A 57,671-nucleotide genomic window follows, 5' to 3' on the forward strand; every position below is an offset into this window, starting at 1 on the left:
TGGAAATACAAGGTTTTTAATAAAAAACGGGGTGTCAGACTTGACACTACCATAACTTATATGGAGGAAAGCATATGAAATATATATCAGTGGCGGAAATGGCAAAGAGATGGAATATAGCGGAACGTACAGTACGCAACTATTGTTTGCAGGGACGGATACCAGATGCCTTTTTAACGGGAAAAACATGGAACATTCCAGAAACTGCTGTTCGTCCTAATCGTATAAATAAAAAACAGAGGGTACCAGACACATTACTGGATATTTTAAAACAGGAAAAAGCAGGAAAAGTATCAGGTGGAATTTATCATAAAATACAAATTGAATTTACCTATAACTCGAACCATATAGAAGGGAGCAGACTGACGCATGATCAAACACGCTATATTTATGAAACTAATACAATAGGTGTAACGAACGAGACATTTAATGTGGATGATATTGTGGAAACTGCAAATCATTTTAGATGTATTGATATGGTAATCGATCAGGCGGCTTATCAGTTGACAGAAAAGTTTATAAAGGATCTTCATGCCGTGCTAAAAAATGGAACAAGTGACAGTCGTAAAGATTGGTTTGTTGTAGGCGGCTATAAAAAATTGCCAAACGAGGTTGGAGGATTGGAAACAACAGCTCCTGAACGAGTACAGGAAGAGATACAAAAACTGTTAAAGAGCTACAATGAATCGAAGATAAAATCGATGGATGAAATTTTGGATTTTCATGTAAAATTTGAACGTATCCATCCTTTTCAAGATGGAAATGGGCGTGTTGGAAGACTGCTATTACTAAAAGAATGCCTGAAAAATAATGTTGTTCCTTTTATTATTGACGAGAGTCTAAAAATGTTTTATTATCGGGGGCTTCATGAATGGAACATAGAGAAAGGTTATCTTAGAGATACTTGTTTGACGGCACAGGATCAGTTTAAAGCATATTTAGATTATTTTAGGATTCCTTATTGTGAAGAAAAATAATTGGTAAAACTATAGCAACAAAAAATCAGTAACCCCAAATAACATGGATAATTGACTCAAACTTCGCAGGAGCAAAATGGCCTTCCGCCCGCTGGCAGAGTGGTATCCCCAGGACGGAAAAGGATATTCGCCAGTCCATCAGGCCGGACATTCCGATGAGCCCGAAGGCGTCAAGTGTGTCAGATGAGGCTGGCACACTTGACCGGTCTCATCCCCATGGCCTGAGAGGATCTGGTGAACATTCCTTTTCCGTCCCAGGGACACCGCTCTGCCAGCGGGCGGAAGTATAAACAATTAGAAATATCGATACAAGTGTTTTTTTGCATAGCGATTGAAGAAATGGAGGCGTGGCTGCTTGGTGATAGTGAAGCGTTGTTAACGGCATATCCAACTGCTAAAAGGCAATTACTGCAAAGGTATATCCAAGATAGTATTATTGGAACCTGGGAGTATTTGGCTGATATTGTATATAAAGGAGGCTTGCAAACCCTTAAAAGGGATGTCTCATCGTATTATGAAATCGGAATGTTTAAATGTGAGTGTGCAGGAAAAGTCGGTGCGTTGTTAGATATTAGAAAAAATGCTTCACCAAGTTTTAATTATTTTATAGGTAAATTGGATGTTTTTTATGGAAGTAGTACATAATTTCATACGAAAATAATGTCCCAAAACATTTCCTTGAATTCCTCCATACACAATGCTAAAATGTCGATAGATTATTTCTCAACAAACAGATCACACCAGGTACAGGAGCCAATATCCATATGCTATTCGACATCATCCCAGCAAATTTTTTCTACCCTCTGGCAGCGCCGGGGAAATTAGTATATTGGGAATGCATCTGCCGGTTGTTCGCGGTGACCAACCGGCAGTTATCTTTTGGTGTGGAGCGGGATGTTCTGGTAGATGAACTGCAGTTTTATTTTGATTCGGAAATGGCGGCGCAGATGCCGGAGGAGGAATTGGATCAAAGGGGCAGCGGGGATGCTGCAGGCAGTATGAACAGTCGGGATAAGGCGAATTTTATCCTGCGCAGGCTGGAGGGTTATGGCTGGATAGCGGTGGATACGGATCACAGCTACGTACAGCGGGTGAATTTCCGGGATTATGCCGTTCAGGTAATGAAGACATTGCTTGCCATTTCGGAAGAAAAGAGAACCGAATATCAGGGGTATATTTATACCATTTACAGTTTAGCCCGTGCCGGTTTGGATAATCCCGGTATCGGGCTTTTGCAGATCGTGGAGAATACGGATGCGCTGATTACCGGGCTTAAAAGCCTGAATGCGAATATCAAACGATATATTGATGAACTGACGAAGCATTCCACGGTGGCGGAAATCATGGATGCGCTTTTAAATGATTATTATACTAATGTAGTGGATAAGGCATACCACCGGCTTCTGACCTCGGACAATGTTTCCAAGTTCCGCCCGGAAATAGTGGAGCGGCTGGAGAGCAATAGCCGCAGTGCGCGATTTTTAAATAAGGCTTCTGGCGAACTCGCAGAATTAAAGGAAATTTCCGAAGAGGAAGCAAGAGAAGAAGTGTTGTCCATGCTGCATGAGGTAATCGATGCCTTCCGGCAGATGGATGAGATTTTAGGTGAGATTAATAAAAAGAATACGCGGTATCAGCGGGCTGCTATTAACCGGGCGCGTTTTTTATTGTCCTCCGGGGAGGATGTGCGCAGCCAGTTAAAGGACATTCTTATTTTTCTGAATGAACGAATTACAGAAAAAAAGCTAGATTATAATGCAGTCTATGAGCTGGAAGAGATGGATCGGCTGATAAAGCTTTTTTCCTGGGAGTATCTGGATATGGATTCTTTGTATGCGCCGGTGGAAGGGAAGAAGGAATTTATACCGGAGGTCATGGAATGCTTTGAGGCGGATGATGGGCTGCGGGAAGAGAAACGCAGGCGGATGGCAGAAAAGCTGGCGCGGATTTTAAGCCCGGATAAAATTAACGCTTATGTGGCTCAGATGTTGGGAGACAAGAGGGTTATGGCGGCGTCTGAGTTCCCTGTCGGCGAAGGGGATACGTTCATCCGGCTGATTTATATCCGTTTGTACGGGCAGCGGAAAAATATGGATTATACGCTGGAATTGAAGGAGAAGACTGTAAAATGCGGATTTGGGTTCCGGGATTTTCTCATACGGCGAAAGGAGGGCAGATAGATAGATGGATTTATTTGAAGGAATGCTGCAAAAAGATAGGGATGAGTTCCGCCGGGTCTGCAATAAACTGATGAGTATTTGTTTTATTGTCAGACGTAATGAAGCGACGAAGAGCGATTTTTATTTCATTCAGCGCTGGAAGACGGTGTTTGGGCGGTATTTGGGTGTGCTGGGATATACGCTGGAAATTAATGAGGAATATGGGGTAATCCAGCTGGTAAACAGGGAGAATTATAATCATTGGAATCTGAGGCTTAATGATTCCGTCATTCTTTTAATCCTGCGGATTTTGTATGATGAGAAGAAGCGGGAGCTTTCTCTGACCGATGTGGTAGTGAATCTGGGAGATATTCAGGAAAAATATATCTCCTTAAAGATCCGTGAAAAACAAATTGATAAAACAACGATGAACAACGCGCTCCGTTTGTTTAAGCGGTTTAATCTGGTGGAACTTCTGGATCGAGATCTGATGCAGGAGGAATCCCGTGTGATTATTTACGATTCTATATTGATGGCAGTGCGTGTAGAGGATATCAAACGGGTGAACGATATGATTGCGCTGTACCGGAAAGGGGGGAAAACGGAAGATGAAGAGGCTGTGCAGGATTCGGCTGATTAACTGGCATCGGTTTGGAAACGAGCTCATTGAGCTGGATGATTCCGTCCTGCTTTCGGGAGAAAACGGGGCGGGCAAGTCTACGCTCCTGGATGCGATTCAATTTGTGGTGACCTGCTCCAAGGTGCATTTTAATAAGGCGGCCCATGAAAAGGGTAAGCGGAATTTAAACAGCTATATGAGGTGCAAAACCGGGCGGGAGGATCGGCCCTATGAGCGTACAGGGGAAATCAGCAGCCATATCGCCCTGGAGTTTTGGGATGAAGCGAGAAAACAGCCCTTTGTAGTGGGGGCGGTGATGGATTCTGCTTCTGAGGAAAAAGAACCGAATGTCGGATGGTACCTAATAGAAAATAAGCGGCTGTCGGATGATTTGTTTTTGCAGGGTAATAAAGTGAAATCTATTTCGGTTTTCCGGGCGACAAACAAAGGGATCAAAACCTTTGCCAATACGCAGACGGAAGCGAAAAAGATGGTGCAGGCGAGATTTGGCCGTCTGGAGGATAAGTTCTTTTCCCTGATTCCTAAGGCTCTTGCTTTTAAGCCGATCCATGATATCAAAGACTTTGTATATTCTTATGTTTTGGATGAGAAGGAAGTTAATATTGACGCTTTAAAAGAAAATGTCCGCAGCTATCAGGATTTGGAGCGTATGCTGCAGGATGTAAAAAAAGGATTGCAAAGCTGGAGGCAATTAACGTAAAAGAAGCCGAGGTGGAAAACGGCCTGCGCCGGGATCGGTATCAGGAATATTATCTGGCACGGGTGGACGTGGAGCTGACACAGGAGGCTGTAAGGGATGCGAAGGCAAAGCGGGACAGTGCGCAGATGCGGGAAAAAGAGCAGAAGCGCAGAGAGGAAGGACTGCAGGAAGCCAGGCGGCAGCGGCAGCAGATTATCACGGATTTGTCGGTGGAGTTAAATACGGATACTGATTATCAGGCGCTGCATGAACTGGAACTGCAGGAAACAGGCTTGAAAGCCCGTCTGGAATCGGATAAAAAAGAAATGACTGTGCTCTGCGGCGCGGTTAAGGCGGCTCTTGCGGATGCAGAACAGCTTTTGCAGATAAAGGATGCGGACGGATGTGTGAAGGAGTATGTTGCTTTTCTGAAAAAGCTGGAGGAATGCGAAAGTCTGGTTGACGTGAGTATGTGTCTGGAAAAAGTTCTTTCCTATAAAAAGGCGATGTATAAGAAGGTGCAGATGAAGCTGGCGGAGACAAAGGTGGAATTGGGTCGCTGCCAGGTGGAGTTGTCCGGGTTAAAAATGCGTATCGAACAATTGGAAAAGAAGCAGCTGACATATCCGGACAGTGTAACACAGTTACGGCAGCGTATTAAGGAACAGCTGCGGCAGGTGGGAAGAAGCTCGGAAGTCCGGGTATTATGTGAGCTTTTGGATATTGGGAATTCCGCCTGGCAGAATGCGGTGGAAGGCTATCTGAACAACCAGCGCTTTTATTTGTTGGTGGAGCCGGAGGATTTTGATCTGGCTCTGAGCGTTTATGACAGGATGCGGGAGAACCGGAAGGCCTATGGTGCGGGTCTGATTAACACGGGAAAGCTGGAAAAATACGATGAAGTTCCGGCAGACTCTCTGGCGGAGGTGGTGACTTCTGCAAACATATGGGCAAAGAGATATGTCAATATGGTTCTGGGCAAGGTGCATATGTGCCAGAAGTATCAGGATTTGAAGCAGTATCCCGTTGCGATTACCAGACAGTGTATGCGTTATCAGAACCATGTGGTCAGCGCCATCAAACCGGAGGTATATGAGACGCCTTATATCGGTACACACGCTTATCTGCGGCAGCTGGAGCAGTGCCGCAGGCAGCAGAAAACCCTTCAGGAGCAGGAGTCTGCCCTGAAGTCGCGGATCGGACAGTTGGATTTTGTGTCAAAGCCGCTGGGGACCGATGCAGATACGGAAGTGAAATACCGCCTGACGGCACTGGAAGAAAAACGGACGCATGAAAAACAGCTTGCAGATTGCAGGGAGTCTATGAAGCAGCTGCATGCGAACCAGACACTGATTCAAAAGAGGCTTCATCTCGAAGAACTGCGGGGAAGCATGGAACAGCTGGATCTTGAGATAAAGGAAGCTGCGATGCGGCAGGGCGGCTGCAGGGAAGAAGCAAAACAGCAGGAAGCGCTTCTGGTTACCCTGACAGCACAGTTGTCCGGGCAGCAGGCGGTGTTGGCCCAGCTGCTTGAAAAGCTTGGCTCCGATACGGCGGAATGCAATAAGGAATATGAAAAGCTGAAAGAGGGAAAGGAGTTACAGCGGTTTAAAGAGAATTTCGAACGTGCGCGCAAGGCTAACTGGACCTTAAAGGAGAAGGCGGAAGGCGAAATGATTACGCTGATGCGGGAATATAAGGTGGCCCATGATTTTGGTGCGGCGGAATCGCTGCAGGGCTATCCGGAGTTTTTGGCGGAATATGACAAGCTGAAAAATTCCAGGCTTTTGGAATATGAGGAAAAGGTCTATAAAGCCAGACAGGCGGCGGAGGATGAGTTCCGGGAACAGTTTTTATCCCGGCTGCAGGAGAATATCAAGCAGGCGCAGAACGAGTTTAAGGAGCTGAACCGCTCGCTGGGGGAGATTCATTTTTCCAGAGAGCAGTATGAATTTTTATATGAACCCAGCAGAAAACTGAAAAAGTTCTATCAGATGATCATGGATGATTTTAACGTCATGCAGGGAGAATCCATTTTCAGCAGCATGTTCAGCCAGAATCATCGGGAGGTCATCGAGGAGCTGTTTGAAAAGCTGGCGCTGGATGATGAAAACAGTGCCAAAACGCTGGAGGAATATACAGACTACCGGACCTATATGGACTACGATATCAAAATTACGGGCGAGGATCAAAGCTATATGCTGTACTCCAAGGTCAGCCGGGAAAAGAGCGGCGGGGAGACCCAGACGCCGTTTTATATCACGGTGGCGGCTTCTTTTATGCAGTTATACCGAAACAGCATCGGTGGGGATGCCATTGGTCTGGTGATGCTGGATGAAGCTTTTAATAATATGGATGACGAGCGGATTTCGGGTGTGCTGGAATTTTTGACCCATTCCAATCTGCAGGTTATCATTGCAGCTCCGCCTGATAAGATCCAGTATATCGGTCCTGCGGTGAAGAAGGTGCTGCTCGTACTTCAGGATGACAAAATGAGTTATGTGGAGGACTTTACACGGGTATGAAGCGGTATGATGAGAAAATATTGAACAGACTGTTGGATACGTATGAAAGCAGCCTTTTGTATACCGGACAGAACCAGAGGAAACAGAGCATTGCTTTTTCGGTAAAAAGGAGCACATTGCCGGAATACTTTGACGAAACCTCCATGCAGTTTGAACTGGTGCATGCCCAGCTTGCGGAAGCGGAGCAAAAGGGATTTGTGCGTCTGATCTGGCAGAAGGGAAAAGCAGGGCACATTTTGGAAAAGTGCCTGCTGCAGACGGGACATGTGGATGAAATATACGCATATCTCCAACGCAGGACCAGAAAGCAAAAGGAAGAGGATGTGCTTTCTGTCTGCCGGGAGTATCGGGGCCGACATCCTGTTCTGGATGCCTTTTTACAGTATGTGGAGCAAAGAATCGGGCAGGGGATGAGTGTGGCGCAGTATGTGGATAGGGATCATCCGCAGGAGTTGGCGGAACGCTGCGGGTTGATTGGGCATATTTTTGAGAATCAAAAGGAGATTTTTTTACGGGAATTTTCCGTGCAGTATCTAAAGGATTCCAAGGCGGCGGAGAAGGAGATTGTCGGGGCAGCAGGCATTATTGCACGGTTTTATCCGGGGGCCGCACTGACGGAGCTGACGGCGGAACAGGTATTGGAGGAATTCAATATTTTTAAGAATCCGTCCTGGGTGATGGTAAAGGGCAGCGGGGCGTTTATGCTGCCCCCAAAAGGGGCGGGCGGACAGGATGCGGCGGATATGTCCGGCTGCCACATTTGCCTTGATACGTTGAAGGGCGGAATCGGTCTGTCCAGTCAGGATATCGGAGCCATATGTTGGGAGGACAACAGGCAGGTCAGACAAATCGTAACAATAGAAAATCTTACTTCATTCCATCGGTGGCAGGAAGAAGATACCCTGGCCATTTATCTGGGCGGCTATCATAATCGTATGAAGCGGCAGTTTCTGCAGGAACTGTATCGGGTATTTCCCAATTGTAAATATGCACATTTCGGAGATTTGGATTGCGGCGGCTTTAAAATCTGGAAGGATTTGTGCCGGAAAACGGGTATTCCTTTCAAAACCCGTTATATGGATCGGGGGACGTATCTGCAGTACTGTAAGAATGGGAAGGATCTTACGGAGCATGACTGCAAAGAGCTGCAAAGAATGATGGAGGAGCCGTTCTTTGAGGGGCAGCGGAAATTGTTTGAAACCATGCTGGAGGTGGGAAAAAAGGTGGAGCAGGAAGGGGTTAAGATTGACACTTTTTAAGAAAGCGTGCATTATCATACCGGGAATAAACCTGGCATTTACTATAATTGTACAACCCCATTATACTTCCAATAGGTGACTGCCAAAATACAGGTACAAAAAAGCTTGCCATGGATCAATATACAGGATATAAATGGTTGGGTTAAAAGGATAGTCCTTCGCCGTAGGGTGAGGGATTTCTTTGATCATACGGACAGGTTAATGTAAAAGATAGGGAGTTATGGACAATTTTTTCAGAGGTATGCCTATGATTGGGCGTCCTGGTTAAGGCTTCGCATAACTAAATAATTTGATGAAAAATAAAATAAAAACTGTTGACAGAATTTGATTTATAGTTTAAAATAAAAACTGTTAACGGAATTGACTTTGAAATTGGGAAATATGGAGGTATGTTATGACTACTATGTTAATGAATTTTTTTGGAGCAAAGAACCCGAAGCCACAAGATGCAGAAAGTATCATGAAATACTTTTTATCGCTGGGCTATACCAGAAATCAAGTAGCAGGTGCTATTGGAAATGCAGTTAAACGAGGATATATTTCTGTTGTAGGAAGGCAATACTGCCGTAGCCGCAATAGGAAGGTTAATGTGTTTGTACGGGAGGGAGAGGAATGAGATATGAAATATGGTTCAAACTGGCAAATGAAGAAAAAGAAAATGAAACTGATTTTACGGAGGCAAAGTACAAAAATGTAATTGAGAATGCGATTACTAATTTCAATAATTCTGGAAATGTTGCAAGAAATAGAAAGCACATTTTTAACCATAGCATTGACGAACATGTTTTAAAAATTTATTTTGAATCAGATGTTGAACTTGAATCTCCGACAAAAAGTTTTAGATTTTTCTCCAAAAATTTGATTGATAATTCTGATGATTTTAGGGCATTAGTTATAGGTGGCCGTTTGTTAAAAGGTGTCTATACCAGTATATATGAAAACGATGGAACAGAACAAAGCAGTATAGATATTTCCGATGAACAAATGATAACGACCCTTATTCATTGGTGTATGGGCAAAGAAGTGCAGAGTGCAGAAGAAAAGAAAAATAAAACAAATACCATTGGAAGAATAAAAGCTTTAATAATGGAATGTGAGAAAATGTCAAAATAGTATTAAAACATTTCAGAGTACAATAAAATAAACACTGCATCCGTTAGAAAGGGGCCTCCAAATGTTTGAAGAAGATTACATTATGCGAACCATAAAAGAAATGGTCCGAGCGCTGCTGAAATTCCTTTTCGGCGTGGACACAGACGCGCCAACGGAGGCCCTTCTGGAGGAGAAGCAAAGCAGGGCTGTCTGGGAAGAGTTAAAAAAAAGTATCGATGACGGAAACATCAATGAGGCCGAGAACGCATTATATTCCTTTATCGATGCAGGTGATAAAGAGGCATTAAAAACCGCCCTCCTGTTTTATTCCTATGTGAACGAAAAAGAGGATGCCTGTCTGGAAAAAAACAACTACACCAGAGAAGAGATCAAAACAGGTTTGCAGGATGTTGCCGCAAGATATGGTCTGGACAGCCTGGCAGACATTTTCTGACCCTGAATACGGGATAAACTCCATAACACCACTGCGCACAAAAAGTCAGGCCCTGTCGATAGTTTCCCTGTATAATGAACGCTGTATGTTACTGTATACACAGCCAAAGCGGATAATACCGGGGAGATGGGGACACATGCAATACGCTTTTACCTGCCCTGGTCTGCGGGCGTGCCGAAGCACGCAGAGGGGAGCGGAAATGGAAAACCGAATGTCAGAGCTTGAAAATTTGGCGGAAACAAAATATAGGAACATTGCCGGCATCAAGGTGGTTAAGAAGGGGCAGTGCATGTACGAAACCTATTTTAACGGGTTTGGCCCTGAAGATACCATCCATGTTATGTCGGTAACAAAAAGTATCCTGTCGGCGCTCACCGGCATTGCCATAGACAGGGGAGATATACAGAGCGCCGACCAGAAAGTCCTGGATTTTTTCCCGGATTACACGCCCAAACGCGGGGAAAAAACCATACAAAAGGTCACGTTAAAGAACCTGCTGACAATGACCGCTCCCTATAAGTACCGATCAGAGCCTTACACAAAGGTGTATACAAGTGCCGACTGGACCCGGGCGGCTCTGGATTTGCTGGGAGGCAGAGCCGGGATTACCGGTGCGTTTCAATATTCCACCGTAGGGATCCAGATTTTGTCGGGAATTTTAGCTAACGCCACGGGAATGCCTGTGAGGGATTTTGCCGCGGAGTATCTTTTTACCCCTCTTGGAATAAAAACGCCGGATAATACGATTCTGCACAATAAAGAAGAGCATTTTGCATTTTTGAAAGAACGGCATCCTTCCGGCTGGGTGGTGGATCCCAAAGGAGTGAACACAGCCGGCTGGGGACTTTGCCTGACGCTTTGTGATATGGTAAAATTCGGGGAATTATATGCAAAGGAAGGCCTGTTCCATGGCAAACGCATTTTATCTTCTTCCTGGATCCGGGAAAGCACCGGGGAAAAAAGCCGGTGGGGGGAACTGCCTTACGGTTATCTGTGGTGGATCATCGATTACAGGGGAAGCCATTGCTATGCGGCCATAGGCGACGGAGGGAATGCTGTTTTTGTCTGTCCGGAAAAGGAACTGGTGGCGGCTGTTGCCTCCTGCTTCGTACAAAGGGCCGAAATCCCGATCCTGGAACTGCTGACCGGGCGGATAGTTCCCATGTTTGTATAAAATCTGTAAGATAGAGAGGAGCCGGAAATTGGATTGGATCAGCGGGATACAGAAAGCCGTGGATTATGTGGAGGACCACATCACGGAAGAACTGGATTATAGTGAAATAGCCGGGCAGGCGTATTCTTCCGGTTTTCATTTCCAGCGGATTTTCAGTATTCTCTGCGGCTATACGCTGGGGGATTATATCCGTATGCGGCGGCTCACTCTTGCGGGAAGCGAACTGGCTGCCACAAATGCCAAAATACTGGATATCGCGGTGAAATATGGCTATGATACCCAGGAAAGCTTCAGCCGGGCTTTCACTCGTTTTCATGGCGTTTCGCCTTCCCAGGCACGCAGCGGAGCCGGTATCAAAGCGTTTTCCCGTCTCTATGTGAAGCTGACATTGGACGGCGGCCATATGACGGACTACCGGATCGTAACGCAGGAGGCATTCCCAATCGTATGTAAAAGGATAAAAAACCCGTCCCGGAAGGAGCTGACCAATGCGGATATCGCCGGTTTCTGGCAGCAGTGCGGGAAGGATGGGACGATTCCTGCGCTGTGCAGATACCTTCCGGAGGAAAACATATTTGGTCAATGCATCGTAGGCGCCAGCTTCGGAAAGGATGCCGGCGACGATAAGTATCCCTATGCCATTGGCGTCTGCTATAACGGGGAACCCGTTTCTGAAAAGGATTTTACTATTGTAGAAATACCTGCTCATACGTATGCGGTATTTCCATGTGCGGGAAAAATGCCGGAGGCGTTTCAACGGTTATACCACCGGGTGAGCAGCGAATTTTTTCCGGCAAGCGAATACCGGCCCTGCGGCGGGACGGACTTTGAAGCGTACCCGTCGCCCGATATCGACGATCCGGGCTATACCTGCGAAATATGGATTGCAGTAGAGAAAAAATAACGGTACAATGAACGTAGCTATGAAGGTACGGAACAGTTACCGGGATCAAGCCAGGCCTTTTGACGGGCCGGGCTTTTTTTATTCCCGCGGGCAACGGTCCAAACGGATGCACTCGTACATCCGCTTAGTGACTGCCGCGAGGGTCAGCGATCTCGCAGTTTGCTGCGGAGTATCTGACTTGAACCCCGTTCGGTATTGGCAGGCTTCATGGCCTTTTGGCCCACTCTGGCCCACCGGTCTTTGGGGTGCAATATTTCAGTGAAAGGATAGAAAAATTGCACCGTGAATTTCCAATAAATGGATAAGACCCTCCATTTCCGGGCATTTTACACCATGCATATTTCCAATAAAAGAAAAGAGTAATGTCCTTGTTTTAACCATATTATCTTACCTATAATGAATCTGCAAACAAAAGTTGCACGATATTCAAGTGTATAGGAGGAAATGGGTTTATGAAGAAAAAAGTAGCAGCAGTATTGCTTGCTGCCGCAATGATGGCGTCGATGACGGCCGGCTGCGGAAATAGCGCATCGGAAACAGCAGGTACAACCGGGGGTACCACGGAATCGGCCGGTACGGCAGATACAACCTCTGCGGCGGCGGTATCCGAAGAGGCAGCAGGGGAAACAGAAGGAATTACCTTCCCGCTTGCGGAAACAAAGAATTTTTCCATGTTATGTATCATTAACGGCGATACCCCCATGGATGAGGTTGATGCTTTCAAATATCTGAATGAACAGAGCAACATTACTTTTGAAGTAAACAGTATTCCGGAAGAGGATGCTTCGGAAAAAGAAGGACTTATTCTTTCCGCAGGGGATTACCCGGATGTTTTCATTTATTCAAGCCTTAAGAAAAATGATATTGACAAGTATGGAGCCGAAGGCGTATTTGTTCCGTTGGAGGATTATATCAGAACCTATGCCCCCAATCTCACAAAATTATTGGATGAAAGAGATCTGTGGGCTTACATAACGGCGCCGGATGGACATGTTTATGAAATGCCTGCCCTGAATACAGGGGCGGAGCTTGAATCCGGTTTCCATGTATGGCTGAATTACCAGTGGCTGGATAATCTGGGATTGTCGGAGCCTAAGAATCTGGATGAGTTTCATGAAGTCCTGACCGCGTTTAAGGAGCAGGATGCCAATGGAAACGGGGATCCCGATGATGAAATCCCTCTTTCCGTACCGGACGGCATGAATTATCTGAAGCAATACCTTCCTTACTTTGGATATTGCCTGGATAACGATACCTGGCTTGCCAATCAGGATGGCAGTCTGGTATACATCCCTACGGATGAAGGCTACAAGGAATTTTTAAGATATTTTACGGATCTTTATAAGGAAGGACTCCTTGATCCGGCAAGCTTTACCCAGAACTATGATCAGATCGCTGCCATGGGAAGCTCCGGCGATGTATTGGGCTGCTTCAGCGCCCTTGCCTCCTTCCAGTTTGCAGGCCGTGACCAGGATGAAGAATACCAGACCCTTACCCCTTTTGAAGGGCAGGCGTATCCCCAGTCCACAGGTATTTTCCATGGCTGTATGTTAATTACCGACGCCTGTGAGGATCCGGCCACACTGGTTGCCTGGGCGGATCAGCTCTATACACAGGAAGGCGGGGAACTGTATTGGCTCGGCGTGGAAGGAAATTCCTATGTTGATAACGGCGACGGAACCTGGTCCTGGAATATTGGCGGGCCTATCGGTGAAGATATTGCAACCGTACGGGAAAAAGGGACATTGAAATACCAAACCGCATTCCCCGGCATCCAGCCTGATTTCTGGTTTACCGGAATCACGGATCCCGATGAATCGTATCTGATTTCCCAGCGTTCCAAAATGCTGGATTATGGTAAAGTCACCCTCCCTGCCATGTCTTATACGGCGGAAGAAACAGAAACCATAGCCTCTTTGAAAGCGGATCTCGACAGCTATATCAATCAGTACGGCGCACAGGTCATTACCGGAGCGCTGGATCTGGATGACAGCTGGGAGAACTATGTATCCACAATGAATACGATGGGAGCATCTGAGTTGTTTGAAATTTACCAGAATGCTTTTAACGCCGCTGAATAAGAATCTGAGAACTGGGAGGACAGCCGTTTCACCGCGGCTTCCTCTTATGTTCAAAAAGGTTTTAATACATGAAAGGGGATGCACAAGCGTGAAAAAATTACCTGCCACAGGCGCGATTACTAAAAATAAAAACCTCCACCCGGAGCTGGTGAGGCCCTTACGTCTCAGGCTCATTGATGATTTTAAAAAGAACTGGATTCTGTATCTGATGATTCTTCCGGTTCTTATATACTTTATCGTTTTTGCATACACCCCCATGAGCGGAGTGGTGTTGGCATTTAAAGACTTTAAAGTGAAACTTGGTATTTTCGGAAGCCCATGGGTGGGGCTTAAATATTTCGAACGTTTTTTTGGAAGCTTTAATTTTGGAATGTTATTGAAAAATACAATTGGAATCAGCCTTTACTCCCTGCTCATTGGGTTTCCGATTCCTATTGTGTTTGCCTTGCTATTGAACTATTTAAGGCTGAAGCATCTGAAGAAAACGCTTCAGATGGTTTCCTACGCCCCTTATTTCATTTCTACGGTGGTAATCTGCGGTATGATCGCTATTTTTATGGATAAGAATACCGGAATCCTGAACCAAATCATTGTGGCATTGGGAGGCGAGTCCCAGGACTTTTTGAGCAAGCCGGAATATTTTAAGAGTATTTATGTATGGAGCGGCGTCTGGCAGAGTATGGGCTACAGTTCCATCATCTATATATCCGCTTTGTCCGGGGTGGATCCTGCTTTGCATGAGGCCGCTATTATGGACGGTGCAACAAAGGTGCAGCGGATTCTGCATATTGATCTTCCGGGGATTAAATCCACCATTATCATGCTCTTTATCCTGCAGATGGGCTCTTTAATGAACGTGGGATTTGAAAAAGTGTTTTTACTGCAGAACGATTTGAATATGAGCGCCTCCGATGTAATCAATACGTATGTATACCGGGTTGGTCTGGTTCAGAACAATTACAGCTATTCCACAGCGGTCGGGCTGTTTAATTCGGTGATTAACATGGCGCTTGTTATTGTGGCTAACCAGGTATCAAAAAAGCTTGCCAATGAAAGTCTGTGGTAAAGGAGCGGGTATGGATAAAAGAAGAACAGCTAAAAAAAGAAGGGTTGACCCTGATAAAATATTTGATATAGTGAATTTACTTATAATGCTTGTCCTGCTGGTGATTTTTGTGTGGCCGCTCTGGTTTGTGCTGATTGCTTCTATCAGCGATCCTTCCGAGGTATGGCAGGGGCATGTAATCCTGTTCCCCCGCGGTATCACGTTGGATGCTTATGAAGAGGTAATCAAGTATAAGACCATCTGGACAGGATATGCCAATACCATTCTTTATACGGTATTGGGGACAGCCATCAACATGGTGCTGACCGTATGCGGCGCGTATCCTCTGTCGAGGAAGGATTTTGTGCCGAAGAAATTTTTCATGATTCTTTTCATGATAACCATGTATTTCAGCGGCGGACTGATTCCCACTTATCTGGTAGTGAATAAGCTGAATCTGATAGATACCGTCTGGGCGATGGTGATTCCCAACGCGGTTTCCGTATTTAATATTATTATCACACGCACTTATTTTATCAACAGCATTCCGGATGAACTGTTGGAAGCGGCCCAGCTGGACGGCGCGAATACGGCCCAATATCTGATGAAGGTGGTTTTGCCGCTTTCCAAACCCATACTGGCGGTTATCACTCTTTTCTATGCCGTGGGGCACTGGAATGATTTTTATTCCGCGCTGATTTATATCAACTCCCAGCAGCTTCTCCCTCTGCAGTCCATTTTGCGGAAGCTGCTGCTGTCCACGCAGATGACGCTGCAGATTACCAGCTCCATGAGCCCGGACGAAATCATGCGGAAAACACAGCTGGCGCAGACGCTGAAATACAGTTCCATCATTGTATCTACGGTTCCGGTGTTATGCCTCTATCCGCTGGTGCAGAAGCATTTTGTCAAAGGAATCATGATCGGTTCCGTGAAAGGGTGAGAGGAAAGAAAAAAGAGGAAAGTCCGGCATTGCCCGATTACGGAAAAAGGAGTATAAAGAAGGTATGGAAAATAAGCATTGGATACAAGGGGATAATGTGTGTGAATCCCCGCTTTTCAGGAGAAGTTTTTATCTGGAGGAGGTACCGGCTTCGGCGAGGCTTGCGGTATGCGGCCTGGGGTATTTTCTGTTGTTTGTGAACGGGGAACGGGTGGGGGATCAGGAGTTTATCCCGGCTGTGACCAATTATTCTTCGGTGCTCGGATGTGATACGACTTATCCGGTATGGGAGGAGCGTTCCGGCTACCGCTGCCTGTATGTGGTCTTTGATTTGCTTCCCTTTTTAAAAACAGGGGAGAATGTCATCGGGATCCAGCTTGGCAACGGCTGGTACCATCAGACGAAGCGGGTGGACGAGGGGAAGTTCATCTTCGGTTTTCCGAAGCTGCGTTATGAATTTACCATGACGTATGGGAACGGGGAAACAGTTTTTCTGGAGAGCGGGCCGGAAACCTTGTGGAAGCCGGGGGAAGTGACGGAACATAATTTATTCTGCGGGGAAAAACTGGATCTGAGGCTGCTGCAGGAGGATTGGTGTACCGGAACGGCTGATTTGACGGGATGGAAGCCGGCACGTCCGGTGCATGCGCCGGAGGCGCTGCTCACGCAGCAGAACTGTCCTGCCGACAGGGTGCTGCGCAGCATTACGCCTGTGCTGCTGGAAACGGACGGCGGCAGAAGCCTGTATGACTGCGGGGAAAATATTGCCGGTTGGGTGTCGATCCGCTGTATGGGAGAAAGCGGAGAGACAGTTTTGGTAAGGTACAGTGAGGAGCTTGACCGGGACGGGCACGGTCTGGATTTCCTGTCGGCAGGGGGAGAGGGGCAGATTCAGGAGGACTGTTATATTGGTAATGGTTCCCCTGTGGTGGTGCATCCTAAGTTCTGCTGGCATGGGTTCCGGTATTTTACGGTAGAGGGGCCGGCAGAGGTGGTATCCGCATCTCTGGTGTGCTCCGATATTGCGGTGACCTCCTCCTTCCGGTGTTCGGATCCTGTTTTAAACTGGCTTTATGAGGCCTATATCAGGACGCAGATCAATAATTTCCATAACGGGATTCCGTCGGACTGTCCGCACCGGGAACGGCTGGGTTATACGGGGGACGGGCAGCTGACATCGGAAACGGCTATGCTGCTGCTGGATACGAAAGCGCTGTATGAGAAATGGTACCAGGATATCCTGGACAGCCAGGGAGCCGACACCGGGCATATCCCCCATACGGCGCCGTTTCTGGGAGGCGGCGGAGGGCCGGGCGGCTGGGGCTGTGCGGTTTATGTGATCCCCTGGAATTATTATCGGATCTATGGGGACACCCGTTTGCTGGAGAAGGGCTATCCGGCCATACTCCGTTGGCTGGATTATATGGACTCCCGGTGCGAAAACGGTCTGGTTACCCGGGAAGAAGAGGGCGGCTGGTGCCTGGGGGAATGGTGCGCACCGGCGGCGGAGCCGGAAATGCTTCCGGCGGCGTTTGTAAATACGTATTATTATATCCGGGGGCTGGAGGAAGCGGGGAAAATCGCACAGCTGCTGCACCGCCCGGAGCCGGAATGGGTACAGGAGCGGATCCGGCTGGCGAAGGACGCCATGGAACGTACCTGGTTTCACCCGGAAACCGGGGCTTTCTGCGAAGGGATCGGGGCGGCGGATGCATTCGCCCTGAATCTGGGGCTGGGAAATGCCAGGACAAAAGAACATCTGGTGGCGAGGTATCAGAATCTCGGAAGGCTGGATACCGGTATATTCGGAACGCCTGTTTTACTGGAACGGCTTTTTAAGGAAGGAGAGGCCGGGCTGGCATTTCAGCTGCTCACGAACCGGGGAGAGGTTTCTTTTGCCCGGATGATGGAAAACGGGGCCACTACCCTATGGGAAACATGGGAGGGGACCCAGTCCCATAACCATCCGATGTTCGGAAGTGTGGTGAAGCTGCTATTCACGGAAATCCTTGGAATCCGGCAGAAGGAAGGCGGCTGCGGGTATACGGAATATTCGGTGGAGCCGGCAGATATCGGTGCTCTTTCCTGGGCAGAAGGGTCTGTCCGGACAAAAGAGGGAACGATTCATGTTGCGTGGAAACGGGACGAAAAGGGAACGCTGCAGATAACGCAGAATGAGAAAAGGAAGGGGAAGTAAAATGGATTTTCCACAACAGTTTATCAGCGCCTCACAGGAGTATGCCGATTACGGGCATCCGGTGCCGGCCCCGTACATCAGGAAGAAATTTACGCTGCTGGCGGAGCCGCAGTCGGCGGAACTGCTCATTACCGGCCTGGGTTTTTACCGGGTGTTCCTGAACGGGACGGAGCTGACCAAATCCATACTCGCGCCGTATATCAGCAATCCCGATGATATTATCTATTATGATCGCTATGATGCCCTCCCTTATTTAGCGAAGGGGGAGAATTGTATAGGCGTCATCCTGGGTAACGGCATGCAGAATGCCTACGGCGGTTTTGTATGGGATTTTGATAAAGCCAGATGGAGAAGCGCCCCCATGACCACCCTGCGTATGGATATGGAGCTTGCGGGCGGCGGGCGCGTTTCCATAGAAAGCGACACTTCCTTTCTGACCCATCCTTCGCCGCTTTTAGAAGAGGAACTGCGAAGCGGGGAGTGTTATGACGCAAGGCTACGTATCGATGACTGGTGCTCCCCCTCCTCACCGGAGGACGGGTGGAGGCCTGTTGTCAAAGTGACGCCGCCCCGGGGAAGCATGCGCCTGTGTAAGGCATCGCCGATACGAATCTATGAAAAACGCAGGGCTGTCTCCATCCTCCCTTATGAAGAAGGTTATCTCTATGATTTCGGGATAGATGCTGCCGGGGTATGTGAGCTGAAAATAAGCGGCAGGCGGGGCCAGAAGGTGCAGATATCCTATGCCGAATGGTATCATGACGGAGTGCTGGAAAAGAAAAACCTGATGTTTCCGGAGTATCCGTCCCCCCATACGGCCAATGTCCAGAACAGCTGCTACGTATGCCGGGGAGACAAAGAAGAGAGCTATATGCCGTTCTTTACCTATTATGGCTTCCGGTATGCCTATGTAACCGGTATCGAAAAGGAACAGGCCGTGCCGGAGCTTCTTGTTTTTCATGTCTGCGGAGGGGATTTCCGGGAAAACGGGAATTTTTCCTGCTCCGACGAGATTGCCAATGAACTGCAGATAATGACGAGACGGGCGAGCATTTCCAACTTTTTCTGGTTCCCCACGGACTGCCCCCACCGGGAAAAAAACGGCTGGACGGGAGATGCGGCCCTGTCTGCGGAGCATATGCTGATGAACCTGACTGTGGAGGATTCCCTGCGGGAATGGCTGCACAGCATAGAAGAAGCCCAGTCGCCGGCGGGCGAATTTCCCGGTATTGTACCCACAGGAGGCTGGGGGGTTGGAACCGGCCCGGCGTGGGATCAGATTATTGCGGAAATCCCGTTTTGCCTGCTGAAGCTCCGGGGGGATTTGGACACCGCAAAAGAGGCGGCGCCGTTCCTTTTCCGGTATCTGTTCTTCCTCTCCGGAATCCGGAATGAAAGAGGGCTGGTGGATACCGGCCTTGGCGATTGGTGTGAGACCGGCAAAAGCGGCGGAGGACAGAAAGCCCCCATTGAGGTTACCGATACCGCCGTCTGTGTCCATCTCCTGGAAGAGGCCAAAATCCTGTTCCGCCGCTTACACAGGGAGCCGGAGTACCGCTATGCGGCTGCTCTCAGGCATGAACTGAAAAAAGCGTTCCGGAAATACCTCATAGATTTTAACACCATGACGGTTGCCGGCAGCTGCCAGACCTCCCAGGCCATGGCCATCCACTACGGCCTGTTTCAAAAAGCGGAACGCCCCCTGGCTTTTTCTCGCCTTCTGGAGATGATTCATCAAAACGGCGATCATATGAATGCTGGGGCACTGGGGCTGCGGATCCTTTTCCATGTCCTTTCCGATTACGGTCAGGCCGACCTTGCTTTTCATATGATTACCAGAAAGGACTATCCGTCCTACGGGAACTGGATCGCCAGGGGAGCCACCTCCTTATGGGAGGATTTTCTGCCGCCCGAGGCGGAGGTACATTCCCAAAATCACCATTTTTTCGGTGATATCAGCAGCTGGTTCATCCAGGCTGTGGCAGGAATCAGACCGAATCCTTACCTGGAGGATGCGGATTACATCGTGGTGGCCCCCCATTTTATCCAGACCCTCACCTATGCCGAAGCATTTTATAAGGCGCCTTCCGGAAGCATTACCGTAAGATGGGAGAGAACGGACGGAATTACCGACAACGCCCCCGGTAAAAAGATTACATTAACCATACAAACCACCGGTTCTCTGATCGGTACCATATGTCTACCCGGCGGCTGGGAGTTTGCGGATGGATTCTGTGAGAAACAATTGCATCCGGGGATCTATACCTGCAAATGCAAGGCCTGTTGTCCGGCTTTACAAACACGGAAATACTGACATATAATCACAGTATGCTATACTTATCTGAGAGGGGCGGGTACATGGGGAAAATCAGGAAATACTTTGAAAAAATCAATTACCATACTTTACTGAAATACTTTTTGTCCTATTTTTTCCTTCTCAGCTTTCTTTTGCTGTGTTTTTTCATCGCATTCAGAAAGCAGCTGCGGACGGCCTATTCCACCACGCGGGATAACAGTATCCAGGAGAAACTCCTCCTGTTTCAGCAAAGCTTTAATAACGATTTGGATCATGTATTCAATATCCATTATAATCTGAGCAATAATCCCAACCTGAAAATGCTGCGCTATTCCCCGGATTCCTCCTGGTACAGCTCCCTGAGTATCAGTGATATGCGTGAATTTGTCAGCGCAAACCCGCTTGTTTCAGATATTATATACATACAGAATAACGGCGGCAATATACTTGCCTGCAAAAATTATGTTTACCAGTCCAAGGGGGAGTATTATCTTTCCATCAATCAGAAAACACTGAAAATCCCGGTGGGAAAATACGGGCATGATAACAAGAATTCCATCATTTATGTAAAAAACCGGGATCTTTCCCTGCTGCTGCTGTTCCCGAATGTTGCGAGTAAAAAATATGAGCTGTTTTATGTGATGGATTCGGATGAAATTCTTACGAGGTTTAATAATATGCTATCGGAAGAAATTTCCGGGGTATATCTTTCGGACGGGGAAAACAACATGATTTCCGCAGGCAATGGGACAGGCAGATTCCCAGGTGAACAGCGCGCCGTACCGGCTGCGGGGCAGATCAATTCGTTCGGACTGCAGAAAAATGATGAAGGGGATGAAATCATCTATACACTTCCGCTGCATTCCAATTTGTATCTGACCGTATATTTTTCCAAGGATATCCTGCTGCAGTATGCGAGCAAGGCATTTCTTACGATGTATCTGGTATTTGCCGCCGCCGGATGTGTGGGCCTGGTGCTGATTCTGTTCGGGATGAAGCTCACCTATTCCCCTCTGCACCGGTTAAGCAAGAAATTTATCGGGACCAAAAAGGATAACAGGGGATTGGTGTCACAGCTGGATTCCGCTTTTTCATCGGCTTTGGAAGAACAAAAGAAGCTGCAGGAAAAGATCGATAAGTATCATAGTATTATGAAGGAATCCGTTCTTGACACCATTGTAAATGAAAATGGAGAAGAGATAACATCGGAAAATATGGACAGGCTTTTTAACGGGGAACCCGGCAGTCTTATGTTTGTGATCAAAATATCCGCCCCGGAGGAGGGGGAAGGGATGGCATCGGTAACCAGAAGCTTCCAGAACTTTTTCCTCCGCGCTTTTCCGAATAACGATTCCTTCTGTATCCGGCTGGAGATAACCGCGGAATACTGTTCGTATCTGATTTATTATGGGGGACAGGATCAGGATAAAGTAAATGTCCTGAAATTCCTTTTGAATGATTATTATAAGGATACCGGCTGCAGAATCGCGTTGAGCAACGGTTCTTCCTCCCCTCTGGATATCCCGGATCTGTACGCAAATGCCATGCAGGCCGGAAACGGCAGGGATTCCTGCGGTATGGTTTTTTATGATGAAATGGATACACATAACGACAGCGCCTATAAATACCCCTATGAGGAATTGGGCAGCTTCGCGTCCCTGCTGAGCCAGCTGAAATTCGGGGAAGCCAGGGACAGCGTCACGAACTTTTTCCGGACGCTGGATCAGTCGGATTTTCCCGCGTTTTATTCCAGAAGTGTGCTGACGGAGGTGCTGACCACGATCATAACCTCCATGAACCAGCAGAATATCAGGTTTTCCGCCTATAACAACATCTATTTCGAGGTGCTTTATTATATCAGAAGCTTTTCCTATGCGGAGAAAAGCGGGGATATCCAGAGTCATTTTATATTGCTGCTGACCCTTTTTGAGGACGAATTAGCAAACCTGACGATCAAAAGCAATGAATTGCTGGATTTTATTAACCAATCCTATACCTCGTCGGAATTATCCATCGCTATGATGGCAGAGAAGTTCCATGTCAGCATAGCATACATGAGCTATCTGTGTAAAAAATATTTTAATGAAAATTTTTCGGAATACCTCTGGAATCTGCGTATGGCAAAAGCAAAGGAGCTGCTGCGCAGCACTTCCAAGCCCATTGAAGAGATCTGTCTGGATGTGGGATATGAAAATGTCTCCAGTTTCCGCAGAAAATTTAAAAAAGAACTGGGGGTGACACCTTCCCAGTACAGAAACGGGGCTGTCCCGGAAAAAGAGAAAGGCCGGACATGAAAACGTTAGAAGAAGAGTGGAGATTTATTTTAAAGGAAGCCGTTGAAAAGGAAGAGACCGCGGGAATCAGCCTGCTTTTTCTGAAAGAGGGGAAAGAGGTCTGCTTTATCGGCGAGGGCTATGCCGACAGGGAAAAGAAGATTAAAGTTGACAGGGGCACGATATTCCGTTTATACTCAATGACGAAGCCGGTGACTGCCGCAGCCGCCATGATCCTTGCGGAGGACGGCGAACTGGAGCTTGACGCACCTGTGGGGGAATATCTGCCATCCTTCCGCAATTCCGGGGTATGGTGCGGGAACATTACAGAGCCGGCTGCCAGGCCGATCCTGATTTCCGATCTTCTGACCATGACCTCCGGATTGTCCTATGGGGATGATGATACGGTGACCGAGCTGGCAACCAGGAAGCTGCTGGCGGAGGCGGAGGCCAGCCTGGAGCTGGAAAATCCCATGACCACCCTGGAATTTGCGGAGCGGGCAGGAGAAATCCCTTTGCTTTTTCATCCGGGTACGTCCTGGAAATATGGGATTTCCGCGGATATATTGGGGGCAGTCATTGAAAAAGCCTCCGGCAGGACCTTTGGGGAGTTCTTGGAAGAGAGATTATTTGCGCCTCTGGGAATGAAGGATACGGGATTCTTTGTCCCACAAGAGAAGCGTTCCCGGCTGGCAAAGGCCTATGACAGGACGGAGGACAAGATCCTGTTTCCCTATGAAGGCAGTTTTCTGGGAATACGCAACCATATGGACAGACCCGCCGCCTATGAATCCGGGGGTGCGGGGCTGGTATCCACAGCGGAAGATTATGCGAAGTTCGCCCGGATGCTTCTGGACCGGGGGAGCTTGGGGGAAACAAGGATCCTGAAGCCGGAATCCGTGGAACAGATGGGGAAGGTGGGATTAACCCCGCAGCAGAGGGCCGCTTTTGAGAAATGGTTCGGGCAGAGGGGATATGACTACGGCTGGCTCATGCGGGTTCTGCGGGAACCGTCCATGGCCGTTACGCCCGGCCTTAAAGGAGAATACTGCTGGGACGGCTGGCTGGGCTGCTGTTTCCTGAATTATCCCAGGGAAAAGATGACGCTGCTGATCATGCAGCAGCAGAAAAACGGAGGGGATGCGGTAAGCCGGATCAAAGAGGCGCTCGTACGGCATCAGAACGGTGCCGCAGGAACGGGGAAGGTATGGAACCATTACCAGGGAAAATAACGGTTCCGACTTGTCAGGGCCGTTACACGTAAAAAGAAGAGGAGAGGAATTATGTTTTTTGAAGAGGAGAAATTCGGGCAGCGTGCCCGGGAGCTGGAAAGCCGGCGGTGGGCCGGGATGCAATCTATTGACTGGTTTTATACCAGGGAGGGAGAGCTTTCCTGCGGGGAAGTATACACGAATTGCCCGGATCCTTTTGCCGGTGACAAAATCTGCCTGGGGGAGGAGTTCGTGGGCCGTGACCGCTATCTTTGGCTGGAAAGGGAAATACACGTCCCGGAAGAAAAAGACGGCTGCAAAGTCATGGGATATTTTAACTTCGGAAAAACGGGCGGCGGCGGAAACAGCGGTTTTGAAGCCCTTTTGTACATAAACGGGCAGCCTTGCCAGGGCGTGGATACCAACCACAGGGAGGTGGTTTTGACCCCTTTTGCGGGACAGACGATCCGGATGACCTTCCTGCTCTGGTCGGGCCTGGAAGGCGGCGGCCCCATCCGTCCGCAGTACCACCGCATTGCGGAGGCGGGAATCGGATACCTGGACGAAAAACTGGATGCCCTTTATTATCAGGTATCCGCTGTTGCGGGGAGTCTGGCTTATCTTGCATCCGACAGTCTGGAACGGACAGAACTGGTAAGCGTGTTGGATCGGACCCTTTCCTATCTGGACTGGGATGCGGACAGGCTTCCGGAAACCGGGGCGCAGGCGCTTGACTTCCTGCAGGCAGCCCTTGACGATATGCCCAAAAACAGCGGGGTTACCGTTTATGCCACAGGGCATACCCACATTGATGTGTCATGGTTGTGGCGGTTAAAGCATACCCGTGAGAAGGCGCAGCGCTCTTTTTCCACCGTCCTGCGGCTGATGGAGGAATACCCGGAATATCATTTCCTGCAGACACAGCCTCAGTTATATAAGTTCCTGAAAAAAGACAGCCCTGTGCTGTACGAAGGGATTAAGCAGCGTGTGAAGGAAGGACGCTGGGAAGCGGACGGCGGTATGTGGCTGGAAGCGGACTGCAACGTGACCTCCGGTGAGAGCCTCGCCCGCCAGTTTTTATATGGTATCCGTTTTATAGAAGAGGAGTTCGGCACAAAATCCCATTTCCTGTGGCTGCCCGATGTGTTCGGCTACAGCTGGGCACTGCCTCAGATCATGAAGCTATGCGGCCTGGATACCTTTATGACCACCAAAATCAGCTGGAACCAGTATAACACGGTTCCCAACGACTTGTTCCGGTGGCGCGGGATAGACGGTACCGAAATGCTGACTTATTTTGTGGATGTCCCGGCCCCCGGCATGTCGGTTACGGGAAGAGGCTCCACGTATAACGGGGAAATTACGCCGGAAACCATTATCGGTACCTGGCGGAAATTTAAAAATAAGGATTTGAGCCATGAGGTCCTCATTTCTTACGGGCATGGGGACGGAGGCGGCGGCACCACCAGAAGCATGATTGAGAATATCCGGGCGATTAACCGTGTTCCCGGCATGCCCCATATCAAGACGGCGAATGCACAGGAATTTTTTGAAAAAATCCATCAAAATGTGGAACAGACGGATCGTTATGTGCCTCTTTGGGACGGAGAACTGTATCTGGAATATCACCGCGGGACCTATACCTCCCAGGCCCGCAACAAGCGCAATAACCGGAAGCTGGAAAATGCCATGGGCCAGCTGGAATGGCTTTCCGTGCTTTCCAGCCTTGCCGGCGGGGCATACCGGGCCAAGCGGATGCATGACTGCTGGGAAACCATTCTGCGGGATCAGTTCCACGACATCATTCCCGGTTCCTCCATCCATGAGGTGTATGAGGATACCGCCAGGGAATACGAAACGCTGTGGAGCGAAGTGGGAGATATGCAGAACGAAGCCGTTGGGGTATTATGTGATACGGCCAAAGACAGCTGGAGCCTGATGCGGTTTGCGGATATCGGCTGCAGGGAAGCGGTTCTGGTGACGGAAAACAGGGATGGTATCTTTACCGACGGGGACGCAAATGTCCTTCCGGCCCAGAAGGTTTCCGGTGGCTGGCTGGTGGAAAAGGAGATCGAGCCTTTATCCGCCTGCGTGCTCCGGTTTACCCAGGGAACTCCCCAGGCTGCGGAAAGCCCGTTTGCCCTGGATTTGGAAAAACGCTGTCTGGACACGCCCTATTACCGGATCGAATGGGAAGAAGGCGGCGCCTTCACCAGTCTGTGGGATAAGGAAAACAGCAGGCAGGTATTAAAAGGCAAAGGAAATGTGCTGCGTATTTATGAAGATAAGCCCATGAATTATGACGCCTGGGACATTGATATTTTCTATGGGCAGAAATCGGAGGATATCCCCGCCTGTGATATCCGCTGCCTGGAGGACGGGCCGCTGCGTATGACACTGCGTTTTGTTTACCGCTACCGTGCGTCCGAAATCACACAGGATCTCCTCGTGTATGCCGATAACCGCCGGATTGATTTTTCCACAAAGGTTGACTGGCACGAGGATCACCGCCTGTTAAAGACGCTTTTTGAAGTGGATATCCGCGCCACAAAGGCATCCTATGATATCCAGTTCGGTTTTGTGGAACGGCCTGTTCATTGGAATACCAGCTGGGACTGGGCACGGTTTGAGGTCTGCGGGCATAAGTGGGCGGACCTGTCCGAGAGCAATTACGGCGTGAGCCTGCTCAATGACTGCAAATACGGCTATGGAATCAAAGATAATGTGATGGGGCTTTCCCTGTTAAAGAGCGCAAAATCCCCGGATACGGAGGCGGATATGGGCGAACATTTCTTTACTTATGCCCTTCTGCCTCATGAAGGCGGTCTGGGAGAGGAAACCTTTACCCAGGGCATCCTCCTGAACCAGCCGGCATTGTGTATCCCCGGCGCCGTAAAAGAGCAGGTGGGCCGGTTCCTGAAGAAGGACTGTGATGCCGTAAAAATCGATGCGGTCAAGCTGGCGGAGGATGGGGACGGATTTGTGGTACATATGCATGAGTGCACCGGCGGAAGGGCTTCGGCTGTGCTTACATCCGATTATGCCATCCGGGCATATGCCCCCTGTAACCTGCTGGAGGAATATGACGGAAAGACGGAAGCGGATACCATTCGTGCCGATTTCGGGCCTTTCGAAATCAAGTGCTATCGTATTTGGATGTAATCGGGCCGAATAGCCCGGTTTGTGAGACAGGACAGAACAGCCGGAAAAGCGGCGGTGCTGTCCTGTCTTTTTCCTGTAAAGATTACGGAAGAACGGATCTGCGGATGAATTCGCTGGGAGATATCCCCAATACTCTTTTAAATGCACGGCGGAAAGATACATCACTACAATACCCGGTTTTTTCTGAAATGGATTTTATCGTCAGCTCCTTTTGGGAAAGCATAGCACAGGCAGCCTCAATTCTTACTTTTTCAAGATAAGACGAAAAGGAGCTTCCCAATTCCTGAAAAAATTTGGCTGCGGTGGTTTCATTGATTCCCAGGTCTGCGCACATATATTGCAGATTAAGATTGCTGTTAGCATAATTAAGCTGCATATATTCCAGGATGGAATACCTGATTTTTTCAGAATCGGATTTTGCAGTGTTATTGTTATGTGTCTGAATGGCTTCCCCTAACTGCAGAAGAAGAGTGCGCAGGGAATCAAAGGAATTTACCCGGTTGATTTCAGAAAAAATTCTGCTGATGAGTTTATCACTCTGGTAGAGAGTAAGATCACGTTGTATACTTTTTTGTATTGCATTAATCAAATCTTGCTTCATTCCTTCCGATAAAAGTAAACGATCAAAATTTTCCGTATAGAGTTCCTGTAAAAATTCACCAAGTTTTTCAGCCGTTCCGTGTTTGATTAGCTGTATCAGACGGATTTCATGATCGATGGTATAGCAGTAGATTTGCTGATAAGGAGGAAGGTCTTCCGGAGTATATACGTGGACATCGCTTTTTTTAATCACATTCTGTGCCAGCTTTTTACACTGCTCATAGCTTTGATGGACATTCTGATAGCAGCGCATGGGTTCGCTGAGGAAGAAATCAATATGACAGTTGGTTTCTTCAAGAAGCCTGGTACTCAGACTTGTCAGGATTTCTTTTGTGTAGATAAGGAAGGTGCTGTCTGCCAGCTTCTTTTTGTGCACCGCAAGAAAAATCATATTGCTTTCATCAATTGAAAAAGGATATATCTCCCCATACCAGGCTTCCTTCAGATGGCCGGCCATCACCTGCCCGGAAAGGGTAAGCGTACTTTTCAGATTATGTATGTGAAGATATCCGGTAACATAAAGATTGTCTTCCAACTGGATGGAACTGTGCAGCAGCTTTTCTTGGAAGGATGCGGAAAGCGTATTTTCGCCGAGAAAGAGCATACGCAGTATTTCATTATCGTAGGATTCCTGAAAAGAGCTGCTGCGGTCGATAAGAGTGGAAACGGCATTTTCCAGAAACATAAACTGATCGGTGGAATCAAAATATCCATATTCATAGAGGGAAGTCAGTGCCTCTGCTATTTTTTTCAAAGGCCTGGACTGGTGTCGGGTAAGCAGATAACAGGTCAGAAGCCCGACGATCATGACGGCAACAGTTGCGATCATGATTGTGTGACGCATGGAAGTCAGGTCTTCAAGTATAATTGACTGGGGGATCATGGAATAGTAAGTCCAGCCGTTCAAGTCGGAACGGATACGATTTACCTGGTGGCCTTCAAAGGAAAAACTGCCGTCCTTCGCCGTCTGTCCTGCCTGTATGATGGAGGAGAGGTTTTCATTGGTAAGCTGATAGGAATCCGTTCCCTGGAAGTAAGAAATCAGTTGGTTATCTTCAGTAAGGATAAAGGAAGTCCCATAACCATTTACCGTAATATCCTTCAGCAAATTTGTAAAGAACTGGTTGGACAGTTTTATCAGGATGACGGAGGAATAATATTCCTGATAAAAATTGTTCAGATTCAGAAGATAATATACGTTCTGAATATAAGGCGTTGAGGAAGGCAGGAAGAGAAATTCCTCATAAAAATGGCGGCCTTGAAGATATTGGTGGAAGTCGGAGTAGTTCATGTCCATTTCCTCCCAGAATTCTTTCTTGTCCGTATAACGCATTGCATTATTGGATCCTAACAGAAAACAGCAGGAAGGTTTTCCAAAATATATTCGGATCGTATCCAGCGTGGAATTAATGACTTCATATTTGGGTATGCTTCGGCTGACCTTATAGGCTGTAATAATGCTTCCCTGTGAATCAGCCTGTGCCCATTCCTGATGGAACCTGATTATATTTTCGTTGGTTTTCAGGGTGAGCGGGATAGATTTTAATTCCTGAAGGCGGATGTCGGATATATTGCAGGCCTGTTTCAGATTGTTTTTGATATGTTCACTGCATTGAGCATAGATAATGCGGCTGGCAGTGGAATAGGTAAAAAAAGCCAGAAACAGAGGGATAAAAAAGATAAGAAGATAGGACAGGAAATACTTCAGGAAAAAACTGATTTTTTTATCGGTTGCATTCTTTCTTTTCCATGTTTTCATTTTGTCCGCCTTTGATTACTTATTTACCTGTTAATTCCGCTTCCTTTATGAATTTTATCATAAGGTATGGCCTTGTACAAATAATGTATGGTTAATGTTTGCTTTTGCAGGAAAGTGTATGCTTCAAAGTTTGGGCAAAAAGCATATAAAGTTTGCGTATAACGAATATTGTTTGTTTAATTTATCTGGTATATGGATTATGATTGCCTTAGTCAAGCGGCCGCTTGCTTCAACTTGTCTTAAGGAAGGAGGGATTCCAACTGGGGAGAAAACAGAAGCTTTCTAAAAACTGGGATTTATATGTAATGCTGATATTCCCTGTGGCCTACATTATTATTTTTAAGTATATTCCTATGTACGGAGCGCAGATGGCATTCCGTGATTACAATGTATTTAAGGGAATGTATGACAGTCCATGGGTTGGACTGAAATATTTCAATCAATTTTTTAACTCCAGTGAGCTTCCGAAGCTTCTTGGAAATACCTTATCCATCAGCATTTACAGTTTATTTGCAGGAATGATTTTTCCGATCGTTCTGGCTCTGGTCCTGAACTATTTAAGGCATCTAAAATTTAAAAAGGTGGTACAGACCATTACCTATGCACCATATTTTATTTCCACAACGGTTATGGTCAGCATCCTGCTTAATTTCCTTGCCATAGATTTCGGGCCGGTAAACAGTTTGCTTCGTTCCATGGGCTTTGCGCAGGTGGATTTTCTGGCAGATCCGAATAAGTTCGCACATGTATATGTGTGGTCCGGGATCTGGCAGTACACCGGATATAATGCAATTATTTATATTGCAACCTTGTCAGGAGTGGATCCTACTTTGCATGAAGCAGCTGTCGTGGACGGGGCCAATAAGTTCAGGAGAGTATGGCATATTGATCTGCCAAGTATCAAGTCAACTATCATTATTTTAATGATAATGAATATGGGATCTGTCCTGACAACAGGATTTGAAAAGATCTACCTGATGCAGAATGATTTGAATATCAGGGCGTCAGAGGTTATTGATACTTATGTGTATAAGATTGGACTCGCCTCTCCCATTGCCAATTATTCTTATCCGACAGCGATCGGACTGTTCCAGTCATTGGTGGGGATGATTCTCATCATCAGCGCAAATGTGCTTGCAAGGAAGGTGGGTGAAGAATCTCTATGGTAAAAGTAAGGACGGGCAGGCCGGCGAAGAACAGCCGGATCAAAAGCAAAGGAATCGATCTTGTATTTGATATTCTGGTATATGTGATTGCCTTACTGGCATTGATTATTGTAGCCTTCCCGCTTATGAATGTAATTTCCTGTTCTTTCAGTTCGGGGAAAATGGTTCAAACCGGCCAGGTAGGTATTTTCCCTAAGGAGTTCAACCTGGAGGCATATGAGATGGTATATGGTTACAGCGATATCTGGGTAGGTTACCGGAATACCATATATTATACCTTTGTGGGGACGTTTTTGAACGTTGTCTTTACCATATTGATGGCATATCCGCTTTCCAGAAGGGATTTAAAAGGCAGAGGGGCGGTAATGAAGCTTCTGGTATTCACGATGATGTTTTCCGGAGGCCTGATTCCCAATTATATGCTGGTAAAGAACCTTCACTTAATTAATACGGCCTGGTCGTTATGGCTTCCCGGATTAATCAGCGTATATAACGTAATTGTAATGAAGACATTTTTTCAGTCCACGATACCTGACGAATTGCTGGAAGCTGCCCAGATTGACGGGTGTACCAACCGCAGATTCCTGTGGTCGGTAGTCCTGCCGCTGTCGAAAACAATCCTGGCCGTCATGATTTTGCTGTATGCAATCGGCCATTGGAATAACTATTTCAGCGCTATGCTTTATCTGAATGAGGAGAAGAAATACCCCTTGCAGATTTTTCTGAGAGATATCCTGATTTCCTCTCAGATTGATATGACGTCATTGTCGGGTACCGGAGTGCAGGAAATGATGAAGCGTCTGGAAATGCAGATTCTTATGAAATATGCACTGATAGTGGTTTCTTCCGTTCCGGTATTTATTATGTACCCTTTTGTCCAGAAATACCTGGTAAAGGGTGTCATGATCGGTTCTGTCAAAGGATAAAGATAAGGTAACTGCAAAGGGACTTTACCGTTATAAGATAATTATAGGAAGGAAAAGAATATATGAAAAAGAAGTTATGTTCTGTTCTGTGTATCATATGTGCATCTATTGTTGTCCTCTCCGGATGCGGGAACAAAGCGGTAAATGAGGCGGCAGCTACAAGTCAGGACACCGCAGAGGTATCCGTAAAAACGGATGGGCCTGTGAGTCCTGAAGGGACATTTCCCATTGTAGAGGAATCTGTCGAATTAACCGTTATGGTTCCGGGCAATCCGAACGTGATGGATATCACTACGAATGATTTTACCAAATGGTGGGAAGAACAGACAAATGTTAAGATCAACTGGGTGGTTGCACCTCTTGAGAGTCTGGCCGATAAGGTAAATATTTCCCTCTCAAGCGGAGATATGCCTGATATTTATTTAAACTGCAATATTACCCAGACACAGCAGCAGGTATACGGGACGCAGGGGGCATTTCTTCCCCTGAATGATTATATTGCGCAGTACGGCGCGGTATATCAGGATATTGCCTCCAAGGTTCCGGGCCTGAATGATGTTATGACGATGAGCGACGGCAATATCTATGCGCTCCCTTTTATTGAGAAATGTGTGCACTGTGAAGATTCCAGCAAAATGTGGGTGAACAAGAAATGGCTGGATAACCTTGGATTGGAAGTCCCCGCGACAGTGGAAGAATTTGAAGCCATGCTGGTAGCTTTTAAGGAGAAGGATCCAAACGGTAATGGTATTGCCGATGAGATTCCCATGCTTACCTTTGACGGAGGATGGCATTCGGATCCTCTTTCAGGCTGGCTGACGAATCCTTTTGTTTATACGGCGCCTGATAATAATTTTGTTTATTTAGAAGATGGGACCGTAGAGTTTTCATACATGCAGGATGGTTGGAAAAATGCAATGAAGTGGCTGAATTCCCTTTATGAGCAGGGTTTGTATTATGACCAAAGTCTGATTATCAACATGGATCAGGCAAGGCAGGTTGCCGCCTCGGGGGACAGCGGTTCTCTGGTAGGATGTTTCCCCTGCGGTACGCCTAATACAGTGCCTGGCGACGATGCCTCTTTATGGAGCGATTATGTGGCGCTGTCTCCGATCGAAGGAGAAGGGGGCAGAGTGTCTACCTGGATGCCCTATAACCAGATTAACCCCACTGCATTTGTGATTACTGCAGCCTGCGAAAATCCTGAAGCAGCTTTCCGTTGGGGAGTTGAGCTGTATAACAGAGATCTTTGCTTTAGGAAGAGCTTTGGGGAAGAGGGTGTGAGCTGGGAAAAAATCGTTCCCGGTGAAGGGGATATTCCCGCGGATGCTGTGGATCTCAATTCCGGCACCGCTTCCGAGGTTTCCGTATTCATTGACGGAGTTAACTGGAATGATGAACAGAATTACTGCTGGAGGGCTATTGGCTTAAGATGTGACACACCGGATGCCCCGGAATACCGTTATGGTCAGTATCAGACCGGCGATTATGATACGAATATGGAGTATCGGCTCGGCTTTGATACAAGAGATTATATGCAGGCGTATCATCCTGATATGAGCGTTTGCCTGCCCCCTCTGGTATATGACGAGGCACAGGCGACAGAGCTGGCAAATTCAGAGAGCGTTGTGCTGTCTTATGTGAGAGAAATGGCAGCCAGCTTTATCACAGGCGCGCTGGATGTTGATGCGCAGTGGGATGCTTATCTGAAAGAGCTGGAAGTAAAGGGCGCAGGAAATATGAAGTCCATTTATCAGGCGGCTTATGATGCGAAGTATAAATAACAGCTTTCTTCCCGTTGGGGAATGGTAATAGCTGGTAAAAAACATCCGGTTGATATTTCAGCCGGATGTTTTTAAAAAGCTTGATACCACATTACTTGCAGCGGGGCTTTGATTGAGAGAAAAGATATGAAGAGAGGGATATACATAGTTTGCATTCTGCTTTTGCTTTTGTATGTATTGATGGGAGGTAAAGAAGAGGCCTCAGCTTCTTTGGATGAGACTTCCATTTATTTTTTCCATGATACAGCCTGTGGGTCATGTGATGGGACAGAAGATTTCCTTGCTGTTGTTTCAGAACAGATAAGCGGATATAAAGAGGTGTTCCCATACCGGCTAGTGATGTATAATGTGTTTAAGAGTGAGGAACGGGATTCGGCCCAGGGAATTCTGGCAGAGTATGGCCTGAGTATGGAGGAGGCATCTTTCCCAATGCTGTTAATTGACGGAAAGGTATATGAGGGGGTGGGGGAAATAGAGGCAAACCTGAAAAGGGAATATCTCTCAAGCGTGGGATCCGGTGCGGTTTATTTTTACCGGGAGGATTGCCAAGAATGTATTGCCCTCAAAAGCTTTCTGGATGGCATGCCCAGGACAGTGGTGGTGGACGGTGTGGAAATGCCGTTTCATCTGACACGCCTCAACTCACGAGAAGGGGATAATGGAAAACGGATCTGGATTATGTTTGAAAAATACGGGGTTCCGGAAGAGGAGCAGATAGTTCCTGTTGTTTTCCTGCGGGATCGTTATCTTGCAGGAGGTGAAAAAATAAAGAGATATTTTATGGAATATCTGGAACAGGGTTATGGATTGGGAAAGGTGGAAATTAAGTAATGATTGAACGTTTTCGTTTTTATGATGAAAGAGACTGGTTTTTGCAGAAACGCTTCGGTCTGTTTATCCATTGGGGGCTTTACAGCATTCCGGCCTGGCATGAACAGATCCTGTGGCGGGGAAGGATGCCGAGAAAAGAATATGAGCCGTTGATGCATGAATTCAATCCGGTTAAATTTGACCCGGATGAATGGCTGGATCTTGCTGAAAGCGTGGGAATGGAGTATATTTGTTTTACTACAAAACACCATGATGGTTTCTGTATGTGGGATACCCGGTACACGGATTATAATATTATGAATACACCGTATGGGAAGGATGTCCTGCGGATGCTTGTCGATTCCTGTCACCGGCATAACATGGTGATGGGGGTATATTATTCCATCCCCGACTGGCATCACAAAAACTATCCGAATCAGGGACGGCATCATGAGATGTTCGGGCCGCGCGCGGGGGATGATCCGGATCTGCGTACCTATTTTACATATATGGAAAACCAGGTGGAGGAGCTGTGCACAAAGTACGGGGAGATTGGACAGCTTTTCTGGGATATTAATGTGTGCGGGTACAATAATACCGCATTTAACGATCATCTGCGAAGACTCCAGCCGGGCATGGTGATAAACAACCGCGGGCCGGAAAACTGGGATTTCCAGACCCCGGAGCGGGGTATCCCTGAGGGGATGGAATTTCCGCGCCGGACAGAAGCGGTGCAGTCCCTCGGCAGGGAAAGCTGGGGATATAAAACGGATGAAGATTATTACAGCTATAAGCACTTGATCCGCAGCATTGACCGTGTCATGGCCATGGGAGGGAATTATCAGCTCAACATCGGCCCGCGTGCAGACGGTTCTCTTGATCCCAGGGATGTGGCTTCGCTGAAACGGATCGGAGACTGGTACAGGCGTGTGAAAGAGGCGTTTTCAGATGCAGTTCCTGCAACCACGATGATAACGGATTATATATCCAATATGCGTGATCCCATGCTTCTGACCCGCCGCGGGAATACGATTTATGTTCATCTGCCGGACGATCCGGAAACGGATGGGATTGTGGTCAAGCCCTTCGACGTGCTGCCGGTACGCGCCACTCTTCTGAATAATGGGATGCCGCTTGAGACATCGGTGGATATGCCTGCTTCTTTGCATCGGGAGGGGCGCAGATATCTCAGAATCAGGGGATTGCCGGTGAATGAAATCACAGATGAAACGATGGTTATCAAGCTGGAATTTGATCAATCGTTATGTGAATAAAGGGGGGATGTTCTATGATTATCTATTATCGTGTCCATGACTATTCTCCGGTCAAAGAGTATGACACACCGGCCACGGTGGAATACGGAGTACAGATTTTGGAACAGGCACTAAGGGAACGGCAGATACCGGTGTATCTGGACTGGGTGGATCACTGCCCGTTTAGCGCCGAAACACTTTGTATCTGTGTCCGGACCAGGCCGCAGAAAGGGGTATCTGCGGAAAGCTTTGCAATCCGCAGGGAAAATAACAGGATCTGCCTGGATGGTGGCGGGGATGCGGGTACGATGTACGGCCTGTTTGAACTGGCTGAGGCAGTCCGTTATCATGGAGTGGAACAGATACCGGAGGGAAACTGGTCGCCTTTTTTGGAAAAGAGGGGAGTGAAGTTTAATTTACCTTTTCAGACATATGCGGAGGGCGATCCCTTCATAAAGAACAGGGAAACGGTAAAAAAGTTTGCGTTTTGGAGGGACTATATCGATTTTCTTGCCAGGAACCGTTATAACTGTTTAAGTCTATGGTCGGAGAATCCGTTTGAAATGATGCTTGAGCTGTCAAAGTATCCTGAGGCATCCGGTGTGCCTGCCGAAGATCGGCGGCGGAACAGGGAATTATTCACAAAGATATTGGCGCATGCCAGGGCACGCGGCATTCAGACATATATGATTACCTGGAATGTGCGCATTTCTCCGGGGATTGCAAAGGGACTCGGCCTTCCTTGGGAGCTGGGAGCACGTGATTGGGATCCGCGCAGTATAGGTTTGCGCCAACATGCGGAGGTTATCAAAGATTATTTCCGCGAAGCAATTAAAACAATGATTTATACATTCCCTGATCTGACGGGGCTTGGCACCTCCAACAGCGAAGAAATGGTGGGGACGGCGGAGGAAAGGGAGCAATGGGTGGTTGATACCTATCTTGCGGCTCTTAAAGAAGTTGGATATCCCATTCCTTTCATTCATCGAACGAACATGAGCAACGGCCCGGTTGCGCAGGAAATGTTTCTGAGCCAGTGTAAAGATGCCGATACTTATATCAGCTGGAAATATTCCAATGCCCATATGTATTCCCATCCAAAGCCGCAGTTTGAAAAATTGATGCATGCATGGGATGGTCAGGATATGAACGATGTGCAGGTACTCTATACGGTGCGCAATGATGATTTTCATAATCTGCGCGGCTGTGATCCGGTCTTTTTGGCAGAATATTTTAAGGGAATGAAGAAGCCATGGGTGAAAGGGTTCTACTGGGGGGCCGATTGCTATATCTGGGCGGGAGAGTTCCAGCATGCACCCAACAGCCATCTGCAATGGGAACATGCCTATCAGAAGCATTGGATGCAGTTTGTAATGCTGGGGCGGCTGGGATATGATCCGGAATTGCCGGAGACGGTCTGGACGGATATGTTTACCTGGCGCTACGGAGAAAACGGGCAGTCTGTCTATAACGGGCTGACAGCGGGGGTACGGATACTGTGCGGTGTAAACAGGCTCTTCTGGATAAATTACGATTTTCAGTGGCATCCGGAATCCCTTTTATCCACCACAGGATTTAAGACAGTGGCCGATTTCATGGAAGGGGAACCTATGCCGGGAGTGGGCGTGATTGGCCTGCAGGAATATGTAACGGCAAAACTGGCAGGAAAGACACCGCAAGGGGAAACGCCGGAAGATATTTTTTCCCTCATGGAAAAGCAGATCGCCGTCCTGGAGGACAGTATCTGTTCCGTGGAATCCGATCCGGAAGCACATGCCGGAGAACTGGAATGTATTCTTTTTGATCTGATGGCATGGAAAGCTTTGGGCAGGTATTATCTGTGTAAATTCCGTGCCGCCTCAGATCTGCTCTTTTACCGGCAGACGGCAGAGGAGGAGTATAAGCGGCAGGCTGTTGCATTATTGGAAGAAGGCCTGTCTCATTGGAAAGAACTGGCTGAAATGGGAAACCGGCATTACTTGCCGTATACAATGCCAAGAGTCCGGAAGACATTTGGCTGGGGGCTTTATACCGGTGAAGCGGCCCGTGATATTTATCTGGCAAAGGAAATGCAGTTTGTAAAATAAAGGGCGCACGGCGGGCGCGGAGGAGGAAAAAGATGAAGGATTCTATACACAAATATTTTCAGATTGGTACGATTCAGTGGATGAGCCATCCCCCGGCGGATATGGATGTGCTGGATTCCCTTAAGACGATTTGCTGCGATGATTTCTTTGATGCGGTTGAGGTATGCCGGTTTATGGATGATGAAACCCGTTTAAAAGCAAGGAACATGCTGGAACAGGCGCATATGAAGGTTTGCTACGGAGCGCAGCCGAGGCTGCTCGGCTCTGGCCTGAATCCCAATGATGTGGATGAGGCAGGCAGACAGAAGGCTGAGAAAACTTTACTTGAAGCGGTGGATGAGGCGGCGTATCTGGGGGCAGGAGGAATTGCTTTTCTGGCAGGTAAATGGGAGCCGAAAACAAAGGATCTGGCATACAGCCAGCTTCTTAAGACAACCGGGAATGTGTGTGCCTATGCCGCCCAAAAAGGAATGATGGTGGAACTTGAGGTCTTTGATTTTGATATGGATAAGGCAGCCCTTATTGGCCCCGCTCCTTTCGCGGCAAAGTTTGCGGCAGATATGAGAAGTTCCTTCCATAACTTTGGCCTGCTGGTGGATCTGTCCCATTTCCCCACGACCTATGAAACTTCTAAATTTGTGGTTCAGACGCTTCGGCCTTATATCACACATTTCCATATCGGAAATGCAGTGGTGAAAAAAGGGTGTGAGGCATATGGGGATCAGCATCCGAGATTCGGCTTCCCGGAAAGCGCAAATGATATACCGGAACTTTTGGATTTCTTCCGTGTATTAAAGGAAGAGGGATTCTTCCATGCACAGGATCCTTATGTGCTTTCTTTTGAAGTGAAGCCGTGGAAGGGAGAGGATGGGGATCTGATTCTGGCAGGGACAAAGCGGGTAATCAACCGCGCCTGGGCAATGCTGTAGTAATAGGGCGATTGTAAAACATACAAGGAGCAGGATATGAAAATAGTGGTATTGGATGGTTATACAGAGAATCCGGGTGATTTAAGCTGGGAAGGGTTTGAGAATCTCGGTGAGCTTGTTGTATATGACAGGACACCAAAGGAGGATGTGATCGCCAGGATCGGTGATGCGGATGCAGTGATTGTGAACAAGACACCGTTAAGTGCGGATGTGTTTGCTGCCTGTCCTTCGATTACGTATGTGGGGGTCCTGGCAACCGGATATAATGTGGTGGATGTAAAGGCGGCGGCAGAAAGGAAAATTCCCGTATGCAATATTCCCGCCTACGGAACAACGGCGGTAGCGCAGATGACCTTTGCCCTGCTTCTGGAGGTCTGTCATCATGTGGCGGAGCATTCTGATGCAGTTAAGAGAGGGGAGTGGTCCGATAATGAGGACTGGTGCTTCTGGAAATATCCTCTCATGGAGCTTGCGGGCAAAACCATGGGCATTATAGGTTTTGGACGTATCGGACAGGCGGTGGGCAGACTGGCAAAGGCATTTGGTATGAATGTGCTGGCTTTTAATTTCTCCCGCAGTGAGAAGGGGAAAGATATTGCGGAGTATGTAACCTGGGAGAAGCTGCTTGCACAAGCAGATGTGATTTCCCTGCATTGCCCGCTGTTCCCTGAGACAGAAGGAATTATCAACAGGGAAACTATCGCAAAAATGAAAGATGGGGTGATTCTGATTAATACCAGCAGAGGCCAGCTGATCAGGGAGGAGGATCTTGCGGAGGCTCTCAGAAGCAAAAAGGTGTATGCGGCGGCATGTGATGTGGTATCTACGGAGCCAATCCGGCCGGATAATCCGCTGCTGGGCTGTTATAACAGTATCCTTACACCTCATATTGCCTGGGCACCGAAGGAGAGCAGGCAGAGGCTGATGGACATTGCGGTTGATAATTTAAGGGCTTTTATGGATGGAAAAACGGTAAACCAAGTGAATCGGGAAGCATAGAGTAGGGATAGCCTTTGAACCGGAAACAAAGCATAATAGGAATTTTGTGAACTAATAAAAGAAGGGCGTGCCTATAAATGAAATACAAAAAACAGATTCATTCTGAGTTAAAGCAAATCGCCAGAAAAGTTCCATATAACAAGGTGCTTATAAGGTGTGCCAATATCTTTCAGGTACTATCTTTTCATTTAACCAAGATTCCCAGGGAAGTTATTCACAGACATATTACTGTTGAAGGATATAAAGGGTTAAAATATAAGGTGGAAATATTTGAGCCAACAAAGGAAAAAGAAAAGCTTCCCTGTTTGATTTATGTTCATGGAGGTGCTTTCAGTTATAAAGCTTCCGCCTATCATAAAAAACTTGCGTGTATATATGCAGGGAAAGCAAAATGCAGGGTGTATTTTCCGGATTACCATCTGATACCAAAGTATCCGTACCCGGCTGCATATGATGATGTCTTGGCGTTATATAAATGCATCATAGAAAATGCAGAAGAATTCGGGATTGACAAGGAAAAGATTGGAGTGGCCGGAGACAGCGCCGGCGCATCTATTGCGGCATTAATTTGTAATAACTATGAACAGGAAGATTTGAAACAGCCATGTATTCAAATGCTTGTATATCCGGTAACAGATGCAGACATGCGGACGGATTCCATGAAAAAGTTTACAGATACTCCGTTATGGAACGCAAAAAATAACAAACGGATGTGGTTATATTATTGTAAGGATTTGAAAGCTGAAGATACATATGACGCCTCTCCGATGCATTGTTGTTTCCCTCCCATAATTCCCAATACCTATATCGAAACGGCGGAATATGATTGCTTGCATGATGAAGGCATTTTATATGGAAAGAGATTGCGGGAAGCAGGGGCGGACGTAACAATAAATGAAACAAAAGGAACTTTCCATGGATATGACTCTGCCTTACATACCAAAATAGCAATTTATAATATTAAAAAACGCATTTTATTTTTGAAGAAAGGATTTCATGGTTATCCGCCTGCCTGATCATTTCCCGGCTGAGGTGATAAAAGACGACAGCTTAACAAGGAGGTACCGCCCGATGTTCATGGCCTCAATCCATGACAGCGCCGGCGCGGAATTCGCAAGAGCCGAGAAAAAGGAGGAATGAAGTTTATGTATTGCATTCTTGTTACCGGAATTCCCGCTTCCGGAAAAAGCACCATGGCCGGTTTCCTGGCGGAGGCTTTCGGGCTGCCGGTGATATCCAAGGATCGGATCAAAGAACTGATGTATGATACCATTGGATTCCGGTCAAGGGAAGAAAAAGTGAAGCTGGGGACAGCTGCCATGGAAATCATGTATGACACGGCAGAACAGCTTATGAAAAGCGGACAGCCCTTTCTCCTGGAAAATAATTTCGAAAACGCATCCAAAGCAGGTCTGGATGCCATTCTTGATAAATACGCATATAAAGCCATCACTGTTATTTTGACAGGGGATACAAAGATAATATATCAACGGTTTCTGGAGCGCAACAGCAGCCCGGACAGACATCCGGGGCACGTGGTGAATGACTGCTACCCCGGCAGCCGGGAGACGGGTTGCCCGGTACGGTTATCCTACGAAAGCTTTGCCGACGGGATTGTGCAGAGAGGAATGGATACCTTCACGGCGAACGGGCCGCAGATCATTGTGGATACAACGGATTACAGCCGTGTGGACAGGGAAGCGCTGGTACGGAGAATCCGGGAGGAAATGGTATAGGAAACGTGACTGGTCTGCAGGTCAATGCGTATTATTTTGGGGGAGGTATTTATGGAATTAAAAACAGGGCGGTTGTTCCTGCGCACGGTTACGGTATTTCCGAAGAATACCGTAATAAAGGCTATGTAACGGAAGCTGCGCGGGCTGTCGTACGATATGCGTTTGAAGAGGCAGGATTGGATATGTTGGCAGCGATTGTAAAGCCTGAAAATACAGCATCCCAATGTGTGATAAAAAAACTTGGTTTTTCCAGGTATGGTGTGCGCATGGTGCCGGATGAAAACGATGTGCTCTGTAATTTTGACTATTTCCGGCTGTATTGTAATGAAATATAAGTTTCACAAGGACAGCGGTTTGAAAAAACAAAGAGGGTTTGGGGCACTTCCTCAAAGCCTTTTTTGGGAAGTGCGGCTCCATTTTCCATGCTTGCTCTTCTTTTCCTGATTTATTTTTCGTCCTCCATTTTATAATTTGCTATATATAAATTTTCGTTTGATAAATTGAATTTGCATTGCAAATAGCATATAATATAAATATATTGAAATGCAAATGGGGGTAATTATATGGCAAATACAACAAATTTCAGTGTTCGCATAGACAATGATATCAAGAAGCAGTGTGAAGCTCTCTACGGCGAGTTAGGTATGAACTTAACCACTGCCATCAATGTTTTTCTGCGGCAGTCCTTACGCGCCGGTGGATTTCCTTTTGATGTAAGGTTGGAACAGCCAAACAAGAAAACCGTTGCCGCTATGTTAGAAGCAGAGCGTATCGCGCATGATCCAAGCGTAAATCACTATTCTGACGTAGAAGAGGCGCTCCGGGAGTTGAAACGATGAACCGTGATATTGTTTGGACGACACAATTCAAAAAGGACTATAGGCTGGCGTTGAAACGCCACATGAATATTGACTTGCTTGACGATATAGTCCGGATATTGTCACACGACAACCATTGCCGGAGAAAAACAAAGACCATGCGCTTACAGGTGATTGGGCTGGTCATCGGGAAAGCCGCATTACAGCTTTTCCCGATGTGTGATGTTATCCCGGGCGCAAGAGAGGGAAAAAACCAGATTGACAGCTGCTTATTTATGAAAATAAATCTGCAGAGCCCTGGCAATATAGGCGGCAGACCCATCCCCATACTTGGCATCCGTAATCGGTCCGGCCGTATCGCTTAAATAGCTGTCTATGACAAAATCCCAATACCCTTCGCCCATATCCACGATGGAATTGTTTTTGTTGGTGAATTCCACTATTTCCTTGACAATACCCTGAATTTCTTCGGAAGCCGGATCCTTGGACATATCGGCTGTCAGCTGAAGGAACAGCTCGTCGCTTTTTTTCAGGATTTCATCCGCGTTTTGGGAGACTTCATTTATTTGGTCCATAAGCTCTGAAAAATGTTCCAGATTATATTTCATGACCTCCGTATATTTTTCAACGCTGCCGAATTGTTTGACGGCAAGCTGGGCCAGTTTTGGTTCGTCGTCCCTGATTTTTTGGATGAACTGACTGAAGTTTTCCAGGCTTCCCCAGTGCCGGATGACTTCATCACTCTTATCCTTTTTGAATTGTTCCAGGGCTTCAATATATTCACTGAGATCAAATTCTTTAAAACTCATACACGTTTCTCCTTTTTCCAGTTTTTCCAGAAGCGCAATCAGCTTGTCGATCCGGTTCCGCTTCAGGGAAAGCAGTTTTTTTTGTTTTTTAAAAGCCTCTATTTTATCGTATTCAGGCTTTTGCAGGATTTCTTTTATTTCATTCAGCTTAAAATTCAGTTCCTTGTAAAACAGGATCTGCTGCAGCTTCTGTAAGGCTTCATCATCATACAGGCGGTAACCGGAGGGGGTTAATTCGCTGGGCTTGAGCAGATCGATTTCGTCATAATATTGCAGCGTCCGTGTGCTTATGCCTGTTATACTGGCAACCTGGCTTATCGTTTTCATGGTTATCACCCCTGTTCTCTGTATTCTTTTCCCCTGTTGTCCGGGGGAAGAAAGAAAAGACAGAATCATGCCGGCGGTTCTTCTGCCTTGTTCTTACTTCTTATGGTACACTATCACGTAACGTGTAAGTCAATCATTTTTAAATAAATAAAAAATTTCCAGTAGGATAGTTGCGGATTAAAAGGATCGAAGCAGGTTTTATGAAAAACAGGGGCGGGGGCGGACTCTGTGACACGGGTTTGTGCCAACGGCCCGGTGTGGGAAAACATAAACAACAGGAAACGGGTACAGTTGGGAGGAAAACAGGATGAGGACACAGGAAGAATTTATGGAAACGGTATTGGGTTTTGCACGGGAGGCGGAAAATATCCGTATGGTTGGCATGGAAGGTTCCCGGGTGAACCCCAACATACCCAAGGATTCCTTTCAGGATTATGACATCACTTATTTTGTTAATGACAAAGAGGCTTTTATCCGGGATGACAAATGGCTTTCTGCATTCGGGCGTATTATCATGCTGCAGAAGCCGGAGGATATGGAACTGTTCCCGGCAGAGGAGGAAGGCTATTCCTATCTCATCCTGTTTGCGGATTATACGAAAATGGATCTGACCCTGCTGGAATGCAAGCAGCTGGACGGGTATCTGAAGGCCGACGGGCTGCGGACAATTTTGCTGGATAAGGATAACCGGGTGAAAGGGGAAATCATCCCAACGGATGAGGAATATCATGTAAAGAAACCCGGTGCAAGAAGCTTTGACGACTGCTGCAACGAGTTCTGGAACCTGGCCCTGTATGTGGCAAAAGGGCTGGGACGCAAGGAAATCCTTTATGCCATTGATCATCTGCATCTGATGCGTGCGGAACTGCTGCGCATGCTTTCCTGGAAAGCAGGGCTGGATTACGGGTTTACCTTCAGTGTGGGAAAAAACTATAAATTTTTGGAGAAGTACCTGCCGGAGACACTGTGGAAAGAACTGCTTCACACCTACCGGGAGGATTCCTATGGACATATGTGGGAGTCCCTGTTCCTGTGCCATGAGATTTTCCGTAAAACCGCAGCTGCATGCGCCGGGGCATGGGGATATGAGGTTCCTCCATATGATAAAAACGTGAGCGGTTATGTCATGGACTGCTATGAAAAATATGGAATCCGTGAGTAAAGGGATGGCAGCCGGGGAAAACCATGGCGGCACCAACTTTTTTATCTGCACCCAACGGATAAATTATGTTTGACATATCCTTCCTGCGGTTCTATACTAATAAATAGCTGCAGGAATTCCGTTTTTATCCGGCAGATTTTGTGAAAACTCACAGAAATGTTTACATTCTGATTCGATTATTAAGAAAGGAGGCAGACAACATGTTCAGGAACAGGATATGCTTACATGTATTTCATAGCAATAATCATATTCTTAACCAAACCATTTTCATGCAATTAATGCGCCCGTTTGCGAAAAAACCAGCATGGTGTCCGGCCTATACCTGTCTTATGTACTGACATGGAACCATCTTCCCTTTTCCGTAACCGGAAGAGGGTTTTTTTTGTTTAAAAACAGCGGCATCGTATCGCTTCAGCAGAGAAAGAAAGGGGAAAGGCGTGTGGATTGGGGCATCCGATCCCGTGCCGGAACAAGACATTGGCAGAAGAACTATTCCAGAAACTCCCGCCGGTACTTAAAAACCTGGCGGAAGAACGGGGAATCACAAAGGAGGGCTGTCTGTCGGCAGTCCGGTTTGATATGAATTTTGAAGAAAAGTATGTGGATGGCTGGTTATTGCTGACCAGGGATCAGATCATGGTGGCACAGTCGGTCCGGGATCCCCTGTATACGAAGCAGTATAAGGGATGTATGGAGCAAAAGGAGAAATTCCTGGGAAGCCGCACGTATGAGATACGGCTGCTGTCGGTGGCGGAAACCGCTTCCATGCAGGTGCTCAAGCAGGTGGCTACCAATGTTCTGTTTTACCGTCCGGAGGGGGAGGAAGACGATATCCGCCTGGCTTTGTGTTCCAATATGTATCTGGTACCGCTTCGCCGCTTTGCTGCCGTATTTGAAGCGGTAAAGACAGGAAAAGAGCTGACGGAGGAGCTGCTCCGGGGAGAAAAGGAAGAGGAATACTGCAGTAAATGCGGCACGATGTACCCGGATCCGGAGCGGAAGATCTGTCCCCGGTGCATGAATAAAAGCTCCGTCTTTTTCCGCGCTTTAAGCTATTTTAAGCCTTACGCTGCCAGTATTGCGGGGATGTTTGTCTGTATTATGGCCACCGCCCTGCTGAATCTGATCTGGCCGTACTTAAATGGTACGATTCTTTATGATAAGGTGCTGGCAAGAGATCCGGCGTTCCTGGATTTTTTAAACCTGCCGGCAGGCAAATACGTGACGGCGCTGCTGCTGGTGGTGCTCTCCATGTTTATGACAAAGCTTTCCCTCCAGGTGTTCGGCATCATCCAGGGTGTATTAAATGCCAGGATCATACCGGGTGTGGTGATGAAGCTGAAAACAGACGTGTTTGACGCCATGGGCCGCCTGTCCATGGGCTTTTATAACAGCAAGCAGACCGGAAACCTGATGACCAGAGTTATGGGCGATTCGGAGGAGGTTACCGGGTTCTTCCTGGACGACCTGCCCTATATGGCATCCAACATATTATCCCTGGTGGCAACAGCCGTGATCATGCTTCGGATTAACTGGAAGCTTGCCGTGCCGGTGCTGGTATGGATACCGGTAGTGCTGTTTACCAGCTATAAGATGGCTCCTACCCTGTTCAATTATTTTTCCAGCCGCCATCGGGCGAGACGTTCTTTAAACAGCAGGGTAAATGACAACCTGACCGGCGCGCGCGTGGTAAAAGCCTTCGGCCAGGAGGAAAAGGAGCTGGTACGCTTTGATAAATATAATAAGAAGCTGATGCATGCAGATGTGGAGCTGGTACGATTTGATAACCGTTTCACCGTGCTTTATGCGGCGGTGGAGAATTTATCCAACCTGCTTGTATGGGCGTTGGGCGGTTTCATGCTCTTCCATTACGGAAATCTGGAACTGGGTGTCCTGATCACCTTTATCAGCTACGTGGCACAGCTGAACAATCCGCTGGATTTCCTGGCCTTCAGTTTTCACGAATGGGCGGAAAGCATGACCAGTGCCCAGCGTATGTTTGAAATTATCGATTCCCTTCCGGATATTACGGAAAAGGAGAATCCGGTACATATAGAAAATATGAAGGGGGACATCCGGCTGAAGAATGTAACCTTTTCCTACGATAAAAACAAGACCATCCTCAAAAATGTCAGTCTGGAGGTGGAAGGCGGCAAAATGCTGGGGATTGTGGGCCGATCCGGCGCGGGCAAAACCACGCTGGTGAATATGATCTCCCGTCTCTATGACCCGGATGAAGGGGAAATCCTCATAGATGGCATACCGGTGAAGGATATCGCCTTTACCGATCTGCGGCGTAATGTGGCGCAGGTATCCCAGGAAACCTACATATTTATGGGAAGCGTATACAGCAACATCGCCTATGCCAACCCCGATGCCACCAAGGAAGAGGTCGTCCAGGCCGCGGTTCTGGCAAGCGCCCATGATTTCATCTGTAAAATGCCCGACGGTTATGATACCATCATCGGGGCCACCGGCAGGGAACTGTCCGGCGGTGAGCGCCAGCGGATTTCCATCGCCAGGGCAATCCTGGCGAATCCCCGGATCCTGATTCTGGATGAGGCCACGGCTTCCGTGGACACGGAAACGGAGAAGGCGATTCAGGCTTCGATTAATTTCCTGATTAAAGGAAGGACCACGATCTCCATCGCCCACCGGCTGTCCACTCTGCGGGATGCGGACCGGCTGGTAGTTATGGATGAGGGCAGGATTACCGAGGAAGGCAGCCATGAGGAGCTGCTGGCTAAAAAAGGGACTTATTTCAAGCTGCGGGAACTGCAGACCAAGGCATTGGCTATGCGGGGACTGGAATAGGAGGTAGTTATGGAAGATTTATTTGCGCAGGAATTTGATCTGGAACAGATGGAAGCGGAGACGGAGGCTATGCTGGCTCTGAATTATCTGGACAGGGATAATAGTATATTCCGCCGGACGGAAGGCGGTTTTGTATCGCTGGATACGCAGGGCAGGCATTATAACAGGGTCCAGGTGTTCCGTACTTTCCCTTTTACCGGGAAGAATCTGTATATTTCCATACGGGAGCCGGATGAAAAGGCAAAGGAAATCGGTGTAATCCGCGATCTGGATAAGGATGTGGACGAGGATACGCGCAGGATGCTGACCGAACAGATGGAGCTGCGCTATTTCACACCGGTTATTACAAAAGTGAAGAATGTGAAGGAAGAGTATGGTTTTGCGTATTTTGATGTGGTGACTGACCACGGGCCCTGCCGTTTTGCTATCCATATGAGCGGCAATGCGGTGGTTCATCTGACCGATACCCGGCTGCTGATCACTGATCTGGATGAAAACCGGTTTGAAATACCCGATACCTCAAAGCTTACGGGGAAAGAGCTGAAGAAAATCGGGCTGTTCCTGTAAAAACAGCCCTGCATGCAGCCGCCGGTGACGGGGCCTGTTGCTGTGAAAGCTTCGCTTCCACAGCATGGATGGCCATTCGGCCCGGCTGCTTCTATATGGTGTGCTGCCCGGTGAACGGGCATGAAATATTACCAAAAATGATTATATTACAAGTTTTGGTGCGCTTTTTATGGCGCAGGAATGAGGACATAAATGGAACTGAAAGTAAAACTGCCCGGGGAGATCAAGGCTCTGTTTGCGCTTGCGGGAGGGGAAGAGATACGCTACTGTTCTCCCTTTGACATTAACAGCAGCGGGAAGTACTGCGAGTCCTCCTATGGGGTACTGACAACCATGCGTCTGCTGATTATAGAAGAAGGACGTATTGCCTATGAAATGCCGCTTACCGGATTAACGTCGATCAAATGCGAGTCTCAGGTTAATAATGGTATTCTGGTAGTTACACAGAAACAGGATGGGATGGCGAGGCATGTGGCGCGTTTTTCTATGAAGCATATCTCCCGTTTCGCATCCATTGCCAAAGGCGGGATGCTGCTGCTGGAGGGCAGCGACAGGCTGGTAGAAAACAGGGAATATGAAAAAACCTGCCCCAAATGCGGCCGCGCGCTGCCCGGAACCCGCGAATGTCCCAAATGTGAAGGGAAAAATGTTACACTTTTAAAATTTGTCCGCCTGTGTTCCAATTATAAAAAGCAGTTTGTCATGGTGGCGCTGATGATGCTGTTTTCATCCGTAGTGGGTCTGGCAGGCCCGATGTTCCAGCAACGATTTATTGATAATACCTTGATGTCGGATCATGGCAGTGTCCGGGAAGTCATCCAGTTCACGCTGATCATGGCGGTTATTACCGTGCTGTCTATCGTCACAAGGTATCTGCGGAGCCTGTGGAGCGCAAAGCTGGGAGCCGGTATCAGTATGGATATCCGCGGACGGCTGTACCAGAAAATGCAGGTACTTACGCTGTCCTTTATCCAGGATCGGCGTCCCGGCGAGCTGATGAACCGCATTAACAACGATTCCGCTAACATCCGCAGATTTATGGAGGATGCCTTCGGCAGTATATTTTACCTGCTGGTGCTGATGACGGGCGCCATCATTGTAATGCTGACCATCAGCCCGGGACTGACACTGTTGTCCATCGTTTTTCTGCCTCTGGCCGTCGCCCTTTCGGTGGGCTTCCGTAAGGTGATCCATCGTAAATTCCACATGCAGTACAGCCGCGGGGATGACAACAACAGCGCCCTGCAGGATGTGATTTCCGGCATCCGTGTGGTGAAGTCCTTTGGCAAGGAAAAATATGAATCCGACCGTTTTAAGACAATATCAGCCAGCTATGCCGGGATTCAGAAGAAGAATGAGGTATTCTGGGCATCCTTTTACCCGATGCTCACTTTTATCATGGGCATGGGTATTTATTTTGTAACCGCTCTGGGCGGCCTCAAGACACTGGACGGCGGGCTTTCGGTAGGGCAGCTGCTGCAGTTCACCACCTATGCCACCATGCTCTACGGCCCGCTGGGCTGGATGACGCATCTGCCCCGCATGATCATACAGATGTTAACCAGTCTGGAACGTATTTACGACGTGCTGGATGAACAGCCGAAGATACGGAACCGGGAAAACCCGGTAAGCAGGGAAATCCAGGGCTCTGTGGTTTTTAAGGATGTGTGCTTCGGCTACCGCTCCTATGAGACTGTCTTGGAAAAAATAAATTTCGAAATCAGGAAGGGAGAAATGATCGGTATTGTAGGTGCTTCCGGCACCGGCAAATCCACACTGATCAATCTGGTCATGCACCTGTACGATGTGGACGACGGCGAACTTTTGATTGACGGGATGAATATCAATGAGTACCGGATAGAGGATTTCCACCGCCAGCTTGGCGTTGTGCTCCAGGAAACCTTCCTGTTTTCCGACACGATTCTGAACAATATGCGATTTGCCAGGCCGGACGCGACCTATGAGGAAATTATCCGTGCAGCCAAAATGGCGAATGCCCATGATTTTATCTGCAAGACCCCTAACGGATATAACACCTATGTGGGCGAGAAGGGATACAATCTGTCCGGCGGCGAACGCCAGAGGATCGCCATAGCCAGGGCTATACTCAATGATCCCAAGCTTCTGATACTGGATGAAGCCACTTCCAGCCTGGATACGGAGAGCGAGTATCTGATCCAGAAGGCGCTCCAGAGGCTTACAGCCGGCCGCACCACCCTGGCTATCGCCCACCGGCTGTCCACACTGAAGGATGCGGATCGGCTCATTGTTATCGACGGACACCGGATTGCCGAATGCGGATCACATAATGAACTGTTGGAGAAAAAGGGGATATACTATAATCTGGTGACGGCGCAGCTTCAGATGCAGACATTGAAAGAAGGGAATGGATCCGGCAGCGTATAAAAGACATAATATCCTGTGAATTAGAAAGTAAGCGAACAAATCGGAAAGGATAAAAGGTATGGAATTACTGACAGAGAGATTAAAAATACGTAATTTAAAAGAACTTGATTTCCCTGAATTTGAAAAAACATTAAATGATGTTCAGCAGACATGCCTCGGCAGCGCAAGAGAGTTTTTTAACTGGATAATTTCCCAATATAAACATATGGATGTTGTAAATGGCCTGATATCTCTTGGAATATTTGATAAAAAAACAGGTACGTTATTAGGAACCATAGGCGTGGGAAAGCATGACGATTTGCATGAACCTGAAATTTTTTACCAGTTGCTGCCGGAGTACAGAGGGTATGGATATGTAACCGAAGCGGCAAAGGCTGTAACAAAATGGGCTTTGGAAAGCTACGGAATTCCTTATTTGATTGGAACAGTTGAAGTGAATAATATGAAATCACAAAGAGTTTTGGAACGCTGTGGTTATCAATTTATTGATGAAAGAACTTTGTTAGTTCATGTGGAAGGTAAATATTATAGGTTCAGGTATTATAGGTTCTATCCGAGAAATGGATGTCGGCAAACCGTAACAAAACGTTCATAATAGTTGATACTGTTTTTTGGAATTACATATAACGAGGCGGCATTATTATGGTAGAAATAAGAAAAGCTGGACAAAAAGATAAGGAATTATGGTTTTTATTTGACAAGCATCTATCAGAAGAAGAATTTTATTATAAAGTAAATAAGCAGAGAGGTTATCTTATTTTTAAAGACAATGCCCCAATTGGGGTTTTCCGATGGAATATGTTTTGGGACAGCATCCCTTTTCTTACCCTGATATACATAAAAGATGAACAACGGGAAAAAGGAATTGGCAAAATGGCAATGATGTATTGGGAAAAAGAAATGAAAGCAAAGGGATATAAAGTAGTTATGACATCTACACAGGTAAATGAAACTGCTCAGCATTTTTATCGGAAAATGGGTTATAGTGATTGCGGTTGTCTTATACTTGACCTTCCGGAACTGCGACAGCCAATGGAAATGTTTCTGATAAAACGAATCTGACTAAAACGAAATAAATTTGCTGTAACCTCTGTAAAATGTATTGACACTCACGGAACGTGAGGGTGTAGTGTGGTCTTGTCAGGAACAGGAGGCACCATAATGAAAACCGTAAAAGAAGTATCCGAACGAACCAATATCAGCGTGCGCACCCTTCATTATTATGATGAAATAGGACTATTGAAGCCTTCGTCATACAGTGAAGGGGGATACCGGCTTTATGACGATAAAGCCCTGGAACGTTTGCAGCAGATACTTTTTTTCCGGGAATTCGATATGCCCTTGCTGGATATCAGGGAGATTATGGATAACCCTGACCTGGACAGAGACTCCATACTTGTCACACAAAAAAGAATGCTGGAAATCAAAAGAGACCGTCTGAACCGTCTGATTTCCGGAATATCCGACATTTTGAGAGGAGAAAATAAAATGGATTTTGAAATGTTCAGTAAAAAAGAAATGGATGAGATGTATCAGGCTGTCGTTGCAAATATGGGAGAAGAACAGCTGCAGGTGATGAAGGAAAAATACGGAAGTCTGGAGAAGTTCCGGGAGCAGTTTCTGGAAAAAGCATCCGAACAGGACGCACAGCAGAATTTCCGCAAGGTAGTGGAGTGGTACAGAAATAAGGATAAGGCCATGGATGCGGTAAAAAATCCTGCGGGTGTGGAGGTCATGGAAGCATATCGGAACCGGATAGACGGTATTTATAAAAAGCTGGCAGAAAAAATCGGCACGGATGTTTCTTCCTTCGAGGTGAAGTCCCTCATCGGAGAACTGGACTTTGTATCCAAGCAGCTGTATCAGATGGATGACGTAAAAGAACTGATGCTGGAAATCGCAGATTCTTATGAAAAGAATGAGGATATGCGCAAGAGTATGGATGCGCCGTATGGAAACGGAACCGCGGCATTTCTGGGAAAAGCGGTACGGGAATTTTATAAATAAGTATAACAGGTGACAATTGCGGTAACCGTTCAGATAAGTCTGAACGGTTATCCTTTGCAGCCATACGGGAAACGGGAAGGATTGCGCGTGACCCAGCTTCAGTATCATGACTATAGTATAATAGATCAATTTTTTTTATGTAATCCTTGGTGTTTTTATTTTATATTATATATCCGTTGGAGGTATGCCGTTATTTGTCGAATAATGTCGTCACAATATCCGTCACCCTTATGTCAAGGCCACGACAAAATCTATTTTAATAATAAATGACTTTGAAACGATACATCGACCGTTCCAAAGTCATTATGAAAGTTACGTTAACTTCTTAATCATTTTCTTATCAAAAGTAGTTTCAGCAAATAATAAAAGTCCCTTAACCACAACTTCTTTTTTCTCACATATTACCTCATCTAACAGAGTAATGATAACACGTTGATTTTTTCTTGCATTTAGTTTTTCCAAAGTCTGTATCACTGCTAGGTTAAAATAGGTGAAAAGGGCTATAGAACATGGTATGTTTAGCAACTGCTAGGTTAAAATAGGTGAAAAGGGCTATAGATTACAGTATTTTTAGCAACACTTCCATCAAAATATCCATTAACCGCAATCAAAATATTCGCGCCTTCCTATTTTTAAATGGCAATACTATGAAAATATACCCTGTATTCGTTATATCCGAAAATATCCCACTATACAACCTCTACATATTTTAGCTACCCTATTCCCTGGCTACCCTATTTTCATTTATTCGACACATTTTCTTATCCGATTGTGTCTTATTTCATCGTACTTTGCCGAATCTTGTCGCCACCACCTCCGTCACCCTTATATCAAGCAAAAGACAAAAATTTTTATTTATTTAATAAAGTCCACCTTCACTAAATAACGGCGGACTTAGGATGAACTTTTACTATCTACTTTCCAAACAGGTCGGAATGTGTCCCAGTGCGAGAAGCAGTTAAAATTAACTTATCTTGCTTTATTGCATAAATCAGCAGCCAATCCGGTAAAATATGACATTCGCGGAATCCTGTATAGTTTCCTGTCAGGGAATGGTCACGATACTTCTCTGCAAGCAACTTCTCTTCTAAAATTGTTTGGATTACATCTTCCAGAAGGTTCATATCATATCCTCTCTTTTTCACCCGCTTGTAATCTTTACGAAATTGTCCGGTTGTTTCTAATTGTAACATCATTCACCGTCCATTTCTGCGTCAAGCTCTGCAAACAATTCACGGGCAGAAGAATAGCTTTTTGTTGAAATATCACCATTCATAATATCTCTTGCTTCCCGCATAGCGGCTTCTGTCTCAGAATTGTACCGGGGCTGCTTCATTTCAAAAGGCAAACCACCTTCCATGATAGATTTGCGTAAAAAGATATTAATTGCATCAGTAACTGTAATACCAAAACTGGCAAAAAGTTTTTCTGCTCCGGCTTTTGTTTCCGGATCAATACGGACGTTGATATTAGCTGTTTTAGCCATTATGCTCACCTCCTTAAATCATTGTCTATATCTATAGTATATCCTATTGTATTAACAATATCAACACAATGTGAAACATTTTTATGAAATGAATCTTTACAAAACTGTGATATTTGTCGAATATTGTCGTCACCACCTCCGTCACCCTTATGTCAAGCCCACGACAAAAGCTTCCACAATAAAAGGACTTTCAGCAACTATGAAGCTGCCAGAAGTCCTTTTAGGCGAATATTCTCTGTTTTACTCTTGGATATGGTTTAATTCAATTATTTCCGGAACACATATACTTTCCGGCACCGGAATATCGTAATCATCAAAACTGTGAGGTTCCTCAACCTTTGACGTAATCTTCAAAGAGCGCTGAATTATCGCAGAAGTTTCTTTCGGGGTTTTATCACTATGTTTCCACCAATAAACTCTGCAAACCTCACAGGTGCCATCCGGGCGAGCCGAAGACGCATCGTTTTCAAAAAGTGTACAGAGCGCTTCCTTAATTTTGTTGGAATCCTCATCAGAAAAGCCTGTTTTTTCTGCAAGCTGACAGTTAATGCTTCCGTAGATCACATACAAGCCAAAATTAACGTAGTGTTTCATCCCCATTGTATCAGATGCTCTGCCTTTTTTTCCACCTTCGGCGTTCACGCTTTTCGTAATCTGCATGTCAACAATATCAATAGGGTCTACACTGACCGCCTGTTGTATCGAAACCGGTCCACGGATACCAACAGATAACTGGCTGCCTGCCTCATCTTCTTCACCTTTCGCTTTCTTCCTGTCCTTTTTGAATGCAAATACCTGACCAAAAGCTCTGACATCAATCCATTTTTCACAGGCTATTTTAGAAAAAAGATCCGTATCCGCATCTTTACCCTTTTTTAATTCAGCATCAAGCTGAGCGTCACTGGCGGCGCGGTCACGCAAATTGCGGTACTGATCTGTTTCCCTTCCGTCTGTTTGGACAAAGATGCTTTCCCCCATATCTTGTAATCGGTTGCGGATCTTGCGTTTAATAGCCACATCAGAAAAAATCCCATGGCCATTGTAGTCCTCCCTGGGACGGTTGCCATTCAGAGGGTCACCATTAATGTTTGCCCGCGTCACGGAAACAATTGTCGCAAAGTCAATCTTGTTCTGCAAAATACTCATTTATTCTTCCTCCTCACTAATCGTATTAATTTCATCTTCGTCTGAAGCAATGACATCGTCTTTCTTTCGGAACTTTAAGACTTCTCGCTGGCAATCGTAACCAAGCAGGAACTTCCCATCAAGAGGTTTCTTTGCTTCAAAGCAGCCAGGTTCAAATTGCCCTTCAATCTTCCCGTAAAGATCTTTGTAATATTCTCTGCTTCCAGGCTTTAATCGATTTAAATAAGTTTGTGTATTCCTGCGAATGATTTTCCACGTCCGGAAAGGCGTTTGCGAGAACTGCCTCATATACCGCTCCGCATTTGTTGTACGAGTTTCGCCCTTATCAAACGTGCAGCGCTCTATTTTTTCCGCAGCTGCTAAAAGCCGTCCAAAAAGATAACTCCGGTCTGTGCAAAGTTCATCAAGTGCCATATTAAATATCACTCCCTTTTCCAAATAATTTTTTTTAATCAAGGAACATGCTGTGTGCAGAACTCTCAGATAATTAAATTCCTTTTCATAGGCTAACGGGTTAGACGCTTTCATCACTGCGGTTCTGACTATATCCGGCGGAATGGACGCCCCGTCGATGATACATGGCCTCAGCCGGTCAAAAGCAGATATGAGCAACGGGCATTTGCCATCGCTATTTGAAGGCAAAGTTAGGAGCTTTTCTTTCTCGGTACCATAAACTGCTTTTGCAATCTCCTTGACTGAATCAATACCTTCATAATGACGATACCTTTTATCCTTATCAAAGTATTCCTGCCGCCAACAGCAGCTTTCCTGCCATTGCCTAATGTTCTTCAGATAGGAGGATGTTTCTAATTCTCTGTAATAAGTCATTGCAAGCCTTCCGGGAGATGCGCTGTCAAGTGCAAGTATCACCATACTTGAGTTATTCTCAATATTTTTTACGTATCCGTCTATGGCTAAATTTAAGTCTCGCGCGGTTGCATAATTCGTGTCGGTATGATCAGCTTCGTTCTCGCCAAATAATGCATCCTCAGAATCCCGAAGCGGCTCATCTCTGTTTGGCAAAGCAGCAAGTAATCCCACAGCACCTTCATAGAATTGTGGTAATTCTTTCAAAGCGCTTTCCCATGTTACAAGGCACACTCCATCCCGAATATATCCCTGCCGGCGAATGATCCATTTCAGTGCATTATGAATCTTCTGCGATGTTTCATACCCAACAGAGAGAGCCTCATTATAGCCGTTGTTTTTGTCTTTGGTCTTAAAACGTCCTCTATAAGTAAAGTTAGAGTCATCGTTGGAGGATATCAGGCTTGCCTTTGTATCCCATTCTCCGCGAATCTTAACCGGATTTGTTTTCGCTGTTAGTTCAATATTACCCGTAAAATAACAAAGATCCTTGTTTTTGGCGGTTGACAAATAGTATTTGATGAAATCCTGCTGCGTTTCCTTGTCAAGCCAAACCGCAGTTTCCTCCTGATGGACCTTCCTCTCATAAACCCGAAATCTGACAAATGCTTTTTCAATCCGAGCGCCTTGGATTTTCTTTCTGTCGGACAGTAAACCATCATCATCTGGTAAAAGGACACCGCTTTTTTGCAAATCCGCTATTACTGATCTTCGTAGCACATATTTATAAACAGCCATAACTTTCGTTGTCACGAAATCTGATGAACACCACGCCGATAATCCATTGATATAAGACGGAAAGCTATTTTTGATATCACGGATGGTGCGGGTCCTTTTCTTTTCTGTCTCTCCGTCAAGGAACATGGTTATCCGCTCTAAGAAATCCCCGGCAATATAGGAAAGACTGTCACATAACGGAAGAGCTTTCACGCCACTGGTTCTCCTGTCAGGATAAGGCACTATCGTTTCAGCCTCAGATTTGTCGACTGTCCGGGCGCTGATAAAGTTTCCGTCCTCATCTATTATCACTTCAATTTGAGCTTTCATTGTATCATAGCCTAGTGGCATGAGTACCAACGACTTGCCATTCCAGTTTTCAACGTTCCCTGCGCGCCATGCATTTGCATCATACAAAGCACACAGGGTGGCGGCCCAACTCATACTCCCACCTCCTCATCGGTAAATTCTGTAAAGCCAATGAAGTTTTTCTGGGCTTCACCAAATTTTTTGACTTGCATTTTATGTAATATTCTCCTGTCCTTATCCGCTATATCCTCTGGTGCAGGAAATTCTATGATACCGTTTCTCATTACAACATGGTTAAAACGTGTACTCATATTTCCCTTTTCATTTTCCCGGATAGCTTCGTCTGCATAGGTGAATCCATGGAACATATAGCCAAATGAAAGCTCCTCTATGCTGTCATATGCGCCCTTGCCCTCACCAAATACGCAGGGTGTAACATCCCCATGGCATTCCCGCGTTCCGAGGAAAATATCTCGTCTTCCACCGCGTTCAATCATTCGCTTTGCGATATTATGATGTTTATTTTCATTTCGGTCACTCGCAAGTTCCGGTCTATTTTCGTTCCAGACGAAATGAGCGCACACCTGATATCTTACATCTTTGAGGTAGGTATAAATTGACAAATCATTACCTCCGTCATAATTTTTTGTTCGTATGCCTTCCGAAGCGGTTTGAATGGGGTTCATTATGCGCACAGCATCAATAATCCAAACGATGGTAGGTTTGAAATACACCGACATCAATATGCCTTTCAGTGATTCGTAAGTCGGCACGTAATAACTGCTCTTTTCACCGCCGACACGGGTAATCGGGTCAGAAAACAGTGCACGGTCGCCACACACCTCAAATTCAACTGTATTCCTTTTTTTCTCCACATTTACACCTCTCTGGTAAATTAACTCTTGGGCTCATCGTCTATACCATAATCTTTGTCATAAAAATCTTTTGATAAGATTATCACCCCAATCTCATTTTCTTGAACTATACCTGCTCCGATTTTCTCAATCGTATGTGCGGGCAGCTGAACTGTGTATTGCTGCAAATAACGCAGCTGTTTTTTCTGTTCAAAAATAAAGTGACTGGACAGCAGTATACGTATATGTTTGCAGGCGTCAT

General features: G+C 46.7%; 49 protein-coding genes (1 of these 49 running past the window's edge). 40 read left to right on the plus strand and 9 right to left on the minus strand.

Going from position 1 to position 57,671, the window contains the following annotated elements; genetic code table 11:
* The first annotated feature begins 74 nt into the window (after positions 1-74).
* From DXA36_RS27620 to DXA36_RS27715, 20 genes are all read left to right on the plus strand, one after another.
* Positions 75-977: a Fic family protein gene (locus DXA36_RS27620; RefSeq protein ID WP_118682493.1), complete on the plus strand. Its 903-nt coding sequence runs from the start codon at positions 75-77 to the stop codon at positions 975-977.
* Between the two features lie 234 nt (positions 978-1,211).
* Positions 1,212-1,622, plus strand: a complete 411-nt coding sequence (locus tag DXA36_RS27625; protein ID WP_182479283.1) for a hypothetical protein — start codon at positions 1,212-1,214, stop codon at positions 1,620-1,622.
* Positions 1,623-1,741: 119 nt separating this feature from the next.
* The gene (locus DXA36_RS27630) at positions 1,742-3,157 is read left to right on the plus strand and encodes a Wadjet anti-phage system protein JetA family protein (RefSeq protein WP_118682494.1); all 1,416 of its coding nucleotides are present in this window, start codon (positions 1,742-1,744) and stop codon (positions 3,155-3,157) included.
* A gap of 4 nt (positions 3,158-3,161) precedes the next feature.
* Positions 3,162-3,776, plus strand: coding sequence for a DUF4194 domain-containing protein (locus DXA36_RS27635; RefSeq protein WP_118682495.1), 615 nt, complete (start codon positions 3,162-3,164; stop codon positions 3,774-3,776).
* On the plus strand, positions 3,745-4,476 hold the full coding sequence (locus DXA36_RS27640; protein ID WP_118682496.1) for an ATP-binding protein: 732 nt from the start codon (positions 3,745-3,747) through the stop codon (positions 4,474-4,476). Before DXA36_RS27635 ends, DXA36_RS27640 begins: the two co-directional genes overlap by 32 nt.
* 11 nt (positions 4,477-4,487) lie before the next feature.
* Positions 4,488-6,980: an SbcC/MukB-like Walker B domain-containing protein gene (locus tag DXA36_RS27645; protein ID WP_118682497.1), complete on the plus strand. Its 2,493-nt coding sequence runs from the start codon at positions 4,488-4,490 to the stop codon at positions 6,978-6,980.
* Positions 6,977-8,239 (plus strand): Wadjet anti-phage system protein JetD domain-containing protein, encoded by a 1,263-nt coding sequence (locus DXA36_RS27650; protein WP_118682498.1) that lies wholly within the window; start codon positions 6,977-6,979, stop codon positions 8,237-8,239. The genes DXA36_RS27645 and DXA36_RS27650 overlap by 4 nt, the downstream gene beginning before the upstream one ends.
* A gap of 394 nt (positions 8,240-8,633) precedes the next feature.
* Positions 8,634-8,855: a hypothetical protein gene (locus tag DXA36_RS27655; RefSeq protein ID WP_118682499.1), complete on the plus strand. Its 222-nt coding sequence runs from the start codon at positions 8,634-8,636 to the stop codon at positions 8,853-8,855.
* Positions 8,852-9,352: a hypothetical protein gene (locus DXA36_RS27660; RefSeq protein ID WP_118682500.1), complete on the plus strand. Its 501-nt coding sequence runs from the start codon at positions 8,852-8,854 to the stop codon at positions 9,350-9,352. Before DXA36_RS27655 ends, DXA36_RS27660 begins: the two co-directional genes overlap by 4 nt.
* A gap of 61 nt (positions 9,353-9,413) precedes the next feature.
* Positions 9,414-9,785, plus strand: coding sequence for a DUF6483 family protein (locus tag DXA36_RS27665; RefSeq protein ID WP_118682501.1), 372 nt, complete (start codon positions 9,414-9,416; stop codon positions 9,783-9,785).
* A gap of 199 nt (positions 9,786-9,984) precedes the next feature.
* Positions 9,985-10,959 carry a serine hydrolase domain-containing protein gene (locus DXA36_RS27670; RefSeq protein ID WP_118682502.1) on the plus strand — a complete coding sequence of 325 codons (975 nt, stop codon included), beginning with the start codon at positions 9,985-9,987 and terminating at the stop codon, positions 10,957-10,959.
* A 28-nt stretch (positions 10,960-10,987) separates the two neighbouring features.
* A complete protein-coding gene (locus DXA36_RS27675) occupies positions 10,988-11,863 on the plus strand; it encodes an AraC family transcriptional regulator (protein ID WP_118682536.1) in 876 nt (291 codons plus the stop codon).
* Between the two features lie 452 nt (positions 11,864-12,315).
* Complete coding sequence (locus DXA36_RS27680) at positions 12,316-13,944, plus strand: extracellular solute-binding protein (protein WP_118682503.1); 1,629 nt, start codon at positions 12,316-12,318, stop codon at positions 13,942-13,944.
* Positions 13,945-14,032: 88 nt separating this feature from the next.
* Positions 14,033-15,010: an ABC transporter permease gene (locus DXA36_RS27685; protein ID WP_118682537.1), complete on the plus strand. Its 978-nt coding sequence runs from the start codon at positions 14,033-14,035 to the stop codon at positions 15,008-15,010.
* A gap of 10 nt (positions 15,011-15,020) precedes the next feature.
* On the plus strand, positions 15,021-15,932 hold the full coding sequence (locus DXA36_RS27690) for a carbohydrate ABC transporter permease (protein ID WP_118682504.1): 912 nt from the start codon (positions 15,021-15,023) through the stop codon (positions 15,930-15,932).
* A gap of 64 nt (positions 15,933-15,996) precedes the next feature.
* The gene (locus DXA36_RS27695; RefSeq protein WP_118682505.1) at positions 15,997-18,129 is read left to right on the plus strand and encodes a family 78 glycoside hydrolase catalytic domain; all 2,133 of its coding nucleotides are present in this window, start codon (positions 15,997-15,999) and stop codon (positions 18,127-18,129) included.
* A 1-nt stretch (position 18,130) separates the two neighbouring features.
* A complete protein-coding gene (locus DXA36_RS27700; RefSeq protein WP_182479285.1) occupies positions 18,131-20,443 on the plus strand; it encodes a family 78 glycoside hydrolase catalytic domain in 2,313 nt (770 codons plus the stop codon).
* 44 nt (positions 20,444-20,487) lie between these two features.
* A complete protein-coding gene (locus DXA36_RS27705; RefSeq protein WP_182479286.1) occupies positions 20,488-22,719 on the plus strand; it encodes a helix-turn-helix domain-containing protein in 2,232 nt (743 codons plus the stop codon).
* Positions 22,716-23,930: a serine hydrolase domain-containing protein gene (locus tag DXA36_RS27710; protein WP_118682508.1), complete on the plus strand. Its 1,215-nt coding sequence runs from the start codon at positions 22,716-22,718 to the stop codon at positions 23,928-23,930. Before DXA36_RS27705 ends, DXA36_RS27710 begins: the two co-directional genes overlap by 4 nt.
* A gap of 51 nt (positions 23,931-23,981) precedes the next feature.
* Entirely contained in the window at positions 23,982-27,071 is a 3,090-nt protein-coding gene (locus DXA36_RS27715; protein WP_118682509.1) for an alpha-mannosidase, read from the plus strand.
* A gap of 82 nt (positions 27,072-27,153) precedes the next feature.
* Here the strand turns inward: DXA36_RS27715 and DXA36_RS27720 are convergent, their stop codons facing one another.
* Complete coding sequence (locus DXA36_RS27720) at positions 27,154-29,430, minus strand: helix-turn-helix domain-containing protein (RefSeq protein WP_118682510.1); 2,277 nt, start codon at positions 29,428-29,430, stop codon at positions 27,154-27,156.
* A 305-nt stretch (positions 29,431-29,735) separates the two neighbouring features.
* Here DXA36_RS27720 and DXA36_RS27725 point away from each other — a divergent pair, with 305 nt between their 5' ends.
* From DXA36_RS27725 to DXA36_RS34330, 13 genes are all read left to right on the plus strand, one after another.
* Positions 29,736-30,599 carry an ABC transporter permease gene (locus DXA36_RS27725; RefSeq protein ID WP_118682511.1) on the plus strand — a complete coding sequence of 288 codons (864 nt, stop codon included), beginning with the start codon at positions 29,736-29,738 and terminating at the stop codon, positions 30,597-30,599.
* Positions 30,593-31,522, plus strand: a complete 930-nt coding sequence (locus DXA36_RS27730) for a carbohydrate ABC transporter permease (RefSeq protein WP_118682512.1) — start codon at positions 30,593-30,595, stop codon at positions 31,520-31,522. Before DXA36_RS27725 ends, DXA36_RS27730 begins: the two co-directional genes overlap by 7 nt.
* 62 nt (positions 31,523-31,584) lie before the next feature.
* Positions 31,585-33,306 (plus strand): extracellular solute-binding protein, encoded by a 1,722-nt coding sequence (locus tag DXA36_RS27735; RefSeq protein ID WP_118682513.1) that lies wholly within the window; start codon positions 31,585-31,587, stop codon positions 33,304-33,306.
* Positions 33,307-33,432: 126 nt separating this feature from the next.
* Entirely contained in the window at positions 33,433-34,137 is a 705-nt protein-coding gene (locus tag DXA36_RS27740) for a hypothetical protein (protein ID WP_118682514.1), read from the plus strand.
* Positions 34,137-35,390 (plus strand): alpha-L-fucosidase, encoded by a 1,254-nt coding sequence (locus DXA36_RS27745; protein ID WP_118682515.1) that lies wholly within the window; start codon positions 34,137-34,139, stop codon positions 35,388-35,390. The genes DXA36_RS27740 and DXA36_RS27745 overlap by 1 nt, the downstream gene beginning before the upstream one ends.
* Before the next feature lie 14 nt (positions 35,391-35,404).
* Positions 35,405-37,456 carry a hypothetical protein gene (locus tag DXA36_RS27750; RefSeq protein WP_118682516.1) on the plus strand — a complete coding sequence of 684 codons (2,052 nt, stop codon included), beginning with the start codon at positions 35,405-35,407 and terminating at the stop codon, positions 37,454-37,456.
* Between the two features lie 32 nt (positions 37,457-37,488).
* Entirely contained in the window at positions 37,489-38,385 is an 897-nt protein-coding gene (locus DXA36_RS27755) for a sugar phosphate isomerase/epimerase family protein (protein ID WP_118682517.1), read from the plus strand.
* Positions 38,386-38,421: 36 nt separating this feature from the next.
* A complete protein-coding gene (locus tag DXA36_RS27760; RefSeq protein ID WP_118682518.1) occupies positions 38,422-39,384 on the plus strand; it encodes a D-2-hydroxyacid dehydrogenase in 963 nt (320 codons plus the stop codon).
* 77 nt (positions 39,385-39,461) lie between these two features.
* Positions 39,462-40,400: an alpha/beta hydrolase gene (locus tag DXA36_RS27765; protein ID WP_118682519.1), complete on the plus strand. Its 939-nt coding sequence runs from the start codon at positions 39,462-39,464 to the stop codon at positions 40,398-40,400.
* 129 nt (positions 40,401-40,529) lie between these two features.
* Positions 40,530-41,120 (plus strand): AAA family ATPase, encoded by a 591-nt coding sequence (locus DXA36_RS27770; RefSeq protein WP_118682538.1) that lies wholly within the window; start codon positions 40,530-40,532, stop codon positions 41,118-41,120.
* 5 nt (positions 41,121-41,125) lie between these two features.
* Positions 41,126-41,455 (plus strand): GNAT family N-acetyltransferase, encoded by a 330-nt coding sequence (locus DXA36_RS27775; protein ID WP_182479287.1) that lies wholly within the window; start codon positions 41,126-41,128, stop codon positions 41,453-41,455.
* Between the two features lie 228 nt (positions 41,456-41,683).
* A complete protein-coding gene (locus DXA36_RS27780) occupies positions 41,684-41,959 on the plus strand; it encodes a type II toxin-antitoxin system RelB/DinJ family antitoxin (RefSeq protein ID WP_118682521.1) in 276 nt (91 codons plus the stop codon).
* A 115-nt stretch (positions 41,960-42,074) separates the two neighbouring features.
* On the plus strand, positions 42,075-42,161 hold the full coding sequence (locus DXA36_RS34330) for a type II toxin-antitoxin system YafQ family toxin (RefSeq protein ID WP_243114758.1): 87 nt from the start codon (positions 42,075-42,077) through the stop codon (positions 42,159-42,161).
* A 46-nt stretch (positions 42,162-42,207) separates the two neighbouring features.
* Here the strand turns inward: DXA36_RS34330 and DXA36_RS27790 are convergent, their stop codons facing one another.
* The gene (locus DXA36_RS27790; protein WP_118682539.1) at positions 42,208-43,074 is read right to left on the minus strand and encodes a MerR family transcriptional regulator; all 867 of its coding nucleotides are present in this window, start codon (positions 43,072-43,074) and stop codon (positions 42,208-42,210) included.
* Positions 43,075-43,381: 307 nt separating this feature from the next.
* On the opposite strand from DXA36_RS27790, the gene ant(6) reads away from it, so the two are divergent.
* From ant(6) to DXA36_RS27825, 7 genes are all read left to right on the plus strand, one after another.
* Positions 43,382-44,236 carry an aminoglycoside 6-adenylyltransferase gene (gene ant(6), locus DXA36_RS27795; RefSeq protein ID WP_118682522.1) on the plus strand — a complete coding sequence of 285 codons (855 nt, stop codon included), beginning with the start codon at positions 43,382-43,384 and terminating at the stop codon, positions 44,234-44,236.
* 477 nt (positions 44,237-44,713) lie between these two features.
* Positions 44,714-47,050 carry an ABC transporter transmembrane domain-containing protein gene (locus DXA36_RS27800; RefSeq protein ID WP_118682523.1) on the plus strand — a complete coding sequence of 779 codons (2,337 nt, stop codon included), beginning with the start codon at positions 44,714-44,716 and terminating at the stop codon, positions 47,048-47,050.
* 9 nt (positions 47,051-47,059) lie between these two features.
* Positions 47,060-47,617, plus strand: a complete 558-nt coding sequence (locus DXA36_RS27805; RefSeq protein ID WP_118682524.1) for a DUF1854 domain-containing protein — start codon at positions 47,060-47,062, stop codon at positions 47,615-47,617.
* A 192-nt stretch (positions 47,618-47,809) separates the two neighbouring features.
* Positions 47,810-50,023 carry an ABC transporter transmembrane domain-containing protein gene (locus tag DXA36_RS27810; RefSeq protein ID WP_118682525.1) on the plus strand — a complete coding sequence of 738 codons (2,214 nt, stop codon included), beginning with the start codon at positions 47,810-47,812 and terminating at the stop codon, positions 50,021-50,023.
* Between the two features lie 58 nt (positions 50,024-50,081).
* A complete protein-coding gene (locus tag DXA36_RS27815; RefSeq protein WP_118682526.1) occupies positions 50,082-50,618 on the plus strand; it encodes a GNAT family N-acetyltransferase in 537 nt (178 codons plus the stop codon).
* A gap of 47 nt (positions 50,619-50,665) precedes the next feature.
* Positions 50,666-51,085, plus strand: a complete 420-nt coding sequence (locus DXA36_RS27820) for a GNAT family N-acetyltransferase (RefSeq protein WP_118682527.1) — start codon at positions 50,666-50,668, stop codon at positions 51,083-51,085.
* Between the two features lie 99 nt (positions 51,086-51,184).
* The gene (locus DXA36_RS27825) at positions 51,185-52,030 is read left to right on the plus strand and encodes a MerR family transcriptional regulator (RefSeq protein WP_118682528.1); all 846 of its coding nucleotides are present in this window, start codon (positions 51,185-51,187) and stop codon (positions 52,028-52,030) included.
* Between the two features lie 312 nt (positions 52,031-52,342).
* Here the strand turns inward: DXA36_RS27825 and DXA36_RS27830 are convergent, their stop codons facing one another.
* From DXA36_RS27830 to cas3, 7 genes are all read right to left on the minus strand, one after another.
* Complete coding sequence (locus DXA36_RS27830; protein ID WP_182479288.1) at positions 52,343-52,492, minus strand: hypothetical protein; 150 nt, start codon at positions 52,490-52,492, stop codon at positions 52,343-52,345.
* A gap of 452 nt (positions 52,493-52,944) precedes the next feature.
* Positions 52,945-53,223, minus strand: coding sequence for a type II toxin-antitoxin system YafQ family toxin (locus DXA36_RS27835; protein WP_118682540.1), 279 nt, complete (start codon positions 53,221-53,223; stop codon positions 52,945-52,947).
* Positions 53,223-53,516 (minus strand): type II toxin-antitoxin system RelB/DinJ family antitoxin, encoded by a 294-nt coding sequence (locus tag DXA36_RS27840; protein ID WP_118682530.1) that lies wholly within the window; start codon positions 53,514-53,516, stop codon positions 53,223-53,225. The genes DXA36_RS27835 and DXA36_RS27840 overlap by 1 nt, the downstream gene beginning before the upstream one ends.
* Before the next feature lie 240 nt (positions 53,517-53,756).
* Positions 53,757-54,662 (minus strand): type I-C CRISPR-associated protein Cas7/Csd2, encoded by a 906-nt coding sequence (gene cas7c / locus DXA36_RS27845; RefSeq protein ID WP_118682531.1) that lies wholly within the window; start codon positions 54,660-54,662, stop codon positions 53,757-53,759.
* Positions 54,663-56,690 carry a type I-C CRISPR-associated protein Cas8c/Csd1 gene (gene cas8c, locus DXA36_RS27850; protein ID WP_118682532.1) on the minus strand — a complete coding sequence of 676 codons (2,028 nt, stop codon included), beginning with the start codon at positions 56,688-56,690 and terminating at the stop codon, positions 54,663-54,665. It lies immediately after the preceding gene.
* Positions 56,687-57,430 carry a type I-C CRISPR-associated protein Cas5c gene (cas5c, locus tag DXA36_RS27855; RefSeq protein WP_118682533.1) on the minus strand — a complete coding sequence of 248 codons (744 nt, stop codon included), beginning with the start codon at positions 57,428-57,430 and terminating at the stop codon, positions 56,687-56,689. The genes cas8c and cas5c overlap by 4 nt, the downstream gene beginning before the upstream one ends.
* A 20-nt stretch (positions 57,431-57,450) precedes the next feature.
* On the minus strand, positions 57,451-57,671 hold the end of the coding sequence (gene cas3, locus DXA36_RS27860; RefSeq protein ID WP_118682534.1) for a CRISPR-associated helicase Cas3'. It continues 2,185 nt past the right edge of the window; 221 of the gene's 2,406 nt are visible here — the last part of the coding sequence; its start codon lies off the right edge, out of view; it ends in the stop codon at positions 57,451-57,453.

Source organism: Eisenbergiella sp. OF01-20 (assembly GCF_003478085.1).
Classification (GTDB): domain Bacteria; phylum Bacillota; class Clostridia; order Lachnospirales; family Lachnospiraceae; genus Eisenbergiella.

Bases quoted from the DNA above. Each gene is read 5' to 3' on its own strand.
- DXA36_RS27620 (WP_118682493.1), top strand. From the start codon at position 75: ATGAAATATATATCAGTGGCGGAAATGGCAAAGAGATGGAATATAGCG.
- DXA36_RS27630 (WP_118682494.1), top strand. From the start codon at position 1,742: ATGCTATTCGACATCATCCCAGCAAATTTTTTCTACCCTCTGGCAGCG.
- DXA36_RS27635 (WP_118682495.1), top strand. From the start codon at position 3,162: ATGGATTTATTTGAAGGAATGCTGCAAAAAGATAGGGATGAGTTCCGC.
- DXA36_RS27640 (WP_118682496.1), top strand. From the start codon at position 3,745: ATGAAGAGGCTGTGCAGGATTCGGCTGATTAACTGGCATCGGTTTGGA.
- DXA36_RS27650 (WP_118682498.1), top strand. From the start codon at position 6,977: ATGAAGCGGTATGATGAGAAAATATTGAACAGACTGTTGGATACGTAT.
- DXA36_RS27655 (WP_118682499.1), top strand. From the start codon at position 8,634: ATGACTACTATGTTAATGAATTTTTTTGGAGCAAAGAACCCGAAGCCA.
- DXA36_RS27660 (WP_118682500.1), top strand. From the start codon at position 8,852: ATGAGATATGAAATATGGTTCAAACTGGCAAATGAAGAAAAAGAAAAT.
- DXA36_RS27665 (WP_118682501.1), top strand. From the start codon at position 9,414: ATGTTTGAAGAAGATTACATTATGCGAACCATAAAAGAAATGGTCCGA.
- DXA36_RS27670 (WP_118682502.1), top strand. From the start codon at position 9,985: ATGGAAAACCGAATGTCAGAGCTTGAAAATTTGGCGGAAACAAAATAT.
- DXA36_RS27680 (WP_118682503.1), top strand. From the start codon at position 12,316: ATGAAGAAAAAAGTAGCAGCAGTATTGCTTGCTGCCGCAATGATGGCG.
- DXA36_RS27690 (WP_118682504.1), top strand. From the start codon at position 15,021: ATGGATAAAAGAAGAACAGCTAAAAAAAGAAGGGTTGACCCTGATAAA.
- DXA36_RS27695 (WP_118682505.1), top strand. From the start codon at position 15,997: ATGGAAAATAAGCATTGGATACAAGGGGATAATGTGTGTGAATCCCCG.
- DXA36_RS27700 (WP_182479285.1), top strand. From the start codon at position 18,131: ATGGATTTTCCACAACAGTTTATCAGCGCCTCACAGGAGTATGCCGAT.
- DXA36_RS27705 (WP_182479286.1), top strand. From the start codon at position 20,488: ATGGGGAAAATCAGGAAATACTTTGAAAAAATCAATTACCATACTTTA.
- DXA36_RS27710 (WP_118682508.1), top strand. From the start codon at position 22,716: ATGAAAACGTTAGAAGAAGAGTGGAGATTTATTTTAAAGGAAGCCGTT.
- DXA36_RS27715 (WP_118682509.1), top strand. From the start codon at position 23,982: ATGTTTTTTGAAGAGGAGAAATTCGGGCAGCGTGCCCGGGAGCTGGAA.
- DXA36_RS27720 (WP_118682510.1), bottom strand. From the start codon at position 29,430: ATGAAAACATGGAAAAGAAAGAATGCAACCGATAAAAAAATCAGTTTT.
- DXA36_RS27725 (WP_118682511.1), top strand. From the start codon at position 29,736: ATGCTGATATTCCCTGTGGCCTACATTATTATTTTTAAGTATATTCCT.
- DXA36_RS27730 (WP_118682512.1), top strand. From the start codon at position 30,593: ATGGTAAAAGTAAGGACGGGCAGGCCGGCGAAGAACAGCCGGATCAAA.
- DXA36_RS27735 (WP_118682513.1), top strand. From the start codon at position 31,585: ATGAAAAAGAAGTTATGTTCTGTTCTGTGTATCATATGTGCATCTATT.
- DXA36_RS27740 (WP_118682514.1), top strand. From the start codon at position 33,433: ATGAAGAGAGGGATATACATAGTTTGCATTCTGCTTTTGCTTTTGTAT.
- DXA36_RS27745 (WP_118682515.1), top strand. From the start codon at position 34,137: ATGATTGAACGTTTTCGTTTTTATGATGAAAGAGACTGGTTTTTGCAG.
- DXA36_RS27750 (WP_118682516.1), top strand. From the start codon at position 35,405: ATGATTATCTATTATCGTGTCCATGACTATTCTCCGGTCAAAGAGTAT.
- DXA36_RS27755 (WP_118682517.1), top strand. From the start codon at position 37,489: ATGAAGGATTCTATACACAAATATTTTCAGATTGGTACGATTCAGTGG.
- DXA36_RS27760 (WP_118682518.1), top strand. From the start codon at position 38,422: ATGAAAATAGTGGTATTGGATGGTTATACAGAGAATCCGGGTGATTTA.
- DXA36_RS27765 (WP_118682519.1), top strand. From the start codon at position 39,462: ATGAAATACAAAAAACAGATTCATTCTGAGTTAAAGCAAATCGCCAGA.
- DXA36_RS27770 (WP_118682538.1), top strand. From the start codon at position 40,530: ATGTATTGCATTCTTGTTACCGGAATTCCCGCTTCCGGAAAAAGCACC.
- DXA36_RS27780 (WP_118682521.1), top strand. From the start codon at position 41,684: ATGGCAAATACAACAAATTTCAGTGTTCGCATAGACAATGATATCAAG.
- DXA36_RS27790 (WP_118682539.1), bottom strand. From the start codon at position 43,074: ATGAAAACGATAAGCCAGGTTGCCAGTATAACAGGCATAAGCACACGG.
- DXA36_RS27805 (WP_118682524.1), top strand. From the start codon at position 47,060: ATGGAAGATTTATTTGCGCAGGAATTTGATCTGGAACAGATGGAAGCG.
- DXA36_RS27810 (WP_118682525.1), top strand. From the start codon at position 47,810: ATGGAACTGAAAGTAAAACTGCCCGGGGAGATCAAGGCTCTGTTTGCG.
- DXA36_RS27815 (WP_118682526.1), top strand. From the start codon at position 50,082: ATGGAATTACTGACAGAGAGATTAAAAATACGTAATTTAAAAGAACTT.
- DXA36_RS27820 (WP_118682527.1), top strand. From the start codon at position 50,666: ATGGTAGAAATAAGAAAAGCTGGACAAAAAGATAAGGAATTATGGTTT.
- DXA36_RS27825 (WP_118682528.1), top strand. From the start codon at position 51,185: ATGAAAACCGTAAAAGAAGTATCCGAACGAACCAATATCAGCGTGCGC.
- DXA36_RS27835 (WP_118682540.1), bottom strand. From the start codon at position 53,223: ATGTTACAATTAGAAACAACCGGACAATTTCGTAAAGATTACAAGCGG.
- DXA36_RS27840 (WP_118682530.1), bottom strand. From the start codon at position 53,516: ATGGCTAAAACAGCTAATATCAACGTCCGTATTGATCCGGAAACAAAA.
- cas7c (WP_118682531.1), bottom strand. From the start codon at position 54,662: ATGAGTATTTTGCAGAACAAGATTGACTTTGCGACAATTGTTTCCGTG.
- cas8c (WP_118682532.1), bottom strand. From the start codon at position 56,690: ATGAGTTGGGCCGCCACCCTGTGTGCTTTGTATGATGCAAATGCATGG.